Source organism: Vicinamibacterales bacterium (assembly GCA_036496585.1).
Lineage (GTDB): Bacteria > Acidobacteriota > Vicinamibacteria > Vicinamibacterales > 2-12-FULL-66-21 > JAICSD01.
This window is the reverse complement of sequence record DASXLB010000066.1, coordinates 115,343-173,013: the sequence shown is the minus strand read 5'-3', so window position 1 is coordinate 173,013 and position 57,671 is coordinate 115,343. Positions and strand designations below refer to the sequence as shown.

52 protein-coding genes (2 of these 52 running past the window's edge) are annotated in these 57,671 nt (G+C 67.8%); 16 read left to right on the top strand and 36 right to left on the bottom strand.

Going from position 1 to position 57,671, the window contains the following annotated elements:
• The 3 genes from VGI12_19500 to VGI12_19490 form a co-directional block, all read left to right on the top strand.
• Window positions 1–1,947 carry the 3' portion of a M14 family metallopeptidase gene (locus VGI12_19500; GenBank protein ID HEY2434868.1) on the top strand. 753 nt of this gene lie to the left of the window's left edge, so 1,947 of the gene's 2,700 nt are visible here — the last part of the coding sequence; the start codon falls outside the window, past its left edge; it ends in the stop codon at window positions 1,945–1,947.
• Between the two features lie 88 nt (window positions 1,948–2,035).
• Complete coding sequence (locus tag VGI12_19495) at window positions 2,036–4,690, top strand: M14 metallopeptidase family protein (protein ID HEY2434867.1); 2,655 nt, start codon at window positions 2,036–2,038, stop codon at window positions 4,688–4,690.
• 35 nt (window positions 4,691–4,725) lie between these two features.
• Complete coding sequence (locus VGI12_19490; GenBank protein ID HEY2434866.1) at window positions 4,726–5,793, top strand: zinc dependent phospholipase C family protein; 1,068 nt, start codon at window positions 4,726–4,728, stop codon at window positions 5,791–5,793.
• 9 nt (window positions 5,794–5,802) lie between these two features.
• On the opposite strand, the gene VGI12_19485 is transcribed toward VGI12_19490, so the two are convergent.
• Both VGI12_19485 and VGI12_19480 read right to left on the bottom strand, forming a co-directional pair.
• The gene (locus VGI12_19485; GenBank protein HEY2434865.1) at window positions 5,803–7,251 is read right to left on the bottom strand and encodes an RNB domain-containing ribonuclease; all 1,449 of its coding nucleotides are present in this window, start codon (window positions 7,249–7,251) and stop codon (window positions 5,803–5,805) included.
• Window positions 7,252–7,261: 10 nt separating this feature from the next.
• Entirely contained in the window at window positions 7,262–9,349 is a 2,088-nt protein-coding gene (locus tag VGI12_19480; GenBank protein HEY2434864.1) for a winged helix-turn-helix domain-containing protein, read from the bottom strand.
• An 86-nt stretch (window positions 9,350–9,435) separates the two neighbouring features.
• On the opposite strand from VGI12_19480, the gene VGI12_19475 reads away from it, so the two are divergent.
• From VGI12_19475 to VGI12_19445, 7 genes are all read left to right on the top strand, one after another.
• Window positions 9,436–10,938, top strand: coding sequence for an amino acid permease (locus VGI12_19475; protein ID HEY2434863.1), 1,503 nt, complete (start codon window positions 9,436–9,438; stop codon window positions 10,936–10,938).
• A gap of 69 nt (window positions 10,939–11,007) precedes the next feature.
• Window positions 11,008–11,196 (top strand): hypothetical protein, encoded by a 189-nt coding sequence (locus VGI12_19470; GenBank protein HEY2434862.1) that lies wholly within the window; start codon window positions 11,008–11,010, stop codon window positions 11,194–11,196.
• 197 nt (window positions 11,197–11,393) lie between these two features.
• Window positions 11,394–12,791, top strand: coding sequence for a lysine-sensitive aspartokinase 3 (gene lysC / locus VGI12_19465; GenBank protein ID HEY2434861.1), 1,398 nt, complete (start codon window positions 11,394–11,396; stop codon window positions 12,789–12,791).
• On the top strand, window positions 12,788–13,471 hold the full coding sequence (locus VGI12_19460; GenBank protein HEY2434860.1) for a dihydrodipicolinate reductase C-terminal domain-containing protein: 684 nt from the start codon (window positions 12,788–12,790) through the stop codon (window positions 13,469–13,471). The genes lysC and VGI12_19460 overlap by 4 nt, the downstream gene beginning before the upstream one ends.
• Window positions 13,468–14,367 (top strand): 4-hydroxy-tetrahydrodipicolinate synthase, encoded by a 900-nt coding sequence (gene dapA / locus VGI12_19455; GenBank protein ID HEY2434859.1) that lies wholly within the window; start codon window positions 13,468–13,470, stop codon window positions 14,365–14,367. Before VGI12_19460 ends, dapA begins: the two co-directional genes overlap by 4 nt.
• On the top strand, window positions 14,364–15,209 hold the full coding sequence (locus VGI12_19450; protein ID HEY2434858.1) for a 2,3,4,5-tetrahydropyridine-2,6-dicarboxylate N-succinyltransferase: 846 nt from the start codon (window positions 14,364–14,366) through the stop codon (window positions 15,207–15,209). The genes dapA and VGI12_19450 overlap by 4 nt, the downstream gene beginning before the upstream one ends.
• Entirely contained in the window at window positions 15,197–16,198 is a 1,002-nt protein-coding gene (locus tag VGI12_19445) for a M20/M25/M40 family metallo-hydrolase (GenBank protein HEY2434857.1), read from the top strand. Before VGI12_19450 ends, VGI12_19445 begins: the two co-directional genes overlap by 13 nt.
• Window positions 16,199–16,217: 19 nt before the next feature.
• Here VGI12_19445 and VGI12_19440 read toward each other — a convergent pair whose 3' ends face one another.
• The 3 genes from VGI12_19440 to VGI12_19430 are packed head-to-tail and all read right to left on the bottom strand — an operon-like array spanning window position 16,218 to window position 19,649.
• Entirely contained in the window at window positions 16,218–17,903 is a 1,686-nt protein-coding gene (locus VGI12_19440) for a GMC family oxidoreductase (GenBank protein ID HEY2434856.1), read from the bottom strand.
• Window positions 17,896–18,447, bottom strand: coding sequence for a gluconate 2-dehydrogenase subunit 3 family protein (locus VGI12_19435; GenBank protein ID HEY2434855.1), 552 nt, complete (start codon window positions 18,445–18,447; stop codon window positions 17,896–17,898). The genes VGI12_19440 and VGI12_19435 overlap by 8 nt, the downstream gene beginning before the upstream one ends.
• A gap of 17 nt (window positions 18,448–18,464) precedes the next feature.
• On the bottom strand, window positions 18,465–19,649 hold the full coding sequence (locus VGI12_19430) for an MFS transporter (GenBank protein HEY2434854.1): 1,185 nt from the start codon (window positions 19,647–19,649) through the stop codon (window positions 18,465–18,467).
• A 235-nt stretch (window positions 19,650–19,884) separates the two neighbouring features.
• On the opposite strand from VGI12_19430, the gene VGI12_19425 reads away from it, so the two are divergent.
• On the top strand, window positions 19,885–20,427 hold the full coding sequence (locus tag VGI12_19425; protein HEY2434853.1) for a hypothetical protein: 543 nt from the start codon (window positions 19,885–19,887) through the stop codon (window positions 20,425–20,427).
• A gap of 40 nt (window positions 20,428–20,467) precedes the next feature.
• Here VGI12_19425 and VGI12_19420 read toward each other — a convergent pair whose 3' ends face one another.
• From VGI12_19420 to VGI12_19295, 26 genes are all read right to left on the bottom strand, one after another.
• Window positions 20,468–21,289 carry an urease accessory protein UreD gene (locus VGI12_19420; protein ID HEY2434852.1) on the bottom strand — a complete coding sequence of 274 codons (822 nt, stop codon included), beginning with the start codon at window positions 21,287–21,289 and terminating at the stop codon, window positions 20,468–20,470.
• An 11-nt stretch (window positions 21,290–21,300) separates the two neighbouring features.
• Complete coding sequence (gene ureG / locus VGI12_19415) at window positions 21,301–21,903, bottom strand: urease accessory protein UreG (GenBank protein ID HEY2434851.1); 603 nt, start codon at window positions 21,901–21,903, stop codon at window positions 21,301–21,303.
• A gap of 72 nt (window positions 21,904–21,975) precedes the next feature.
• Window positions 21,976–22,632, bottom strand: coding sequence for an urease accessory UreF family protein (locus VGI12_19410; protein HEY2434850.1), 657 nt, complete (start codon window positions 22,630–22,632; stop codon window positions 21,976–21,978).
• Window positions 22,622–23,059, bottom strand: coding sequence for a hypothetical protein (locus VGI12_19405; GenBank protein HEY2434849.1), 438 nt, complete (start codon window positions 23,057–23,059; stop codon window positions 22,622–22,624). The genes VGI12_19410 and VGI12_19405 overlap by 11 nt, the downstream gene beginning before the upstream one ends.
• On the bottom strand, window positions 23,059–24,768 hold the full coding sequence (locus tag VGI12_19400) for an urease subunit alpha (protein HEY2434848.1): 1,710 nt from the start codon (window positions 24,766–24,768) through the stop codon (window positions 23,059–23,061). Before VGI12_19400 ends, VGI12_19405 begins: the two co-directional genes overlap by 1 nt.
• Complete coding sequence (locus VGI12_19395) at window positions 24,765–25,073, bottom strand: urease subunit beta (GenBank protein ID HEY2434847.1); 309 nt, start codon at window positions 25,071–25,073, stop codon at window positions 24,765–24,767. Before VGI12_19395 ends, VGI12_19400 begins: the two co-directional genes overlap by 4 nt.
• Before the next feature lie 11 nt (window positions 25,074–25,084).
• Window positions 25,085–25,387, bottom strand: coding sequence for an urease subunit gamma (locus VGI12_19390; protein HEY2434846.1), 303 nt, complete (start codon window positions 25,385–25,387; stop codon window positions 25,085–25,087).
• A 31-nt stretch (window positions 25,388–25,418) separates the two neighbouring features.
• Complete coding sequence (locus VGI12_19385; protein HEY2434845.1) at window positions 25,419–26,333, bottom strand: LysR family transcriptional regulator; 915 nt, start codon at window positions 26,331–26,333, stop codon at window positions 25,419–25,421.
• A 77-nt stretch (window positions 26,334–26,410) separates the two neighbouring features.
• Entirely contained in the window at window positions 26,411–26,788 is a 378-nt protein-coding gene (locus tag VGI12_19380; protein HEY2434844.1) for a cupredoxin domain-containing protein, read from the bottom strand.
• A 62-nt stretch (window positions 26,789–26,850) separates the two neighbouring features.
• Complete coding sequence (gene pnp / locus VGI12_19375; protein HEY2434843.1) at window positions 26,851–28,968, bottom strand: polyribonucleotide nucleotidyltransferase; 2,118 nt, start codon at window positions 28,966–28,968, stop codon at window positions 26,851–26,853.
• Between the two features lie 72 nt (window positions 28,969–29,040).
• A complete protein-coding gene (gene rpsO, locus VGI12_19370; GenBank protein HEY2434842.1) occupies window positions 29,041–29,310 on the bottom strand; it encodes a 30S ribosomal protein S15 in 270 nt (89 codons plus the stop codon).
• Between the two features lie 88 nt (window positions 29,311–29,398).
• Window positions 29,399–30,328: a tRNA pseudouridine(55) synthase TruB gene (gene truB, locus VGI12_19365; protein ID HEY2434841.1), complete on the bottom strand. Its 930-nt coding sequence runs from the start codon at window positions 30,326–30,328 to the stop codon at window positions 29,399–29,401.
• A gap of 57 nt (window positions 30,329–30,385) precedes the next feature.
• Window positions 30,386–31,378 (bottom strand): bifunctional oligoribonuclease/PAP phosphatase NrnA, encoded by a 993-nt coding sequence (locus VGI12_19360; GenBank protein ID HEY2434840.1) that lies wholly within the window; start codon window positions 31,376–31,378, stop codon window positions 30,386–30,388.
• Complete coding sequence (gene rbfA, locus VGI12_19355) at window positions 31,375–31,824, bottom strand: 30S ribosome-binding factor RbfA (GenBank protein ID HEY2434839.1); 450 nt, start codon at window positions 31,822–31,824, stop codon at window positions 31,375–31,377. Before rbfA ends, VGI12_19360 begins: the two co-directional genes overlap by 4 nt.
• A 108-nt stretch (window positions 31,825–31,932) precedes the next feature.
• On the bottom strand, window positions 31,933–34,758 hold the full coding sequence (infB, locus tag VGI12_19350) for a translation initiation factor IF-2 (GenBank protein ID HEY2434838.1): 2,826 nt from the start codon (window positions 34,756–34,758) through the stop codon (window positions 31,933–31,935).
• A gap of 83 nt (window positions 34,759–34,841) precedes the next feature.
• Entirely contained in the window at window positions 34,842–36,098 is a 1,257-nt protein-coding gene (nusA, locus tag VGI12_19345) for a transcription termination factor NusA (GenBank protein ID HEY2434837.1), read from the bottom strand.
• A gap of 70 nt (window positions 36,099–36,168) precedes the next feature.
• A complete protein-coding gene (gene rimP, locus VGI12_19340; protein HEY2434836.1) occupies window positions 36,169–36,693 on the bottom strand; it encodes a ribosome maturation factor RimP in 525 nt (174 codons plus the stop codon).
• Between the two features lie 86 nt (window positions 36,694–36,779).
• Window positions 36,780–38,219 (bottom strand): 30S ribosomal protein S12 methylthiotransferase RimO, encoded by a 1,440-nt coding sequence (gene rimO, locus VGI12_19335; GenBank protein HEY2434835.1) that lies wholly within the window; start codon window positions 38,217–38,219, stop codon window positions 36,780–36,782.
• Window positions 38,220–38,228: 9 nt separating this feature from the next.
• Window positions 38,229–39,527: an asparagine--tRNA ligase gene (gene asnS / locus VGI12_19330; GenBank protein ID HEY2434834.1), complete on the bottom strand. Its 1,299-nt coding sequence runs from the start codon at window positions 39,525–39,527 to the stop codon at window positions 38,229–38,231.
• Between the two features lies 1 nt (window position 39,528).
• Window positions 39,529–40,362, bottom strand: coding sequence for a sugar phosphate isomerase/epimerase (locus VGI12_19325; GenBank protein HEY2434833.1), 834 nt, complete (start codon window positions 40,360–40,362; stop codon window positions 39,529–39,531).
• A 37-nt stretch (window positions 40,363–40,399) separates the two neighbouring features.
• Complete coding sequence (locus VGI12_19320) at window positions 40,400–41,410, bottom strand: phosphotransferase (protein ID HEY2434832.1); 1,011 nt, start codon at window positions 41,408–41,410, stop codon at window positions 40,400–40,402.
• A gap of 29 nt (window positions 41,411–41,439) precedes the next feature.
• Window positions 41,440–42,399, bottom strand: a complete 960-nt coding sequence (locus VGI12_19315) for an NDP-sugar synthase (protein ID HEY2434831.1) — start codon at window positions 42,397–42,399, stop codon at window positions 41,440–41,442.
• 1 nt (window position 42,400) lies between these two features.
• Window positions 42,401–42,961 carry a class IV adenylate cyclase gene (locus tag VGI12_19310; GenBank protein ID HEY2434830.1) on the bottom strand — a complete coding sequence of 187 codons (561 nt, stop codon included), beginning with the start codon at window positions 42,959–42,961 and terminating at the stop codon, window positions 42,401–42,403.
• A gap of 25 nt (window positions 42,962–42,986) precedes the next feature.
• Window positions 42,987–43,862 carry a hypothetical protein gene (locus VGI12_19305; GenBank protein ID HEY2434829.1) on the bottom strand — a complete coding sequence of 292 codons (876 nt, stop codon included), beginning with the start codon at window positions 43,860–43,862 and terminating at the stop codon, window positions 42,987–42,989.
• Between the two features lie 24 nt (window positions 43,863–43,886).
• On the bottom strand, window positions 43,887–45,515 hold the full coding sequence (locus VGI12_19300; GenBank protein ID HEY2434828.1) for a trypsin-like peptidase domain-containing protein: 1,629 nt from the start codon (window positions 45,513–45,515) through the stop codon (window positions 43,887–43,889).
• A gap of 45 nt (window positions 45,516–45,560) precedes the next feature.
• A complete protein-coding gene (locus VGI12_19295; GenBank protein HEY2434827.1) occupies window positions 45,561–46,739 on the bottom strand; it encodes a M24 family metallopeptidase in 1,179 nt (392 codons plus the stop codon).
• 204 nt (window positions 46,740–46,943) lie between these two features.
• On the opposite strand from VGI12_19295, the gene VGI12_19290 reads away from it, so the two are divergent.
• Together VGI12_19290 and VGI12_19285 are read left to right on the top strand one after the other, a co-directional pair.
• Window positions 46,944–49,019 (top strand): VWA domain-containing protein, encoded by a 2,076-nt coding sequence (locus VGI12_19290; GenBank protein ID HEY2434826.1) that lies wholly within the window; start codon window positions 46,944–46,946, stop codon window positions 49,017–49,019.
• Between the two features lie 120 nt (window positions 49,020–49,139).
• The gene (locus VGI12_19285) at window positions 49,140–49,451 is read left to right on the top strand and encodes a hypothetical protein (GenBank protein ID HEY2434825.1); all 312 of its coding nucleotides are present in this window, start codon (window positions 49,140–49,142) and stop codon (window positions 49,449–49,451) included.
• A 12-nt stretch (window positions 49,452–49,463) separates the two neighbouring features.
• Here the strand turns inward: VGI12_19285 and VGI12_19280 are convergent, their stop codons facing one another.
• From VGI12_19280 to VGI12_19260, 5 genes are read right to left on the bottom strand one after another with little or no spacing between them, the layout of a single operon-like run.
• Window positions 49,464–49,997: a putative metal-dependent hydrolase gene (locus VGI12_19280; GenBank protein ID HEY2434824.1), complete on the bottom strand. Its 534-nt coding sequence runs from the start codon at window positions 49,995–49,997 to the stop codon at window positions 49,464–49,466.
• Between the two features lie 56 nt (window positions 49,998–50,053).
• Entirely contained in the window at window positions 50,054–50,581 is a 528-nt protein-coding gene (locus VGI12_19275) for a hypothetical protein (GenBank protein HEY2434823.1), read from the bottom strand.
• A gap of 60 nt (window positions 50,582–50,641) precedes the next feature.
• Window positions 50,642–51,100, bottom strand: coding sequence for a hypothetical protein (locus VGI12_19270; GenBank protein ID HEY2434822.1), 459 nt, complete (start codon window positions 51,098–51,100; stop codon window positions 50,642–50,644).
• Window positions 51,101–51,127: 27 nt separating this feature from the next.
• Window positions 51,128–53,242: an alpha-glucan family phosphorylase gene (gene glgP, locus VGI12_19265; protein ID HEY2434821.1), complete on the bottom strand. Its 2,115-nt coding sequence runs from the start codon at window positions 53,240–53,242 to the stop codon at window positions 51,128–51,130.
• Window positions 53,239–54,210, bottom strand: coding sequence for a pyridoxal-phosphate dependent enzyme (locus VGI12_19260; GenBank protein HEY2434820.1), 972 nt, complete (start codon window positions 54,208–54,210; stop codon window positions 53,239–53,241). The genes glgP and VGI12_19260 overlap by 4 nt, the downstream gene beginning before the upstream one ends.
• Before the next feature lie 118 nt (window positions 54,211–54,328).
• On the opposite strand from VGI12_19260, the gene VGI12_19255 reads away from it, so the two are divergent.
• From VGI12_19255 to VGI12_19245, 3 genes are all read left to right on the top strand, one after another.
• Entirely contained in the window at window positions 54,329–55,351 is a 1,023-nt protein-coding gene (locus tag VGI12_19255; GenBank protein ID HEY2434819.1) for a N(4)-(beta-N-acetylglucosaminyl)-L-asparaginase, read from the top strand.
• A gap of 14 nt (window positions 55,352–55,365) precedes the next feature.
• Entirely contained in the window at window positions 55,366–56,214 is an 849-nt protein-coding gene (locus tag VGI12_19250; protein HEY2434818.1) for a hypothetical protein, read from the top strand.
• A 187-nt stretch (window positions 56,215–56,401) separates the two neighbouring features.
• Window positions 56,402–57,671: the beginning of a M14 family zinc carboxypeptidase gene (locus VGI12_19245; GenBank protein HEY2434817.1), read on the top strand. The gene runs 1,898 nt beyond the window's last position; the window shows 1,270 of its 3,168 coding nt (coding positions 1–1,270); it begins with the start codon at window positions 56,402–56,404; its stop codon lies off the right edge, out of view.

The window sequence follows — 57,671 nt, the reverse complement described above, 5'->3', positions numbered from 1 at the left end:
TCGTCGCCGCAGCGCGATCCCTACAACTACAACCTCGATCCGCTGCTGATTCTCGGCCTGCAGGCGCTCGGCACACATCTCGCCGAGCGCGCGGCAGCGGAAGGGAAGCCGGGCGTGACGCTGGCCTCGGGCGGCGCCTACGACGGCTGGTGGAACGGCGGCATCCGCAATACCGGCAACTTCCACAACATCATCGCCATCCTGACCGAGACGATCGGCAGCCCGACGCCGATGCGGGTGCCGCTGACGCCGCAGCGGCTGCTCCCCAACCGCGACCTGCCGTATCCGATCGAACCGCAGGAATGGCACTTCAAGCAGTCGATCGACTACTCGATGACCTTCGATCGCGCCATCCTCGACTACGCCTCCCGCAACCGCGAGAACCTGCTGTTCAACATTTACCGGATGGGGCAGCGTGCAATCGATCGCGGCAGTCACGACTATTGGACGCCATCGCCCTCGCGCATCAACGCGATGCCGGAGACGGGTGGCCGCGGCGGCCCTTCGGGGGCCTCAGGACAGGCACCCGCAGCCGAGCAGGCGGCGATGGCTGCGCTGCACAAACCGGAACTGCGCGACCCGCGTGCCTTCATCATTTCGTCGGACCAGGCCGACTTCCCGACCGCGGTGAAGTTCATCAACGCCCTCCGTGACGTGAACGTCACTGTCCATCGCGCCACCGCCCCGTTCTCCGTGCACGGCAAGTCCTACCCGGCCGGGTCGTTCGTCGTGTTCACCAACCAGGCCTTCCGCCCGCACGTGCTGGACATGTTCGAGCCGCAGGATCATCCCAACGTCATCGCGTATCCCGGTGCGCCGCCGACGCGGCCGTACGACAACGCCGGCTGGACGCTCGCGTTCCAGATGGGCGTGCAGTTCGATCGCGTGCTCGAGGGCGTTACCGGGCCGTTCGAGAAGGTGACAGAGGTGAACGTGAAGCCGCCGGCGACAGTCATCCCCGCGCGGTCGCACGTCTTCATCGATCGCCGCGCGAATGATGCGTTTACTGCCGTGAATCGAGTCCTTGCCAAGGGCGGGCAGGCGGGAGCGAACAACCTCGGGTTCGTGCTCATGGCGGATGACGCGACGCTTCGATCCGTCGCCCCGCTCGGCGTCACCGTGCGACCCGAGATGGACTACGGCTATGAGCCGATCCACGCTCCGCGCATCGCGCTCTGGGATCAGTACGGCGGCTCCGCAGAATCCGGCTGGACGCGTTGGATTCTCGAGCAGTTCGAGTTCCCCTTCGCGCGCGTCTACGCACCAGAGCTCGATGGCGGCAATCTGAACGCGAAGTACGACGTACTGATTCTGCCGCAGGGCGCGGTGCCCGCGGCGGGCGGCGGTGGCCGGGGAGGACGGGGTGGCGGCGGCGGAGCCGTCGACGCCATTGACATTCCCGCCGAGTACCGATCGCAGCTCGGTCGCATCACCGCGGAGACGACCGTCCCGCAGATCAAGGCGTTCCTCGACGGTGGCGGGACCGTGATCGCGATCGGCACGTCGGCGATGAATCTCGCGCAGCAGTTGAAGTTGCCGATCGAGAATCATCTCGTCGAGAACGGCGCGCCGATTCCGCCGGCGAAGTACTTCGTTCCCGGTTCGGTGCTCACGGCGAAGGTCGACACGGCGTATCCGCTGGCCTCCGGCATGCGCGAGCGGACGGATTTCTTTTTCGACAACAACCCGGTGTTCACGCTGGGTCCCGGCGCTGAGGCGGCGGGGCTGAAGGCGTTCGCGTGGTTCGATTCGCCCACGCCGTTGCACAGTGGCTGGGCGTGGGGGCAGCAGTATCTGAACGGTGGCGTGCTGGCCATCGACGCGCCGATCGGCAAGGGGCATCTCGTCCTCTACGGACCGGAAATCCTGCAGCGCGCGCAGCCGCACGGCACCTTCAAGCTGCTGTTCAACGCGATGTACCGATCGGCGGCCGCGGATCGTCAGTAACGGCGGGCCCGCTGCCGTGATCGCATACGATTCGTCGCAGGCCGTGCCGCCTCCGGTCGTGACCATCGCATCAGGTAAGATCCCCCACATGTTCAGGCAGATTGCCGCAGCGACGATGGTCGCGCTGGGTGTGGTCACACTTTCCGCGCAGTCGCGCGCGACCGGATCGGTGCCAACGCCGGCGTCCGTCTTCGGCTTCGAGCCCGGCGCCGACTACAAGCTGGCGACCTACGAGCAGTCGGTCGCTTTTTTCAAGAAGCTCGCGGAATCCAGCAAGTTCGTGAAGCTGATGGAGGCGGGAAAGACGTCGCAGGGCCGCACCATGTACTTCGCGCTGATCTCGACGCCGGAGAACCTGGCGAAGATCGATCGCTATCGCGAGATCTGGCAGCGGCTCGCGCATCCGCAGGGGCTGACCGACGCCGAGGCGCAGCGGCTCGCGCAGGAGGGGAAGGCGCTGGTCCACGTCGACGGCGGCCTGCACGCGACCGAAGTCGCCGGCCCGCAGCACACGCCGTTGCTCGCCTACGATCTCGTCAGCAGGGCCAACGAGCCCGCCACGCACGCGATGCTCGAGAACGTCATCGTCATGCTGTGGCCGACGATCAATCCCGACGGCCAGCAGATGGTCGCCGAGTGGTACATGAAGAACGTCGGCACGCCGTACGAGCTGTCCGGCCTGCCGCAGCTCTACCAGGAGTACGTCGGCCACGACAACAACCGCGACGCCTACATGCTCAACATGATCGAGTCGCGGGTGATCGAGCACACCTGGCGCCAGTGGGAGCCGCAGATCGTCTACGTGCACCACCAGTCGGGTCCGTTCCCGACGCGGATCTGGCTGCCGCCGTTCTCTGAACCGGTCGGCGTCGACGCGCCGCCGGTCATCGCGCGCGAAGTGAACATGATCGGCATGGGGATCGCCAAGGCGCTCGATGAGCATGGGAAGCCCGGCGCGACCCACATGGGCACGGCCTTCGACGCCTGGTATCCGGGCTACATCGACTACGCGCCGATCTTCAAGAACATCGCCGCCTACTGGACCGAGACGGCCCTCTATCAGTACGCGACGCCGCACGAATACACCATCAACGATTTCCCGGCGAACTTCCGCGATCTGCGTCCTCAGAGTCTGTATTCGAGTCCCTGGACGCCCGGCTGGTGGCATCTGCGCGACGCCGTCGACTACATGGAGATCGGCTCACTCGCAACGATCGAGTACGCGTCGAAGTACAAGGACTCGCTGCTGATGAACCGCTATCGCGCCGGACGCGATCAAATCGCCGCCGGCGCGACCAAAGCGCCCTACGCCTACATCTTCCCGCAGGAGCAGCGCGACCCGGTTGCGGCAGTCGAGCTGCTGCGCCGACTGGCGTTCGGCGGCGTGCGCGTGTCGCAGTTGACCGGCGCCGTCACCATCGACGGTGCCTCCTATCCCGCCGGCACCTGGATCGTCCCGACCGATCAGGAATTCGCCGCGCTCGCGCGCGAAGTGCTCGACGTGCAGCGCTATCCCGACCTGCGGCAGTATCCCGGCGGTCCGCCCGAGCGCCCGTACGACGCCGCCGGCTGGACGCTCCCAATGCAGATGGGCGTCGACGTCGAGGCGGCGGCGGCTCCGCTCGGCGCCGACGTCCGCGCGAAGATGAAGCAGTTGGGCCCGTCCCCAGACGTCAAGGTCAAGCCGACGGTGTATCCGGAGACGCCGCAGGACGCGGCGGTCTTCGACAGCGTCCCCGGTCCCGGCTTCGACAGCGAGCCGTCGGCGGCCGCGATCGTGCCGCCCCCAGGCACGCTGACCGGCAGCGGTGCGGCTCTCTCGCTCGATCCCGCGCAGAACAATACCTACCGGGCGATCAACCGCGCCTGGAGAGAGGGAGGTGCGGTTCAATTCGGCGGCGGCCGCTATATCGTCACCGGTCTCAGCGATGCGCAGCAGACCGATCTCGTCAAATCGCTCGCGCTCGTGGCCGAGCGAACGGCCGCATCCGGGGCGGCCGTGAAGAAGCCGCGCGTCGGCCTGTTCCGTCCGTGGAGCGGCAGCATGGACGAAGGCTGGACGCGCTGGGTGATGGAGCAGTACGGCTTCGAGTACGTGACGCTGCGTCCCGCCGACTTCAAGTCGCCGCTGACGGGCAAGGTCGACGTCGTGATCCTCGCCGACGACGCGCGGCTGCCGATTGAGGGGGCTGGCGGCGGACGCGGCGGCGGGCGCGGCGGTGGCGGCGGAGCGGTCCGTCCCGAGTATGCCGATCGCCTCTCGCCGGCTGATCTCTCCTCGTTCGAGCAGTTCGTGCGCGGTGGCGGCACGCTCGTCTGCCTCAACAACGCGTCCACCTTCGCCGTTCAGCAATTCAAGCTGCCTGTCAGGAACGTGGTGCAGGGCCTGAACACGAACGACTTCTTCCTGCACGGCACGATCGTCGGCGTCTCGGTCGACACCGCGCAGCAGGTGATGGCTGGAATGCCGGCGAAGGCCGCCGTCTTCGCCGACAGCAGTCCCGTGTTCGAGACGCTCGACGGATTCAGGGGAAACGTCCTGGCCAAGTATCAGGACAGCGGCTCGCCGCTGCTGTCCGGCTATCTGATCGGGGAGAAATACATGAATGGGAAGGCGGCGGCACTGGATGTGCAGGTCGACACTGGTCATGTCGTACTGATAGGCTTCCGGCCCGAGTGGCGCGGACAGCCGTTCGGCACCTTCAAGGTCATTTTCAACGCCATTCTGAGCGCCGCGCACTAGGCCGCCATTTCACGATCGCACTCGTCGCCACTGCCGTGCTTCTGCTGGCGCGATCGTCGCCTGCCTACTCCGTCCTCGCGCACGAATCGAACATCGACGCTTTGTGGGCGTCGCACATCCGGCCGCTGCTGCTCGCGCGCTACCCGGGCACGTCGTCCGATGCGCTGCGTGAGGCCCGCGCCTATGCCTACGGCGGGTCCGTCATCCAGGACCTCGGTTACTACCCGTTTGGCAGCCATTTCTTTACGAACCTGCTGCACTACGAGAAGACCGGCGACTTCGTCGAGGCGCTCCTTCACGACGCGTCCGACGTAAATGACTACGCCTTCGCCATCGGCGCACTCTGCCACTACGCCTCCGACAACGTCGGCCACGCGATTGCGGTCAACCGCGCCGTGCCGCTGATCTATCCCAAGCTGCGGCGCAAGTTCGGCGACGTCGTGCCGTACGACGAGGCGAAGAAGGAACACGTGCTCGTCGAATTCGCGTTCGACGTCGTCCTCGCGGCCAACGGCGGCTATCAGTTGCAGGCGTATCACGACTTCATCGGCTTCAAGGTGGCGACGCCTCTCGTGGAGCAGGCCTTTCGCGAGAGCTACGGCGTCGAGATGAAGGATCAGTTTCTGAGCGAGGACCTCGCGGTCGGTACGTTCCGCCACGCGGTCGGCACGACGATTCCGAACGTGACCAAGGTGGCGTGGGAGAAAAAGCAGGATCAGATTCAGCAGACGACACCCGGCGTCCTGCGGGAGAAGTTCGTCCTGGCGCTGCCGCGCACCGCCTACGAACAGGAATACGGCACCGACTACCGCACGCCGCACGGCTTGGCGCGCGTGATCGGCTGGTTGTATGTGATCGTTCCGAAAGTCGGGCCGCTGCGGCCGCTCGCCTTCAAGGTGCCGACGCCTGAGGCCGAGCGGCTATTCCTCGACAGCCTGACCCGCAGCCGCCAACGATTCGGCGTCGCGCTCGACGAGCTGCGCGCCGGCCATTTGACGCTCGCCAACCTGAATCTCGATACCGGCAGACCAGCGGTCGTCGGCGAATATCCGCTGGCCGACCAGACGCGCGCCGAACTGCAGCGACGCCTGCAGCGACGGTGACCGCCGCGGTCAGGCGCGCACGAAATCGATGTACCCGCGCGCCGGGTCGGTGCTGACCAGACGCACGCGCGTCCGATCGCCGACGTCGAGTCCTTCGGCCCCGCGATCGAGCCGTCCTTCGACCGGCATCCCGGCCAGGCGGACCCACGTCCCCTTGGGTCCGGCGCCGGTGACGATCGAATCGAACTCCTGGCCGATGCGATCGCCGAGCCAGAGCGCGGCGGCGGCTTTCTTGGTCAGCCGCTCCACCTTGTTGGCTGCGTCTTCCTGATCGGTGCAGTGCGTGGCGAGGGCTGTCAGTTGCGCGAGTGTATACGGCGTCGGCGTCCCGGCGAGGGTCGCCTTGATGAGGCGCTGCGTCAGCACGTCGGGATAGCGGCGGTTGGGCGCCGTCGAATGCGAATAGCCGTGCGCCGCCAGCGCGAAGTGCAGGCTGTCCTGGTTAGGCATTGCGGCAACGTATTCACCGCGGCCGAGCAGCTTGATGATCGCGAGGGAGAGATCGGCGAAAGCGTCGGGCGCCTTCTGACGCTCAGCCTTCAGGAACTGCTGCAGGGCGACGGCATCCGGGGCCGCCGGCAGCGTCGTGCCGTGCTGCTTGGCGAGATCGACGATGCGCGGCCATCGCTCCGGCTCGCGGACGACCCGGCGGATCGACGCCAGCCCGTGCGCGCTCAGGAATCGCGCCACCGCTCCGTTCGACGCGACCATGAAGTTCTCGATCAGCAGCTTGGCGCGATTCGGCGTCTCGGTGGCCAGCTCGCGCACCCCGTTGTCGTCGACGATCGGCTTCAGCTCGGTGCGGTCGAAGTCCAGCGCGCCGCATTCGTCGCGCTCGCGCTGCAGCCGCTGCGCGACGCCGTCCTGGAGGCGGAGCTGCGCGTCGAGTCCGGACATGTTCGACAGTGCCTTCGGCGCCGGGCCGGTGTTGTCGAGCCACGCGGCGACGGCCGAGTAGGCGAGTTGCGCCTGGTTGCGCACCAGGGCGCGATAGACCTCGGCGCCGCTCACCGTCCCCTCGGCGGTCACCGTCATGTCGATGACGATCGCGTGGCGGTCCTGCGCCTCGTTGAGCGATGTCCGGTCGGTCGACAATGTCGTCGGCAGCATCGGAAAAATCACCGCCGGCGTGTAGACCGAGGTCGTGTTGCGCTGCGCATGCTGGTCGACGGGCGAATCCTTGGTGACCACGGCGTCGACGTCGGCGATGCCGACGAGGACGCGCGTGCGGCCGCCGTCGGTGAGACAGACTTCGATCTGATCGAGATCGCGCGAGTCGTCATTGTCGATCGACGACCACGGCAGTCCGCGCAGATCCTTCACCGGTGCGCCCTCTTCGTGAACCGCGCCGTTGGCCGCCTGCGCGAGCGCGGCGGGCGAGAAATCCGGTTCGAAGCCGTTGGCGAGCATCGCGCCGCGCGCGATCGTTTCGAGCTGATGCTTTTGCGATCCGTTCACGTCGAATCTCCTAGCGCGGGGCGTTGACTGGAAGTGGCAGCCGTTCGCGCAGCTCGCGAAGCCACTGGAGCGCGACGAGCGCGGTATCGGCCCCGGCCCGGCGCTCGACGAGGATCCGTCCCGACGGCGCGACTTCGATCGCGGCCTCGTCCGGGCGATCGAGTATGACCTCGGCCGCTGCTGCGCGCGCAGACGAATCCTGGGAAAACGCCGACCGCAGCAGTCGCCGTCCGCTAGTGTAGTAGACCGAATGTCCGTCGGCGCTCCAGCGCGGATGGGTGCCGCCGTCCCGCGAGATCGGCGTGCTGCGCCCGTCGGCAGTCGAGCGCACCATGACTTCGCGGCGCCCCGACGCGGTTGATTCGAGCGCGAGCCACCGCCCGTCCGGCGAGAACACGGCCGCTGCCTCGTCGAACGGCCCGTCGGTCAGGATCCGCGTGTCGCCGGCGCCGCCGCGTGCAATGCCGACCCGCGTGTGGCCGCCGGTGTAGACCGTCAGCGCGACGCGGCCGTCGGCGGCAACCGACGTCGGGAACGCCGGCGACGGCGCGCCGGCAAGCGGGGAAGGCGCGTCGCTGGCGTCGGAGGCCACGCGGCTGAAGACATGAAACGCTGCCGGGCTGCGCGCCGAGAACAGAAGACGCTGGCCGTCGGTCGTCCACACCGGCGCGGCATGACCGCCGCCGAAGGTCAGCCGCGTCAGGCCGTTCGACTCGAGATCCGCGATCCAGATGTCGCCATTCAAGTCGACGCCCGCGGCGCGGCGCGAGTCGGGCGCGATCGCGATCGAGGTCAGCCGATCGAGCGCCGGGGCGGCGCCGCCATCCGCCCACGTCCGCTGGCCGCGTTCGGCCGGGCGGACCACGGCCAGTGCGTCGCCGCCGGCGGCAAAATCCGCCGGCCCGTCGCCGGCGGGGGCGGCGACGGCGTCCGTCGCGCCGGTGAGCAGCAGCCTCGGCTCGTCGAACGTTGCCGCCTGTACTCCGTCACCCGTGGCCAGCAGGAGATAACTGCGTCCCACTGGCGCGGCGCGGCGAACGCCGCCGCGCAGCGGATGACGGGTGCCGAGGCCTGTTCCGAGCGCCGCCAGCGATCCGTCGACGGACCCGTTCGGATCGGTCGCCACCGTGAAGATCAGACCCGCGTCGGCGACCCAGGCCGGGAACCGGTGGCGCAGTTCGCCGCGTTCCGCGTCGGGCTCGGTCAGCGGTTGCGGCGTATCGCCGCGATCGTCGACGACGGAGATGCCGCCGGCGGCCGAGGGGGCGAACGCGATGCGGCCGTCCGCGCCCCAGGCGGCGCCCGCCGGGTCCGGCGCCGGCGCGATCGTCGCGGGCGCGCCGCCGGACGCCGCGATCCTCTTGAGCGAGCCGTCGGCGAAGAAGGCGATCCAGCGTCCGTCTGGCGAGAACACGGGTGAGTGTCCGTCTTCGGTGCCCGACAGTGCGTGCGCGTCCGGATGATCGAGGGTGCGCAGGTAGAGCGCGCAGCGGCCGCTCGTGTTGTCGCAGGCCGACCAGGCGATCGCCCGTCCGTCTGGGGCGATCGCGATCGGCTGAGGCTGGCGGTCGAAGGTGGTCCCTGGCGAGGTCCGCAGCTCGAGGCGGGCCACCGCCGGCGGGTCGGGTGGGCGCTGCGACGCATCGTGCCAGACGGCCGCGACCGCTAGGCCGGCGCAGAGGGCGGCCACGCTCCACGGAATGAGCTGCCAGTCTACGGCTGCCGGCTGGGCGGAAGTCGGGCGAAGGTGGTCTGACCCCGGTCTGACCCCGGTTTGACCCCGGTCTGACCCCGGGGTGGGGGTCGGCAGGAAACGGTAGCCGCGGCGATGGACGGTTTGGACGTAGCGGGGCGACTGGGGATCGTCGCCAAGCGCCTGGCGCAGGAAGCTCACGGCTTCGGCCAGCGAGGTGTCGGTGACGAACGCATCCTTCCAGACCCGATCGAGCAGATCCTGCCGCGCCACGACCTGGCCGGCGCGGTCGAGCAGGGCCTCCAGCACGCCGAGCACCCGCGGCGGCAGGGCGATTTCCGTGTCGTCCCGCCACAGCAGGCGGCTCTCGGGGTCGAACGCGAACGGTCCGAAGCGGATCCGCATGGCTTAAGAAAACCTTAAGACATTCTTCCACCCGTTTGAAGGCCCATTCAGGACTTCCGGGGGGCAAATCGGCAAGGGTGGCTGACATGTCCATCTTTGCCACTAAGTCGATCGAGGCGATCACCCGCGAGCAGACCGAACACGGGAGCGCGGGACTGAAGCGGGTGCTCGGGCCTGGTCAGCTTGTAATGCTCGGCGTCGGCGCCATCATCGGGACCGGCATCTTCGTCCTTACCGGCCAGGCAGCGGCCGCCAACGCCGGGCCCGCCATCGTGCTCTCGATGCTCCTCGCCGGCGGCACGAGCGTGCTCGCCGCCCTCTGCTATTCCGAGTTCGCCGCCAGCGTGCCGGTCGCGGGCTCCGCCTATACCTACGCCTACGCCACGCTCGGCGAATTCATCGCCTGGGTGATCGGCTGGGACCTCATCCTCGAATACGCGCTCGGCTCGGCGACGGTAGCGGTGGGCTGGTCGGGCAATCTCGTGACCCTGCTGCACCAGTTCGGACTGCAGTTCCCCGCGAAGTGGAGCGCGGCGCCCGGCACTCTCGTGCAGCTCGCCGGGGCCGGCATGGCGCCGGCGGTAGCGGTGTTCAACGTGCCAGCGGTCATCATCACCGTTCTGGTCACGATGCTGCTGATCGTCGGGGTCTCGGAATCGGCCACCGTCAACGCGGTCATCGTCGTGATCAAGGTCGCCATCGTCCTGGTGGTCATCGCCGCCGGCGCGATGTTCATCCAGACGGCGTACTGGCATCCCTTTATCCCTCAGAACACCGGAACGTTCGGCGAGTACGGCTGGAGCGGCGTGCTGCGGGGCGCGGGTGTGATCTTCTTCGCCTACATCGGCTTCGACGCCGTCTCGACCTCGGCGCAGGAGGCTCGCGACCCGCAACGCGACATGCCGCGCGGGATTCTCGGCTCGCTGGCGATCTGCACGGTCCTGTTCGTCCTAGTATCTGGAGTGATGGTCGGGCTGGTCCCGTACCAGCGCATGCTGAACGAACCAGCGCCGCTCGTCGTCGCCGTTGCAGCCGCGGCGGCGCGCGCGCAGGGCACGGCGTGGGGTCCGTTCATGAATACGCTGACGGTACTGCTGACTATCGGCGCGGTGGCGGCGCTGAGCTCGGTGATGGTGGTGATGATGCTCGCGCAGCCCCGCATTTTCCTCGCGATGTCGCGCGACGGCCTGCTGCCCGCGTGGGCCGGCCGCGTCCACCCCCGCTTCAACACGCCGCACGTCTCGACGATCGTCACCGGTGTGGTGGTGGCGATCGCCGCTGGCGTGACCCCCATCGCCACCCTCGGCATGCTGGTCAATATCGGCACGCTGATGGCGTTCGTCATCGTATCGATCGGGATCATCGTGCTGCGCCGCCGGAGGCCCGATTTGCCGCGGCCGTTCCGGATGCCCTGGGTACCCCTGCTTCCGGCGCTCTCGGCACTCGTGGCGCTGGTGCTGATGCTGGGGCTGCCGCGCGCCACCTGGGAGCGTCTCTTCATCTGGATGGGCATCGGGATCGTCGTGTATTTCTCCTATGGCCATCGAAAGAGCCGCCTGCGCACGGCCGTGTCACCGACGCGAGCATGAGGAAATCAGATGGAGCCTATCGATAAATTCTGCTTTTGGTGATCGAACACGCGGCGTTAACCTGCGACCATGAGCAAGAATACGAACCGCTTCCTGGCCGTGAACCTCACCGAGGCCGAGTGGCAGGCGCTGCGCGCCGTCACGCCGGACCCGGTCGAATGGATCAAGTCGCAGATCCACCGGCTCCTCGACGAATCGGGTATGAGACCGGTTCACGAGGAAACCGAACACCCGTACGCAGTCGGCTTCGCCGACTAGGCTGCTGATCGCGACATGCGCGTGACGCTCCAGACCATCGCTCGAAAGCGGGCCAAGCGGGCCGGCCGGCTGGTGGTGTGGAGTTGCTCCTGATCTGAGACGCGCCAGTCCCGATCCTGCTCCGGACCGCCGGTTACCGACCGGCGGTCTTTTTTTTTGCCCGTCCCGCGGCGGAGAAGTAGAGTGCTGGAGATCCTATGCGCACGGTAGTCATGAAGTTTGGCGGCTCGTCCGTGGCGGATGCCATGGCGATGCGTCGAGTGATTCATCTCGTCGCGGCTGAACGGGATCGCGGCTCGGTCCCCGTGGTGGTCGTGTCGGCGCTCGGCGGAGTCACCGATCGGCTGCTCGGCCTCGCCGAACTGGCGCGCAAGGGACAGACCGCGGAGGTCCAGGCCGGCCTCACCGACCTCCTGCAGCGCCATCTGGCCGAGGCGTCGAGCCTGGGCGCCAGCGCCCACGATCCGGGACTCGCGCCGGCCCTGGACGGGGAATTTGCGCACCTGCGTTCGCTTCTGCAGGCGATCGACGGCACCCCGGCGGTCGAGCCCAGGACGCTCGACGCGATTGCCGCGTCGGGTGAACTGCTCAGCAGCCGTATCGTCGCGGCAGGGATGGCGGCGGCTGGCCTCCCGGCCAGATGGATCGACGCCCGGGACGTCGTGCTGACCGACGACCGGCATACGTCGGCGGCGCCGCGGAATGACGAGATCCGGGCTGCTGCAGAGACCGCGCTGTCGCCGTTGATCGAGGCCGGCGGCGTGGCGGTGCTGGCCGGCTTTGTCGGCCGCGCGCCTGACGGCTCGACGACCACGCTCGGGCGCGGCGGATCGGACTACTCGGCGGCGCTCATCGGCGCCGCTATCGACGCCGCCGAAATCCAGATCTGGACCGACGTCGACGGCATGCTGACCGCCGACCCGCGCGTGGTGAACGACGCCGAGGTCGTGCCGCGCTTGTCGTTCGCGGAAGCGGCCGAGCTGGCCTATTTCGGCGCCAAAGTGCTGCACCCCAGCACGATTTTCCCGGCGGTCGCGCGCAACATTCCGGTGCGCATCCTCAACAGCCACCGGCCGGAAGCGAAGGGGACGCTGATTACCGCCGACGCGCCGTCGATCGATCGCCCGTTTGCCGCGCTCGCCTGCAAACGCGGGATCACCATCCTCGACATCACGTCGACGCGGATGCTGATGGCGCATGGATTCCTGCGGCAAGTCTTCGAAGTCTTCGACCGGTTTGCCACCGCCGTCGACGTCGTCACCACGTCGGAGGTCAGTGTCTCGGTGACGATCGACGACAACCGGCGCGGGCCGGACATCGTGGCGGCGCTGCTCGAGTTCGCCGACGTCACGGTCGAAGAGCAGATGGCGCTTCTGGCGGTCGTCGGCGACCGCCTGACCATGCACTCAGCGCTCGCCGCGCGGGTCATTGGTGCGTTGACCGCGTTCCCGCTGCGGATGATCTCGCAGGCGGCGTCGCGCCGCAACGTGACGATCGTGCTGCCCGAGGCCTCACTCGCCGCCGCGATGACGCATCTGCACCGCGAACTGTTCCCCGCCGCGGAACCGGCGATGGGGAGGCGGGCCGGCCGATGAGCGGGACCCCGCTGCTGCTGGTCGGACACGGGCGCATGGGGCGTCTGGTCGCCTCGCTCGCGCCGGAATTCGGCTTTGCGGTGGCCGGCGTCATCGACGAGCATTCCGACGCCGGTGCCGAGTGGCCGGCGGCCGAGGTCGCGATCGATTTTTCGATCGCCGACGCGGTGCCGGGCACCGTCGAGCGTCTGGCGCGCCGCGGCACTCCGGTGGTCATCGGGACGACCGGGTGGCAGGCGCGGGAGTCACAGGTGCGCGAGCGCGCCGCCGGGATCGGCGTCGTGGCGGCGCCGAACTTCGCCATCGGCGTCAACCTGTTCCTCGCGGTGTCGGCGCGGCTGGCCCGTCTCATGGCGGCGCAGCCGTCGTTCGGCGGCTGGATTCACGAACTGCATCACGCGGCGAAGCAGGATGCGCCGTCGGGCACCGCGCTGGCGCTGGAGCGGTCGCTGCGCGACGGCGGCCTGGTCGCTCCGGTGCCGATTGCCTCCACCCGCGCGGGCTCGATTCCCGGCACCCACACCCTCGGGTTCGACTCGGCATCCGAGACGATCACGTTTACCCACCAGGCGCGCGATCGCGCAGCGTTCGCGCGCGGTTCGCTGCTGGCGGCGCGGTGGGTGATCGGCAGGCGCGGCTGGTACACAATGTCGGACGTGTTGAATCTGGAGGAACCATGAGACGGCCATTTACCGGCTGCGGAACCGCGCTCGTCACGCCATTCCGGCGCGACGGCGCGCTCGACGAAGCGGCCGTGTCGCGCCTGGCGCGGCGTCAGATCGATGCCGGCATTCACTTCCTCGTGCCGTGCGGTACGACCGGTGAAGTGCCCACCTTGACGGAACACGAGCAGCTACGCGTCGTCGAGCTCGTCGTCGCCGAGGCCAAGGGAAAGGTGCCGGTGCTTGCCGGCGCCGGCGGCTACAATACCCGGGAAGTCATCGAGGCCGGCCGGCGGATGAAGGCGGCCGGCGCCGACGGGCTGCTCTCGGTCACCCCCTACTACAACAAGCCGAGCCCCGAAGGCCTCTATCAGCACTACCAGGCGATTGGCGACGGCGTCGGCCTGCCGATCGTCGTCTACAACGTGCCGGGCCGCACCGGTCTCAACGTCGATCCCGCGACGCTCGCGCGCCTCGCGTCGATCCCGCAGGTCGTCGCCGTGAAGGAGGCGTCGGGCAACGTGACGCAGATGTGCGAGGTGTGCGCGTCGGTGCCCGCCGATTTCATCGTGCTCTCCGGCGACGATGCGCTGACGCTGCCGCTGATGGCGGTGGGAGGACATGGCCTCGTCTCGGTGGCGTCCAACGAAATTCCCGCGGAAATGAGCCGGATGGTGGAGCTGGCCGAACGCGGCGACTTCGCCGGCGCGCGCGCGCTGCACACGCGGCTGTTCCCGCTCCTCCAGATCAATTTCGTGGAATCGAATCCGATTCCCGTGAAAAGCGCGATGGCCAGCATGGGGCTGCTCGAGGAGGTGTACCGGTTGCCGATGGTGGCGCCGCGGCCGGCCTCCAAGCAGCGGATCGAGGCGGTGCTGCAGACGCTCGGCATCGGGGGAAGCGTGCACGCGTGAGCCTGGCAGAGCTCGCCGCCACCATCGAGCGGCTGGCGGCGGCGGGCGCCGGGGCGCCCAAGGCGGAAGCGCGAGAGGCGTTCGTCGCCTTGCGCGAAGCATTGGCCGACGGCCGGGCGCGCGCCGCCGAACCCGACGCCGCGTCAGCGAGCGGATGGAGGGTGAATGCCTGGGTCAAGCGAGGCATCCTGCTCGGCTTCCGCTTCGGCGACACGATCGACATGTCGGCCGATCACGGCCGCTGGCCCTTCTTCGACAAGGACACGCTGCCCCTCAAGAAGCTGAGCGGCGGCGTGCGGGTCGTGCCGGGCGGGTCGACGATCCGTGAGGGCGCATTCCTCGGCCGCGGCGTCATCTGCATGCCGCCGATGTACATCAACATCGGCGCGTGGATAGGCGAGGAGACGCTGGTCGACTCGCACGCACTCGTCGGTTCGTGCGCCCAGATCGGCAGCCGCGTGCACCTCAGCGCGGCGGCTCAGATCGGCGGCGTGTTGGAACCGGTCGGCGCGCTGCCGGTGATCGTCGAAGACGACGTGCTGGTCGGTGGCAATTGCGGCGTCTACGAAGGCACGATCGTCAAGCGGCGGGCGGTGCTCGCGGCCGGCACGATCCTCACGGGATCCACACCGGTCTACGATCTGCCGAACGATCGCGTGATCGAGCCGCAGCCGGGAGAGCCCCTCGTCATCCCCGAGGCGGCGGTCGTCGTGCCGGGTACGCGCCCGGTCACCAGCGGCCGCGGCCGTGAATGGGGACTCTCGGTCGCCACCCCGATCATCGTCAAGTACCGCGACGAGAAAACGTCGGCCCGGACCGCGCTCGAGACATGGATCCGCTGAACCTGCTCGAGTTCGCGCGTCCGCTCATCGACATCGATTCGACAACCGGCCGGGAACAGCAGGCGGGTGTGTTCCTCGCCGCCGCGCTCGAGCGGCGGGGCTACCGGGTCGAGCGGCAGATGGTCGCCGACGGGCGGTTCAACGTGTTCGCGTGGCTCGACGATCCCGTGATCGTCTTCTCGACGCACTTCGACTGCGTGCCGCCGTTCCTGGCGAGCGACGTTCGCGACGGGCGGCTCTACGGCCGCGGATCGTGCGACGCCAAGGGGATACTCGCGGCGCAAGTGGCCGCCGCCGATCGGCTCCGCGCCGAGGGAGAACGCAGGATCGGCCTGTTGTTCGTTGTCGGCGAGGAACGAGGCAGCGACGGTGCGATGGTCGCCAACGCGGCGGCGCGTCCGACCACGTATCTCATCAACGGCGAGCCGACCGGCAACCAGCTTGGCATCGCGACCCGCGGCGTGCTGCGGCTGCGTCTCGAGGCGAGCGGCCGCGCCGCGCACTCCTCGATTCCGGAGCACGGCGAGTCGGCGATCGACAAGCTGATCGACGCGCTCATCCGGATGCGCACGCTGTCGTGGCCGGCCGCCGATCTCGGCGACACGTTCTATACGATCGGCCTGATCGAAGGGGGCATCGCACCCAACGTAATCTCGCCGTCAGCCTGGGCCGAGGTCATGTTCCGGCTCGTCGGCCCGGCGGACGAGGTGCTCCGGGAGGTGCGGACGCTCGAGCCGAGCGTCGCGATCGAGGAGGTGCTGCGCGTCCCGATGGTGCGGATGCACACCGTTCCGGGCTTTCCCGCTGCGGTCTTCCCATTTACGACCGACGTGCCCCTGCTGGATCGCTGGGGCACACCGCTGCTGTGCGGACCTGGCTCGATCCTGACCGCACATACGCCAGACGAACACGTCCCGATCGCCGAGCTCGAGGCCGCCGTCGATCAGTATGTCGCGCTGGCTGGCGCGTGCCTCGTATCGGGGCGGTAAAGAACACGTCTCGACTGTGTCAGATCTCACCGCGTCCCGCGAAGCCGGCGACGTGCTCGCCGGCGCGAAACGCCAACGCCTGAATCGTCATCGTCGGCTGGCCCCGCCCGCAGGTGACCAGGCTCGAACCGTCCACGATGAACAGATTCGGAACGTCGTGCGCGCGGTGGAACTTGTCGACCACCGAGGTCGCGGGATCGTTCCCCATCCGACAGGTGCCGAGCAGGTGGACACTGAACGCCTGACTCTCCACCGGCCGCTGCCACGTCCGAACGGCGCCGGACGCCTTCAGGAGATCCTCGGCGCGGTCGGTGAAGTACTTGTACAGCCGCAGATCCTGCGGATGATCCTGGTAGGTCATGCGGATGGCCGGAATGCCCCATGCGTCCTTTACGGTCGGATCCAACGTGATCGTGTTGGTCGGCATCGGCAGCGACGAGGTATGTCCGTAGCACTCGATCGTGCGCGTATAGTTGTGCGCGAGCAGGCGCTTGTATTCGCGTCCCCAGCGTGGCGAGTCCGGCGGCAGCCCGTCGCCCGTCGCGAATTGAATCGGCGTCAAGTCGAACCGATAGTCGAAGCCGCCGCCGCCCACCAGACCGAGAGCCGGATCGAGCTCGTACAGATCCCACACGACCCGCGACGCGACCAGCCCCTTGAAGCCGTTGACCTCGTGCTCGAACACGCCGAGGCTCGTGCCGCCGCCGTTGAACATCAGATGGGTGCCGACGACGCCCGAGGAGTTGGCGAGCCCGTGGGGAAACCGCTGCGATTTCGAATTGAGCAGCAGGCGCGGCGTCTCGGCCCCGTTGGCGCAGACCACCACCGCTTTGGCGCGCTGGAAGATCTCGGCCTTGCGGGCGTCGAAGTACTTCACGCCGGTGACGCGGCCGGCGGTGTCGGTTTCGATCTTGCGGACATAGGAGTCCGGCCGGACTTCGCAGCGGCCGGTCGCCACCGCCACCGGAATGACCGAGACCAGCGAACTGGATTTCGCGCGGACCTCGCATCCAAATCCCAGACACAATCCGCACTGAATGCAGGCGCCGCGGCCCGGCAGCGGCGTCGAGGCGATGGCGAGCGGCGCAGGATGGGCGGTCCACCCGAGCTTCGCGGCGCCCTGCTCGAGGAGCACACCCGTCGACTTTGGCGGATGCGGAGGCATCGGGTATGGCTTCGACCGCGGCGGATCGGACGGAGCGGGAACGCCCGCTACACCGACCTCCCAATCGACCTTGGTGTAGTACGGCTCGAGCTCCTGATACGTGATTGGCCAATCGGCGAAGCCGGTTCCGGCGATGGCGCCGGTGCGGCTCGCTTCGACGAAGTCGATCTCTCGGAAGCGCCAGTAGTTCGCCGAGAAGTGCACGGTCGTTCCGCCGACCCCCCGCCCATACAGGATCGCCGGCTGCACGCGCGCCTTGTCGTGCGCGGTCGCCCGGAACGTGTTCGGGGAGACCCGGAAATCGTTGGTCAGCCAGGCCTCGTTCCAGATCTTCAGCTCGTCGTGAACGAAGTCCTTTTCGGTGCGCCACGGTCCCTGTTCGAGCACGACCACGCGGAATCCGGCGGTGGAGAGCTCCTTGGCCATGACGCCGCCCGCCGCACCCGAGCCGACGATGACGAAGTCGACGGCGTCATCGGGCGCATATTGCACCGTGGACTGGTCGAGCGGCGGCAGCGACAGGTGGACGTGATCAGGCATCGCGATCGTACCAGCCGAAGGGGGCGGTCCATACGAACCGATCGTCGAAGCCGATCATCTTCCAGCCGGTCTTCTCGAAGTTGCCGCCGTGCTCGGGGCTGGCGAGCATGCCGGCGATCGCGGCATTGCGCAGTTCCTGGAAGAACGGGACCTTGTCCTTTTCGAGGGATGCGAGCACCGCGATCTGAAGCTCGGGCCGGAGATCCGCGAACGTGCGAGCGGCGCGATCGACGCGGGCGGCCTTGGAGCGCAGCAGGCGGGCTCCCTTGACCCACTCGTTCCGCTGGCCTCGGGCGAACGTGTCGAGCGCCTTGTCGATGAAGTAGATCACTCTGGCTTCGCGCGCACCGGGCGTCTCGTCGGTCGGCACGATCTGCGCGCAGGCCGCCTCGATGTCCGCCGCGTCGGCCGCCGAGAAGACGATGAATGCGTCGGCGGTGGCTGCGTGCCGGCCCGCTGCCAGGAGCGCGTCGACATCGGCCAGCCAGATGGCCGCCGCGGTCGATCCGGTCAGCGCCAGAAAAGAGCGGCGGGACTGATCCAACGGGGCGCCATGTTACTTCAATTCCTGTGCGGTCTCGCCTCCGGCAGCCAGGCGGTGAGGATGCCGAGGGCTGGCAGAAACGCGCAGAGGCGATAGACCGTCTCGATGCTCGTCGCGTCGGCCAGCCAGCCGAGCGCAGCGGCCGCCACCCCGGCGATGCCGAACGCGAAGCCGAAGAACAACCCCGAGACGAGGCCGACGCGCCCCGGCAGCAGCTCTTGCCCATAGACGAGGATGGCCGAGAACGCCGAGGCCAGCACCAGGCCGATGATCACGCTGAGCACGCTCGTCCACTGCAAGCTGGCGTAGGGGAGCACGAGCGTGAACGGCAGGACACCGAGAATCGACACCCAGATGACGAGCTTGCGTCCGACGCGATCGCCGACCGGGCCGCCGGCGAACGTGCCGGCCGCGACGCCAGCCAGGAAGCCGAAGAGGTGCAGCTGCGCCGACTGCACCGAGAGGCCGAACTTGTGCATCAGGAAGAAGGTGAAGTAGCTGGTCAGACTCGCGAGATAGACGTACTTCGAGAACACGAGCACGAGCAGGATGGCCACGCCGCGGCGCACTTCGCCGGGGGTGAGGCCGTGATCGGCCTGACGGGAGGCGACGGCTGCGCGCTTGAGGCCGGCGTGGGCGTACCAGCGGCCGACGCGCCAGAGCAGGGCGATCGCCGTCAGGGCGATGAGCGCGAACCACGCGATGCTGTGCCGGCCGCGCGGCGCGACGATGAACGCCGCGAGCAGCGGGCCGAGCGACGATCCGGCGTTGCCGCCCGTCTGAAAGAGCGACTGCGCCAGGCCGTGCCGCCCGCCGGACGCGGCGCGCGCGATGCGCGACGACTCCGGGTGGAACACCGCCGATCCGATCCCGATCAGCGCCGCCGCGGGCACCAGCAACAGGTAACTGGGCGCCCACGACAGCAGCAGGAGCCCGAGCAGCGTCGACATCATGCCGAGCGCCAGCGAGTACGGCTTCGGGTTGCGGTCCGTGAAGTGCCCGACCGCCGGCTGCAGCAGCGACGCGGTCATCTGGTTGGTCAGGGTGATCAGCCCGATGTGCATGAAGTCGAGGCCGAACTCGATCTTGAGCAGCGGGTAGACGGCCGGCAGCAACGACTGGATCAGATCGTTGAGCAGATGGCCGACGCTGACCGCGACGAGCACGGTGAACGATGTCGTGGGTTTGGGCGCTGTCGACACGTTGGCGGAGACCTCTCAGTATATCTCCGCGATCGTGGCACGGCTCGCGGCGGCGCATGCATGCCATCTACGAAGTGGAATAGAAGGTCGCGATGGCGCGCATCGATCGGCGGCATATCGCGCGGTTTGGAGCGGCAACGCCGCGAAAATGCGCAGGTGAGATTCGCGGGATGCCGCGCTTCTATGCACTGGCGTCACATCGGCGCGCTACCGTCGACGACGGAGGTGCTTGCCCATGGTCGCGCGTCGCGTCTGTTCCGTTCTGCTCGTGCTGGGGGCCTCGCTGTCCTGCACCGTCGGCGCGCAGCAGCGCGTGGCGCCCGAGGCGCCGCAGCCGTGCGCGACCACCATCCCCGGGAACGTCGAGCCAGGCGTGCTCGCGTCCGAACTGCTCGCACTGCTCCACACCTCGGAGACGTTTCGCGGTCAGTGCTCCCGCATCGGCGCCGATGCCCGCGTCCGGGTGACGATCTTCGTCGTCAACATGCTCGACGCCGGCCGTGCCGAGACGGTGATCCGCCGAGCTCGCACCGGCGCGATTCGCGCCCGCGTGCTGGTGCTCTTCGGCGGGAACTACCAGGAGCTGCTGGCGCACGAGTTCGAACACGTCATCGAACAGATGGACGGAGTCAACCTGCGTGCCGAGGCGACCGACGGGCGCGCGTGGCTGCTGCCGTCCGGCGCGTTCGAGACGCGCCGGGCTTTCGCGGCCGGGGTGCAGGTGCTGCACGAGACGGAGACAGGCCGTGTGCGCCCGGCAGGCCTGCCCCTGCGCTGAGCCACGAATGCGCCCCGTGGCACCGCGTCGCAGGTCCGCGCTAACAGTGGAAACGGTCGAGCAGCAGCGGCCGGTGCCCCCAGGCGGCGGCAACGCGAGCGGTCGCGTCGTGCAGCGCGGTCTTGAGTGCCACTGCATCGTTCGCGAGCGCGCGGACGAAGCACAGCCCCGGGCGCGACTGCGCGAGAGCGATCAGCAGGTCCTCCGTGCAGGCGCCTTCCCGAGGCGTATCGGCCAGAGTTACGCCGTGCCAGAATCCCGACGCGACGTAGCGCCGGCCGGCGAGTACGCCCACGCCCGTCAGCGGCGCCTCGCCTGGACGCAGCTCGGTGGCGTCCAGGTAGGCGGCCGAGCCGTCGACGGTCATCGACGTCCGGTTGCTGATCGCCCGGAATTGCAGGTACTCGTCGCGCGCGACACGCCCCATCGCGAAGGTCTCGAGCACGCCGACGCGGGCGGCGCCGTCGGCGTCGATCGCGATCGACTGGACGAATTCGCTGGCCGGAAAAGGAATCGTCGGCAGCGGGTAGTACTGGATCGTGGCACCGCGGGCCGCCGTGATGCGGACCTGCTGCTCGGCGCGCTGGCCCGGCCGCATCGACAGCACGCGCGTCGCCGCGCTCGTCGTCACGACGACGTCGGCGTCGTCCTCGGCGATGACGTGAAGCGTGATCCGATCGCCGCCGCAGAATCCGGGACCGAGTGTGACCAGCTGCACCAGCTGCCGCCCGTCCTCGAGCGGGAACGGCCGCACGATCGCCATTGGCGCGGTCACTCGCGAGCTGACGAGCACGGTGCCTCCCGCCCGCCGCGCGAACCGCAACTCCGCCGTGCCCTGCCGCAGCGGCTGCGCCAGGCTCACCGCGGCGCCCATCAACGGAAGAGGACGTCGCGCTCGATCCAGGCGATCACCCCGTCCAGGCCGTCGCCCGATTTCAGGTTGGTGAACACGATCGGCTTGCCTTGCCGGATTGCGGTGGCGTCGCGGGCCATGACCGAGAGGTCGGCGCCCACCTGCGGCGCGAGGTCGGTCTTGTTGATCACCAGCAGATCGCTGCGCGTGACTCCGGGGCCGCCCTTGCGCGGTACTTTGTCCCCGCCGGCGACGTCGACCACGTAGATGCTGACGTCGACCAGCTCGGGGCTGAACGAGGCCGCCAGGTTGTCGCCGCCGGACTCGAGAAAGAGGACCTCGACGTCGGGAAATGCGGCGAGCGTCGCGTCTACGGCCTCCTGGTTGATCGAAGTGTCTTCACGGATCGCCGTGTGCGGACAGCCGCCGGTCTGCACGCCGCGGATGCGCTCGAGTGGCAGCGCTCCCGAACGCATCAGGAACTCGGCGTCCTCGTAGGTGTAGATGTCGTTGGTGATGACCGCCAGGCTGTAGCGCTCGCGCATCCGCTTGCAGAGGCAGTCGAGTAGCGCGGTCTTGCCGGATCCGACCGGACCGCCGACTCCGATGATCGCACGTCGCATGTCAGGACTCTTGATACGCCGCAGCGGCGCCGGCGTCGAAGCCGCCGCCGCGAACAGGCCGAGCAGCACCGGTCACGATTGAAACAGCCGCGTGCGCAGAAACGCCTGCTCGTGACTGCGGAGGTCGAGCGCCGGCGTGCACGTGAAGAGCGCCGCCTCCGGCTGCTCGAGCGCGGCCGACACGGCGGACGCCACGTCCCCGTGCATCTCGGCGAGCAGCCGTTGCGCCTGCGCCGGGCCGACGGGCATGCACCGCAGCGCGGCCGACAGCGTTCCCATCGCGAGATTCTGCGCGTAGGCCAGCAGCAGCGGCTCCACGCCGATGCCGAGCCGGCATCCGGCCGCCCCGATGACGACCGCATGATGCGGCGGGTCGACGTCGACGACAGCGGCGGGGTAGAGGCGCCGCAGCAATTCCAGCGTCCGTTGCCCCAGGCCGATGCTGGCCCTGCGCACCGCCGGCACGACTTTCATCACGTCCAGCTGGCGCGCCAATTCGAACAGCGGACGGCCATCTTCCTCCGCACGCCAGGCGAGGTGGGCCGCTGCGAGTTCGCTCCGGCCCCAGCCCAGCGCGATCTGCGCCTGCAGCACCTCGCGCACTTCGGCCAGACCTCCGCCCAGCGACGCGTAGGTTTCGATGCCTCCCGAGTGCGCGAAGGCGCCGACTGGCAGCTGCGAGTCGAACAGCTGCAGCAGACGCAGCAGCGCGAGGTCGTCAATGCGCATGCTCACCTGGGGCGCGGCCCTGGAAGGTGCGACGCTCGATCGCAAAGGGGACGCCGGCTCGACGCAGGCGGTCGGCCAGCGCCGCGTCCGCCAGCGCCACGACGACGTCGCCGGACGCCTCGAGATCGCGATGCAGGTTGCCGATGAGATGCCCGACCCGCGCCGCCTCCTCGAGCGTACGCGGACGCGCGACCAGGACGTCTTCGGCCGCCGCCCCGACCACGTAGACGCGGCCGTTGGCGCGGTGAAGCACCTGTCCGGGCACGAGCACCGTCCCGGTCGCCAGCTCGAGCGCGAGCCTGGTGCCATCCGGCGCTTCGACGATCCGCCGGACACGGCGCCGATCGTGGGCCGTCATGGCGATTTCGACGACCTCACCGTCGGGCGCTCCCGGCGGCAGCTCCTGAATCAGTACGGCGTTGGCCATCAGAAGAGGAAGTAGCGCTGCGCCAGCGGCAGGCTGGCGGCCGCCGCCGGCGTTACCGGCGTCCCGTCGATCGTGACGGTATAACGCTCCGGGTCGATGTCGATCCGCGGCATCGCATCGTTCAACACCATGTCGTGCTTGCCAATCCCGCGGGTGTGCCGGACCGGAAGGCAGACCCGGGACGATGCCGGCAGGCGGTGGCCGGCGAGCGATGCCTGCGACACGAACGTCCACGACGTGGACGCCGGCGCGCGGCCGAAGGCGCCGAACATCGGGCGGTAGCGCACCGGCTCCGGCGTTGGAATCGACGCATTCGGATCGCCCATCGCCGCCGCGACGATGAACCCGCCTTTGAGCACGAGGTCCGGCTTGACCCCGAAAAACGCCGGGCTCCAGAGCACCAGATCGGCGAACTTGCCGACTTCAATCGAGCCGACGTAGTCCGCGATGCCGTGCGTGCGCGCCGGATTGATCGTGTACTTGGCGAGGTAGCGACGGATGCGCAGGTTGTCGTCGTCGGCGGAATCCTCAGGCAGGCTGCCCCGGGCCGCCTTCATCGCGTGCGCCGTCTGCCACGTGCGGGTGATGACCTCGCCGACGCGCCCCATCGCCTGCGAGTCGGACGACATCATGCTGATCGCGCCGATGTCGTGCAGGATGTCTTCCGCCGCCATCGTTTCCGGCCTGATCCGCGACTCCGCGAACGCCACGTCTTCCGGCACCTGTGAGTTCAGGTGGTGGCAGACGATCAGCATGTCGAGGTGCTCGTCCAGCGTGTTGACGGTGTACGGCATCGTCGGGTTGGTGCTCGACGGCAGGACGTTGGCTTCGGCGCAGACGCGCAGGATGTCTGGCGCGTGGCCGCCCCCGGCCCCCTCGCTGTGATAGGTGTGGATGGTCCGCCCCTTGAATGCCGCGATCGTGTCCTCGACGAAGCCCGACTCGTTCAGCGTGTCGGTGTGGATCGCGACCTGGACGTCGAACTCGTCGGCGACCGACAGCGCCGCGTCGATTGTCGCCGGCGTCGTTCCCCAGTCCTCGTGCAGCTTCAGGCCCATCGCGCCGGCACGCACCTGCTCGGCGAGCGCCGCCGGATCCGACGCGTTCCCCTTGCCGAGGAAGCCGACGTTCATCGGCAGCGATTCGGTCGCCTCGATCATCCGGTGGATGTTCCACTCGCCTGGCGAGCAGGTGGTGGCGCGCGTACCCTCCGCCGGACCGGTGCCGCCGCCGATCATCGTGGTGATGCCGCTGTAGAGCGCCTCCCACGTCTGCTGTGGACTGATGAAATGAACGTGCGCGTCGATGCCGCCGGCGGTGAGGATACGGTGCTCGCCGGAGATGATCTCGGTTCCCGGTCCGATCGCCAGCCCCGGCGTGATGCCGTCCTGGACGTCGGGATTGCCGGCCTTGCCGATCGCGCAGATGCGCCCGTCGCGGACGCCGACGTCGGCCTTGACGATGCCCCAGTGATCGAGCACGACGGCGTTCGTAATGACCAGATCGGGGGCGCCGTCGGCGCGTGTGGTCTGCGACTGCCCCTGTCCGTCCCTGATCACCTTGCCGCCGCCGAACGTGACCTCTTCGCCGTAGGCCACGCTGGCGGCATCGCGCTCGACGCGCATGATCAGGTTCGTGTCGGCCAGCCGGAGGCGGTCGCCGGCGGTCGGTCCATAGAGGCTGGCGTAGGCGTCGCGGCGGATCTTCATCGCAATGGCCCGTTCACGATCCCGCGCATGCCGCGCGCGACCCGCCGGCCGGCGAGTGGAATCAGCACGACGTCGCGGGCTTCGCCGGGCTCGAAGCGAAGCGAGGTGCCGGCCGCGATGTCGAGCCGCCGTCCGTAGGCGGCGTCGCGATCGAAGCGCAGTGCCGCGTTCACCTCGTGGAAGTGCGTGTGCGAACCGACCTGGATCGGCCGGTCGCCGGTGTTCTCGACCCGGACGCGCAGCGGCGGCCGGCCCGCGTTGAGCTCGATCTCGCCGTCACCGATCAGATACTCGCCTGGAACCACCGGATCGCCGCCTAGCGAATGGGATCGTGAACGGTCACCAGCTTGGTGCCGTCGGGAAATGTCCCTTCGACCTGGATGTCCCGGACCATCTCGGGCACGCCCTCCATGACGTCGTCGCGCGTCAGGATCTGCGCGCCGTAGGACATCAGGTCCGCGACGCTGCGGCCGTCGCGGATGCCTTCGAGCACTTCCGCCGTGATGAGCGCGATCGCCTCTGGATGATTCAGCTTCAAGCCGCGCGCCCGGCGGCGCCGCGCTACGTCGGCGGCGGTGAAGACGAGGAGCTTGTCGATCTCCCGCTCGGTCAGTCTCATCGCGGGGCCGCGGCCGCTCGCGCGCCGACGGTCATGACGCCTTGTCGATCGTGATCTGCAGCTGCGGCGCGATCCGCGTCAGCGTCGCCATCATCTCCTGCACCACCCGCGGGACGCGTTCGTTCGAACGGTAGACCCAGCCCGTTTCGCGGACCAGGTGCTGGGCGCGGATGCGCGCGACCTTGAGCGAGCCGCCGCGCGTCTCGCGTTCGACCGATTGCAGCGGGACGATCGCCACGCCCAGCCCGGCCGCGACCATCGACTTGATGATCTCGACGTTCTCGGTCTCGGTGACGATCTTCGGCTTGATCTGCTCGCGGACAAAGAACTCGTCGAGCGTCCGACGGGTGTTCGAGCCCTGCTCGAAGATTATGAACGGCTGCCCGACCAGCGCCTCGACGCCGACCGAATCCTTGTTCGCGAGCGGGTGATTCGCCGGCATCACCAGCATCAGCTCTTCGCGGATGACCGGCACGCTCGTCAACGCCGGGTCGTCGACCGGCAGTGTCAGCAGCGCCAGATCAGCCTGGCCGTTACGCACCCGGCGCATCAGCCGCTGCGTGCCACCCGTCGCCACCTTGATCTCGACCTGCGGATGATGCTTGCGGAATTCGCGCAGCAGCGGTGGGAACACGTACAGGCACACCGTCATGCCGCCGACGATGTTGAGGGTGCCGCTCAGGACCTTCTGGCGATCGGTGATGCTCGCCGAGGTGTCGCGGATGTCGTTGAAGACGCGGTGGGAGAGCTGGAGCAGCGCTTCGCCGGCCGCGGTGATCTGCACGCGGCGTCCAAGGCGCACGAACAGCCGCTCGTGGAACTCTTCTTCGAGAAGGAGGATCTGCCTGCTGATCGCCGACTGCGACACGTGCAGTCGTGCGCCCGCGGCCGTGAACGATCCGGTTTCGGCAATGGCCCGGACGATTTCCAGCTGTCGGAGGTCCATGGCCCCGATTGTGGGGCGATTACAGGTATTAGGGAAATAAAAAGAATCGATTCAAGCTATCGATTTCGCTTATGGCTCTAGCGGACGGTCAGGTTTCCCTTCATTTCTTTGCACTTGGGGTCCTGTGTGAGGTTGCAATAGAAAGGGAATTGCCCGGGCTGGTCGGCGCGGAATTCGAATGTGACGGTCTGACCGGCGCCGGCGCGCTTTGAGATGCGATACGGACCGTCGATCGTGAGGCTGTGCGGGATGTCGCGCGCCGAGAAGGTGATCTTCACGACGTCGTTGCGGTTCACTTGGAGCACGGCCGGGCTGAACGCGTACTGATCTCCGACGATGGTGAACTCGCGCACCTGTCCTTGATCCTGGGCATCGACCCCCTTCGCGGCGATCGAGACGAGAAGCAGGACCGACGCGGTGAACGTCCCCAACGCCATCCACTGGCGTGTGCGCATGGTACCCCCTGTAACCCATTTAGACGGGTCGAAGCCGAAAACGGCTTCGACCCATCCGTAAGTTACTGTTTCTGCGCCGGTTCCTTGGCGTCCCGGTCAGGCACGGGGAGGAGTGCCTTCCGGCTGAGCCGGATCTTTCCGGAAGGATCGATATTGATGACCTTGACCATCACCTGATCCCCTTCCTTCATCTCGTCGCGGACGTCCTTGACCCGATGATGTGCGATCTCGGACACATGGAGCAGCCCGTCGAGCCCAGGCATGATCTCGACGAATGCACCAAAGTCGGTGATCCGCTGGACCTTGCCCATGTAGCTCTTGTTCAGCTCCGGCGTGGCGGTCAGCTCCTGAATGATGCCGATCGCCTTGGCGGCCGACGCTTCGTCGGCGCTGGCGACGTTGACCGTGCCGTTGTCCTCGACGTCGATCTTCACGCCGGTGCGCTCGATGATGCTGCGGATCATCTTGCCCCCCGGGCCGATGACGTCGCGGATCTTGTCGACCGGAATCTTGATCGTCACGATGCGCGGCGCGTGCCGCGACACGTCCGATCGCGGCGTCTTCAGTGCGGCCTCCATCTTGTCGAGGATGAAGAACCGGCCGTCCTTCGCCTGCTGCAGCGCCTTGCGCATCACTTCCATCGTGATGCCGCCGACCTTGATGTCCATCTGCAGGGCGGTGATGCCATCGCGGGTGCCGGCGACCTTGAAGTCCATGTCGCCGTAGTGATCCTCGGCGCCGGCGATGTCGCTCAGCACCGCGTAGCGCCCCGACTGCTCGTCCATGATCAGGCCCATCGCCACGCCGGCGACGGCCGCCTTGAGCGGTACGCCGGCGTCCATCATCGCGAGCGATCCGCCGCACACCGAGGCCATCGACGACGAGCCGTTCGACTCGAGGATGTCGGAGACGATGCGGACGGTATAGGGGAACGTGTCTTCAGCCGGCAGCATGTTGACGAGCGAGCGCTCGGCGAGCGCGCCGTGGCCGATCTCGCGGCGTCCGGGTCCGGTGAACCGTCCGACCTCACCCACCGAGAAGGGCGGGAAGTTGTAGTGGAGCATGAACCGCTTCCACACTTCGCCGTCCATCGTCTCGATCTTCTGCTGGTCGTCGGCCGTGCCGAGCGTGGCGGTGACGAGCGCCTGCGTCTCGCCACGCGTGAAGACCGCCGAGCCGTGGGTGCGGGGCAGGGCGCCGACTTCGATCGTGATCGGACGGATCTCGTCGAACTTGCGGCCGTCGAGACGCTTGCCGCGCTCAAGGGCCTCGTCGCGCATGACCTGTTCCTTCAGCTCTTTGAACACCGACTTGGCGTGGCCGCGCGCCTCTGCCGCGTCCTCGGGATAGCTGGCGACCAGCCCTTCGAGCACCTTGTCGATCGTCGCGTAGTTCTCGAGCTTGTCGTGGATCCGCATGGCGGCGGCGAGCTTCTCGTAGGCCCGGCCGTGCACGTCCTTCTTGAACGCCGGATCGATCTCCTTGACCGCGAGGGTCTTCTTGGTCTTGCCGGCCTGCTTGGCGAGCGTCTCGATGCCGACGACGAGGTCCTTGATGGCCTTGTGGGCGGTATCGAGGGCCTGGACCAACTCCTCTTCGCCGACTTCCTTCGCGCCGGCTTCCACCATCACGATGCCGTCACTCGTCCCCGCAACGATGAGGTCGAGGCGGCTGTTGCGGCGCTGCTCGAAGGTCGGGTTGATGACGAACTGGCCGTCGACAAGGCCAACGCGAACGCCGGCAATCGTCCGCGTGAAGGGAATTCCCGAAAGAGCGAGCGCCGCGGAGGCGCCCGTGATGGCCAGCACATCCGAGTCGCTCTCGCCGTCGGCCGACACCACCAGCGCGATGATCTGCGTCTCGTGACGCCAGCCGGAGGGAAACAGCGGTCGGATGGGGCGGTCGATCAGCCGGCTGGTGAGAACTTCCTTCTCGGTCGGCTTTCCCTCACGCTTGAAGAATCCGCCGGGGATGCGTCCCGAGGCGTAGGTGTTTTCCTTGTAGTCGACGGTCAGCGGGAGGAAGTCGATGCCTTCGCGGGGGTTGGCGGCCGCGCAGGCGGTGACGAGGACGACGGTGTCGCCCGAGCGGACGAGCACGGCGCCGTCGGCCTGTTTGGCGAGGCGGCCGGTCTCGATCGAGATCGTGCGTCCGCCGACGGAGATGTCGCGTGTGTACATGTGATCTGTCTTTCTGCTGTGAGCTGCGCCAGCTTTTCCGGGAGTGCGCGTGGGGCAGGCCGCGGGCCTGCGTTACTTGCGAATGCCGAGCCGCTTGATCAGGTCCGCGTAGCGGTCCGTATCCTTCCGTTTGAGGTAATCGAGCAGCCGGCGCCGCTGTCCAACCAGCTTCAGGAGGCCGCGGCGCGAGTGATGATCCTTCGCGTGGGTCTTGAAATGGTCGGTTAAATAGCTGATGCGCTCGCTGAGGAGCGCTACTTGTACTTCAGGGGAGCCGGTGTCGCCTTGGTGGGTCGCGTAGGTGACAATGACTTCGGTCTTGCGGTCCTTGCTCAACACAATAGTGTTCCTCCACGCACGGCCCAGAACACTCGGAAGGAAATCTCCCGCACCGGGCCGCCGTTGCCGTATTCCTAGACAGTTCAGTATTTTACCTCAAGACGACGACGGGATGCAAAAGCCCGTCGGGCCGCGCTTCGGCCACGGCCAGCAGCTCGCCAGCTTCGTCGAGCAGCCGCAGAAAACAGGGGACCGCGTCGGTTCCCCGGGAGACAGCGGCCCTGTTGCCCCCCGCCGAAGACTCGAGGTCGACCGGGTTGCCATGGACGACCCGCCGGACACCCGTTTCAGTTAGAGCAATTGCGGGCATTTCCCCAAGAAGCTCGTTCATGGGAATCAGCCCAGCCGAGGCGTGCTCCGCCAGTCGATCGAGCGTCAGGGCGTTGTCGATCGAGAACCGGCCAACGCGCGTTCGCCGCAGTTGCTCCAGGTGCGCACCGCAACCGAGCGCCTGTCCCACCTCATGCGCCAGCGAACGCACGTAGAACCCGGCACTGGCGGCGACCCGCAGGCGGAGAAGGTCGCGATGCCCGATCGACGATGGCTTATTGGCGATGACCGGTGGACTGAGGACGTCGAGCGCCTGTACCGTCACCCGCACGGGCTTGAGATCGACGGGTTGATTCCGGCGCGCCTTCTCGTACGCCGCGACCCCCGCGACCTTCTTTGCCGAGTAGGGGGGCGGCACTTGGAGGTACGAGCCGCGGAATCGATCCATGACCGCCATGACATCGTCTTCGGCGAATCGGCGATTGGCGATCGGGTCGGGGACGCCGTCAGCCAGCGACGCGGCGTCGTAGGTGGGCGTGGCCACGCCCAGGCGGATGTCGGCCACGTACTCCTTCTCGTCGGCCGCCAGAAACCGGGCCAGCCGCGTGGCCGGGCCGATCAGCATGACGAGCAGGCCTGTCGCCAGCGGATCGAGCGTGCCCGTATGCCCGACCCGTGACATGCCGAGCGTGCGGCGGACCACCGCGACGACGTCATGAGAGGTCGGGCCCGACGGCTTGTCGACGAGCAAGGCGCCAGACTCCGCCGCTTCCGGTTTCGGGGGCACGTCCACGCTCCGACGGGTTTCCTACGGCCTCAGCTGGACGCCCAGCGCGATGGCCTCCGTCACTTCCTGAACGACGCCCGCGCGAATCGCGCTCAATGGGCCTCGCACCTTGAATCCTGCGGCGTTCTTGTGCCCGCCGCCGCCGTGGCGGGCGGCGACCTCGCGGACGTCGACGTCGTACTTCGACCGCATGCTGACGTGGATGTCGCCGTCGGCGCCCACCTTGAAGAACACCACCGCGCGGGTCTCCCGGGACGTCAGCGGCAGGTTGATCAGCCCTTCGGTGTCGTTATAGGTGGTCCCGGTCGCGTTGAGGATGTCGTCGTTGAGGTACATCGCCGCGAGCTGTCCACCGTCGAGCAGATCCATCGCGGCGAGCAATGCGCCGATCAGCTTCAGCTTGCCGATGCTGTTCTGATCGAAGATCCGCCTCGCCATTGCCGCGGGGTTGACCCCGGCCTCGGTGCACCGGCGGCAGATGTCGAAGGTCGTCGGGGTGATGTTGGCGTAGTGAAACGACCCGGTGTCGGTGAGCACCGCCAGATAGACGTGGGTCGCGATCTCGATGGTCAACGGTACGCCGAGCGCCTCGATCAGCGCGAACACCATCTCGCCGCAGGCGGCTGACGACTCATCGATCCAGTTGAGATCGCCGTAGAGCCTGTTGCCCTGGTGGTGATCGATGTTGACCGTGAAGCGGCCCTCGAGTCCGGCGACGCCGGTGCGATTCAAGTCGCTCGACTCCATGACGATCAAGGCTTCGTCCTCGCGGCGCCCGGAACGTTCCTGGAAGGTGCGCGACACCTCGATCCGCTCCAGGCCCGGGAATTCCATGTAGTGCTGGGGCGCCGGATCGGCGTTGACGATCCGGACGTCCTTGCCGAGCACCTCGAGCGCGTAGGCCATCGCCAGCTGCGAGCCGATGGAATCGCCGTCGGGTTTGGCGTGCGAGGTGATCAGGAAACGGGTGCGGGCGTGAATCGCCTCGGCGATTGCCGTCTTCGGAGTGTTCATTCTTTACCGGGGGGCTTCGACCCGTCGGACCCACCTGCGGACTCGGGTGTCCCCGCCCCGCTCTGCTCTTCCGGCCCGGTCGCTCCCTCGCTTCGCGACTGGGCCTCCGTCTTGAGGTCCCGCAGGATCTGCTCGACGCGATCGGTGTGTGCGATCGACCGATCGTAGTGGAACGTCAGCTCGGGGACGCGGCGGAGACGGATCCGCCCGCCGAGCTGCCGCCTGAGGAAGGGGGCGGCGCGCTCGAGCGCTCGGGCGGTGTCCCGCTGCGCCTTCTCGTCTCCCAGCGACGTGTAGTGAACGCGCGCCAGCTGCAGATCCGGGGTCATCGAGACGCGGGTCAGCGTGATGAACCCGATGCCCGGATCGTGGACCTCCCGGGCGAGCAGCTCCGACAGCTCGATCCGTATGGCTTCTGCGACCCGATCGGGTCGATTGGCGCTCACGTCAATTCCCAACCACCAATGTCCAACTCCCATCCTTCACGCTTGAGAGCCCGGCGTGCGATGGGTCAAGCATGGGATTCGGGCTGTTGGTTACGGGGCGTCGGCCGGCTACGCCGTCGCCGCTACCCGCTCCACCACGAACGCTTCGATGACGTCGCCGGTCTTGATGTCGTTGTACTTCTCGAAGCCGATGCCGCACTCGAAGCCGGCCTTGACCTCCGAGACGTCGTCCTTGAAACGGCGCAGCGAACCGATCTTGCCTTCGTAGATGACCACATTGTCGCGCAGCAGCCGTGCGCTGGTGTCGCCGGAGCGCTTGATGGTGCCGTCGGTGACCATGCAGCCGGCGATCGTGCCGAACTTCGGCACCTTGAAGGTCTCGCGTACCTGGGCGGCGCCGATCCGCACTTCCTTCAGCGTCGGCTCGAGCAGCCCGGTCATCGCCTTCTTCATCTCGTCGGTGACGGCGTAGATGACCGAGTGGAGGCGGATGTCGACCTTCTCGCGGTCGGCGACGTCGGCGGCGTTGCGATCGGGCCGCACGTTGAAGCCGATGACGATGGCGCCGGAGGCGGCGGCGAGCAGCACGTCCGACTCGTTGATCGCGCCGACGCCGCTGTGGATGATCCGCATCTTGACGCGGTCGTCGCTCAGTTTGGTGAGGGTGTCGGCGAGCACTTCCGACGAACCCTGGACGTCGGCCTTGATGATGATCGGCAGCTCCTTCATGCCGCCTTCGGCAATCTGCTGCTGCAGCGACTCGAGCGTCAGGCGGGCGCCCTTGGCGCCGAGCGCCTTGTCCTTCGCCTGCATCTGGCGGTACTGCGCGATCTGCCGCGCCTTGGCCGCGTCTTCGAGCGCCTGGAACGTGTCACCCGGCGATGGCAGGCCGCCGAGACCGAGGACTTCCACCGGTGTCGCCGGCGGCGCCAGCTTGATCGGCTTGCCGCGGTCGTCGATGAGCGCGCGGATCTTGCCGACGATGGTGCCGGCGATGATCATGTCGCCGACCCGCAGCGTCCCGTCCTGGACGAGGACGGTCGCGACCGGCCCGCGTCCCTTGTCGAGTTTCGCCTCCAGCACAGTGCCCGACGCGTTGCGCTTCGGGTTGGCCTTGAGCTCGCTCAACTCGGTGACCAGCAGGATCATCTCGAGGAGCGCCGGGATGTTCTCGCGCTTTTTCGCCGAGACCTGGACGGTGACGGTGGAGCCGCCCCAGTCTTCCGGCACCAGGCCGAGATCCGACAGCTCCTTCTTGACGCGATCGGGATTGGCGTTGGCCTTGTCGATCTTGTTGATGGCGACGAGGATCGGCACGCCGGCCGCCTTGGCGTGATCGATCGCTTCACGCGTCTGCGGCATGACGCCGTCGTCGGCGGCGACGACCAGGATGACGACGTCGGTGACGCGCGCGCCGCGGGCGCGCATCATCGTGAACGCTTCGTGACCCGGCGTGTCGAGGAACACCACGTTCCGGTCGCCGACGTTCACCGCATAGGCGCCGATGTGCTGCGTAATGCCGCCGGCTTCGCGCTCGGCGACGCGGGTCTCGCGGATCGCGTCGAGCAGCGTCGTCTTGCCGTGGTCGACGTGGCCCATCACGGTGACGACGGGCGCGCGCGTGACCAGATCTTCGGGCTTGCTGTCTTCGGCCTCGACCTGCAGCAGCTCCTCCTCGAACGACTGCATCTTGACGTCGGCGCCGAACTCGCGCGCGATCGCCGAAGCGGTGTCGTTGTCGACCGTGCTGTTGATGGTCATCATGCGACCCTTTTCCATCAACTTCTTCAGCACGTCCTTCGCCTTGACGTCGAGCTTCGCTGCGAGGTCGGAGACGGTCATCCCCTCGGCCAGCGTGATCGTACGCGTCACGGGCGGTGGCGGCGTGCTGGTCATCATCGGCGCCTGCGGCCGCGGATCGCGGCGAGGCCCGCCCGACCGCGGCGCCGACGGGCGCGGCGGCGGCGGACGATAGCCGGGGACCGGCGGACGGAGTCCGCCCGGTTGCGAGGGCCTGACCGGCTGCGACGGCAGCGGCCGCGGGCCGCCCATCGGCCCCTGCGGGCGCGGGAACGCTCCGGGACGCGGCGGACCGCCGGGGCGCAGCGCGCCGGGACCGCCCGGACGCTGTTGTCCCGGCGTCCCCTTCGAGAGGTTGCCGGTTGCGGCCGGCGGCGGTGTGGTCGGCTGCGGCGGACGAACGAGCAATGGACGCCGCGGCGGCGCCGGCGGCGCGACACCGGTCTTGGGATCTTCCACCCGCAGTCGCAGCGTCGGCGGCACGATGCGGCCCGCTGGCGCGACGGGAGGCCGTGCGGCGACCGGCGTCGGCGCGGCGGCCGCAGGCGCTGCAACTGGCGCTTCGACGGCCCGCGGCGCCACTTCGCTTGGCGCCGGTTCGACCGGCGTGGGCGCGACCACCGGCGCGGCGGGCGCTGGTTCGGCAACCGGCGCGGCCGCGGCTGTCGCGGCGGCCGGCGGTTCCGGTGTCGGCGCGGCAACGGGCGGCGGCGGCGGCGCGACGACTTCGGCCGTCGGCGCGGCGGCCGCCTCGTACGCGAGGGGCTCTGCTGCGGGCGCGGACGACGCCAGGGCCTCGAATTCGGCGGGCGGCGCGGCCGGCTTGGCGGTCTTCACCAGGCGTGGCGCCGGCATCACCGGTGCTGCCGCCTTTGGCGGTTCCGCTGTCTTGCCGCCAGGCTTCTTGAACGCCGGACGGGCGGCGCCAGGCGTGTCGGCATACGACGCGTTCGAGGGCACCTTCAGGCCCCGCTGCCGCGCCTGCTTGGTGACGAACTCCCGCGCCACGACCTCTTCGATCGTGCTCGATGCGCTCTTCACCTCGATGCCGTGCTCCTTTTTCAGGAGCGTCATCACGTCCTGGCTCGAGAGGTTGAGGAGCTCCGCGACCTTATAAATGCGAACAGTTGCCAAAAAGAAAACTCCCACCTACCAATTCCCAACTTCCAGTCAACTCCCGTATGTGGGAGTCGGTCGTGGAGAATCGGGAGTTATCGTCACTCCGCCTTCGCCGGCTCCTGTGCGGCGGCCGGCGTCTCATCCGCCGCCGCTTCCTCGGGCGCCGCTTCTGCCGCCGCTTCCTCCGGCGCCGTTTCTACCGCCGCCGTTTCCTCCGACGCCGCGCCCTCGGGCGCTACCTCCTCGGATCCGGCTTCGGCGGACGCCGCGTCGAGGCCGCCTCCGATTTCAAGCGCGCCGAACTGCGCTTCCACTTCCTTGCGCTTTTCTTCTTCGCTCTTGATGTCGATCTTCCAGCCGGTCAGCTTCGCCGCCAGCCGGACGTTCTGCCCCTTCTTGCCGATCGCCAGCGACAGCTGCTTGTCTTCGACGACGACCTCCATGACGCGGTCTTCGTCGTTGACGATCGACACGCGCTGGACCTTGGCCGGGCTGATCGCCTGCGTCACGAACTGGACCGCGTCGTCGGACCACTCGACGATGTCGATCTTTTCGCCGCGCAGCTCGCGGATGATCGACTGTACGCGCGTGCCCTTCATGCCGACGCAGGCGCCGACCGGGTCGACGTCGCGCTCGCGTGAGTAGACCGCGACCTTGGCGCGGTCGCCGGACTCCCGTACGGCGCCGCGGATCACCACCGTGCCGTCGTAGATCTCCGGCACTTCCTGCTCGAAGAGCTTGATGAGCAGCGCCGGATCGGTGCGCGACAGCACGATTTGCGGACCCTTGGCGCTGCGGTTCACGCCGCGGATGACGGCGCGCACGCGGTCGCCGACCGCATAGTTCTCGGCGCGCGACTGCTCCTTGCGCGGCAGCTGCGCCTCGATGCGGCCGAGCTCCATGATGATGTCGCCGTTCTCGAAGCGCTTGACCACCCCGCTGACCACCTCGCCGACGCGGGTGCTGTACTCGGCGTAGACGTTCTCGCGCTCCGCTTCGCGCACCTTCTGGAAGATCACCTGCTTGGCCGTCTGCGCGGCAATGCGGCCGAGGTCCTCGGTCGGGCGCGGAAATTCGATCTCCATGTCCACTTCGGCCTCGTCGCCGTAGAGCTGCTGCGCTTCGACCAGGGAGATCTGGTTGGGCGGATCAGTCACTTCTTCGACAATGCGCTTGACGGCGCAGAGCTCGAGCTGACCGGTCTCGGCGTTGAAACGGGCCCGCAGCGTCTCGTTCTTGTAGCGCTTACGCGCGGCCGCCTCGATGGCATCCTGGATCGCGCCGATGATGATCTCCGGTTCGACCCCCTTTTCCTTCGCAATGGCGTCGATCTGCTGCAACAGTGGATTCTGCATCTTCGTTCTCTTCGCCGGCCCTGAAGGTCCGGCCGACACGGTCTCTCGCCGGCTCTGCGGTGTCCGGCATCTAAAATTCCACGTCCAGGTGCGCCCGTTTGATCTTGTCGAGCGGCACCCGATGCGTTTTTCGTCCCTCGTCCAGGAGCACGGCGCCGCCCTCGACCGCCGCAATCCGCCCCGCGAACGCGCTCTGGCGCTCGACCGGCTCCGTGGTCACGATCTTGGCGAGCCGGCCGGCGAAGCGCCGGTAGTCCGCCTCGTGCCGGAGCGGTCGATCGAGCCCCGGCGACGAAACTTCCAGTGTGTACTCGTCTGCGAGATCCGCCTCGCCGAACTCGTCTTCGACGTCGAGCAGCGCACTCAGGTCGCGGCTGACGCGCTGACAGTCCTCGATCCCGACGCTTTCCTCGATCGTCTCGACGCGACCCGGATCCGGCCGATCGATCACCACCCGAAGCACCGTGCCGATCGACTCGCGCCGCACCTGCACGTCGAACACCTCGAGCCCGTAGCTGGCGGCCACCCGCTCGGCCGCCCGCCGCAGCCGGACGATTTCTTCAGCTTTCGGCGTAAATGCGCCCCTGAAACACAAAAAGTGGGCAACCGGCCCACTGTCAGAAAACCCTCGTACCTAGCGCCTTACAGTATACCGTATCTTTGCCTTTCCCGATTCGAATCTCAGCCGGGAGAACGCCTGGTCGCTCCCACCTCGACCGGCGCGACCACGAGATCATACCCCCGCGCGCCCACGACCCGCGCCCGGACGAGGTCCCCGCCCGCATACGCCGTCGGATCGCACTCGGTCAGGTACACGACCGGGTCGATGTCGGGGGCCTGGCCTTCGAGCCGACCCTGCGTCACGAGCTCGTGCTCCGGCGACGGTCCGTCGATCAGCACGTGGACGTCGGTACCGATGAGCGCCTCCTGACGGCTGGCCACGATCCGCTGTTGACGCGTCATGATCGCGTCCCGCCGCTGCCGCTTGACGGCCGCCGGGACGTCGTCGGCCACGGCGTGGGCGCGCGTGCCTTCCTCGTGTGAGTAGGTGAACACGCCCAGGTGGTCGAACCGCGTGTCTGCGACGAACGCCTCGAGCTCCGCGAATTCGGCCTCGGTCTCGCCGGGGAATCCGACGATGAACGTCGTCCTGAGTGTGACGCCGGGAACCCGCTCGCGGATCCGCGCCAGCAGCGCGTCGTAGGTCTTGCGGTTGCCAGGCCGGCGCATCCGCCGGAGCACCTCTGCCGACGCGTGCTGCAGTGGCAGGTCGACGTAACGGCACACCTTCTCGCAGTCCGCCATAGCCGCGAGCACGTCGTCGGTGATGGTCGTGGGATAGAGGTAGAGCAGGCGGATCCAGCGCAGGCCGTCGATCGCGTTCAGCTCACGCAGCAGCGTCGCGAGCGCGCCGCGTTCGTGGCGGTCGATGCCGTAGAACGTGGTGTCCTGCGAGATGAGCAGCAGTTCCCTGACGCCGCGCTCCGCCAGCCGACGCGCCTCGGCGACGATCGAGTCGGGCGTGCGGCTGCGGTAGCTGCCGCGCAGCGTCGGGATGATGCAGAACGCGCACGTGTAGTCGCAGCCCTCGGCGACCTTCACGTACGCGAAGTGGCGCGGCGTCGTCTGCAGGCGCGGTGTATCGGCGCCGTAGAGGTAGGTCGGCGCCGGCGGCTTCGCTGACGTCGATGGCCGATGGCCGATGGCCGATGTGCCACGTTTCTTGTGGAACGTCAGGGGCCGGGTGTCGGCGGCGGGGGCTCTCGACGTATCGCCCAACGGGCTCACCGCTTCGACGATGCCGGGCAGCTCGCCGGTCCCCAGCAGCGCGTCGATCTCTGGGATCTCCTTGCGCAGTTCCTCGCGATAGCGCTCCGCAAGGCAGCCGGTGACGACGAGACGCGAGGCCTTGCCGTCGCGCTTCATCTGCGCCATTTCGAGAATGGCGTCGATCGACTCCTGTTTGGCGTTGTCGATGAAGGCGCAGGTGTTGACGACGAGCACGTCGGCCTCTCGCGCGTCGGGGGTGATTTCGTGGCCGGCCTGTTGCGCCAGGCCCAGCATCACCTCGCCGTCGACGAGATTCTTGGGGCAACCGAGGGAGACGAATCCGACTTTCATGTGCGCATCCTAGGGATACATCCGATAGAGCATCCGCGGATAGGGAATCGCCTCGCGCAGGTGTTCCAGTCCGCAGATCCACGACACCACCCGCTCGATGCCCATGCCGAAGCCGCCGTGCGGCACCGAGCCATAACGGCGCAGGTCGAGATACCACTCGAACGCCTCCTGCGGCAGATCGTGCTTCTTGATCTGCTCGACGAGGAAGTCGAAGTCGGTGGCGCGCTCGCCGCCGCCGATGATTTCGCCGTACCCTTCCGGGGCGAGGACGTCGACGCCGAGCGCCAGCTCGGGCCGCGCCGGATCGGGCTTCATGTAGAACGCCTTGACGGCGGCAGGATAGCGATGGACGCAGATCGGGCGGTCGAAATCCTCCGAGAGCGCGGTCTCGTCGGGCGCGCCGAAGTCGCCGCCCCACTCGAAGGGCAGCCCCTTCTTCTTCAGCGCCTCGACCGCCTCGTCGTAGGAGACGCGCGGAAACGGCGACTGCACCCGCTCGAGCTTCGAGGTGTCGCGCTCGAGCACCTTCAGCTCGTGTCGGCGCTTGTCGAGCGCCCGGCCGACCACGTAGACGACCAGCCCCTCGGCGAGCGCCATGACGTCGTCGAGCGTCGCGTAGGCCATCTCGGGTTCGACCATCCAGAACTCGGTGAGATGGCGCCGCGTCTTCGACTTTTCGGCGCGGAAGGTCGGTCCGAATGCGTAGACGCGGCCGAGCGCCATCGCGTTGGCTTCGTTGTAGAGCTGTCCGCTCTGCGTCAGGTAGGCCGTCGTGTCCTCGAAGTACTGCACCGGGAAGAGCGTGGTCGTGCCCTCGCAGGCCGCCGGCGTGAAGATCGGCGTATCGGCAAGGATGAAACCGCGGCTGTTGAAGAAATCGCGGACGGCGTTGATCACCTCGTGCCGGACGCGGAGAATGGCCTGCTGCCGCGGCGAGCGGATCCACAGATGACGCCGATCCATCAGAAAGTCGACGCCGTGCTCTTTCGGCGTGATCGGGAAGTCCTTCGCCTCGGAGACGACCTCGAGCGCCGTCACGTCGATCTCGAAGCCGCCCGGTGCGCGCGCATCCGCACGCGCCGCGCCTTCGACGATGATCGCGCTTTCCTGGGCGAGATGGTCGGCCTGCGTGAACATGGCGTCGCCGACCGCCTTCTTCGACATGACGCACTGGATGAACCCGGTGCCGTCGCGCAGCGTCAGGAAGTGGATCTTGCCGCTCGATCGCCGGTTGTGGAGCCAGCCGCGCAGGCGGACCGCCTGACCCTCATGCGCCGCGATGTCTTCGATGTAGGTGGGCTGTGTCATCTCAGTAAGCCAGCAGTTTCTCGAAGCGGGCGCGCGCCTGCACCGCCTTGCGCAGCACAGCATCGGGCGATCCGGTGTTCGCCAGCTCCATCAGACAGGTCCCGTCGTAGCCCACCTTCTGCAGCGTCATCAGCGCGACGTCCCAGTCGATGCGGCCGTCGAACGGGACGAGGTGATCGTCCCGCTTGCCCGCGTTGTCGTGGACATGCGTGGCGACCAGATGTTCGGCGACGGTTTCGATCGCATCGGCGACGTCGCCCATCAGGAACGCGTGGCCGAAGTCGAAACAGATGCCGGCGCGGGCGGCCTCCAGTTCCTGCTCGAGCAGCGCGGTCAGCGTCGGCGCATCCGAAAGCGGGTTCGGGATGATCTCGAACGCGACCCGCACGTCGACGGACTCGGCCAGCCGACAGATCTCCTCGGCACTGCGGGACGCCGCGGCGCGGCTGTTCTCGCCTCCGCGGGCGACGGGCGTGCCGAGATGGACGACGAACACGTCGCAGGGAATCGTCCTGGCGATGTTCAACGCCGCCGCGGCTTCCGCCACCGCCGCCTGGCGCCTGGCGTTGTCGGTGACCGCCGTGGACATGACCTGTCCCCACTGGTCGCCCGGCAGCATCCTGTCGGTGATCGGCGCGTGAATGCCGTGCAGCGCCAGCCCCGTGTCCTTCAGCCACGTCCCGAGCTCGGCAATCGCGTCCGCGTCGTGGTAGTCGAAGTGGCTGCGCGTCGCGAAGACCTCGACCGTCTCGAACCCGTGGGCGGCGATCTGGGCGAGATGCTCGCGAGCGAGCCGCTGATCGTGAAAGAGGTGCGTCGAGATGCCGAACCGCATGCTGGGGAACCTCCCATGTTACCCCGCTTCGCGTCGGCTATCGGAATTCCTCGACGTGCGCCGCCAGCAGCTCGCGCAGCCGCGTGAAGCGGGGCTGCGCGAGGTTGCGGCGGACGTAGCGCAGCGTGCGCGGAATGTACTGGATATACACGGGGTTGCGGCGCGCCGTCGTCTGATAGCCGAAGGTGCCGAGCGCCTTGAGGTTCCGCTGCAGCGCCATGACGTCGAACCGGCGGCGGAAGTCCGGATCGTCGGGGGTGCCCTTGAGCGCCAGGAAATAGGCCACCAGCTCCTCGACCGTCTGGTCCGTCAGATCGACGTAGGAGTCGCGCAGCAGCGAAACCAGATCGTAGGTGTCGGGCCCCAGGCGCGCGTCCTGGAAGTCGATCATGTACAGCTGTCCGTCGAACAGCATCAGGTTGCGGCTGTGGTAGTCGCGATGGCAGAGCACGCGCGGCTCGTCGGCGAGCTCGCGGACGATGGCGGCGAACTCGCCGCGCAGGGCGGCCCGTTCGCCCTCGGCGAGCGTCACGCCGCGATAAGCCTCGAGAAAGTGCTTGGTGAAGAACTCCAGCTCCCAGGTCAGCTTGTCGACGTCGAAGGAGATGCCGTATGGCAAGTACTCGGGCGAGGCGAGTTCGCCGCCGCGCTTCTGCAGCGTGGCGATGAGGGCGACGGCCTGCCGATAGAGCGCCGCGTGCTGGGCCGGGCTCGAGGCGCCGAGGTGCGCCTGCAGCGTGACGTCGCCGAGATCCTGCAGCGCCAGGACGCCCAGATCGTCGGCGTGCCCGAGGACGGTGGGGATTGGTACCGGCATCTTCGCGAGCAGCGTCGCGACGTTGACGAACGGGAGCGCCTGGACGTCGAATGCCGCGCCGTACAACGACAGCACGATCGAGGGAGCGTCGGGCAGCAGCACGCGGAAGTAGCGCCGATCGGACGCGTCGGGCGTCAACGGCACCACCCGCGGCTGCCTGGCGCTCAGCGCGCTGCGGTCGAAGTAACGCTGGATTCGCTCGCGCGTGTCGTCGGGGTGGCTCTTCTCCACGAACCTATCCTAACGTGCGCCGCAGTCAGCTACAGCGCCGCGACGACCAAGCCGGACGGGCCGGCGACGATGGCCGAGTTCGAGTACCGTGCGCCCGGCGGGATGACGACGTGGTCGGCGACGACACAGTCGCGGAGCGCGGCTCCGGCCCCGACGACCACGTCGTCCCAGAGGACCGAACGCGTGATCTGCGCCGACGGATCGACGCGCACGTCACGGCCCCACCGCGGGCGGTCGGGTCGTCCATCAGCCGCCGCCAGTGCGAGCGAGGTCGCGAGCAGATCCGCCGGAGTGCCGATATCGCGGAAGCTCCAGTCGCCCACGAAACCGGCCACCGAGCCCGGCCGCTCGCGCATCAGGCGGGGATAGACCTCGAGCACCGATTCCGACGGGACCCCGTCGGGCAGGTCCGCGAAGACCGATGCCTGCACGACCTGCGGTCCGATGAAATGGAACGACGGCCCCGGCGAGCCGCGCCGCGTGAAACCGGTGATCGCGCCGCGTTCGTCGAGCAGCACCCCTCCGTACTTGTCGGGGCGCGGATTCCGCACGAGCGCCATCGAAACGAGCGCGCCGCGGTCGCGATGGGCGCGGATCATCGACACGAGATCGACGTCGGTGAGTGTGTCGCCGTTGACGAGCACGAAGGCGTCTTCGGGCTCGGCGGCGGCGTCCCGTCCCGGCGCGCTCGCGCGATCGGTCAGCAGCGGCAGCGCGTGCCGCGGTCCACCCGCCGAGCCCAGTACCGGCGACTCCCACGAGTATCGAACCCGCGCGCCAAGATCGGCGCCGTCCCCGACGGCCGCGGCAATCGAGTCGGGCCGGTGATGCAGGTTGAGGACAATCTCGCTGATGCCGTGCGAGACCAGCCACCGAATGGTCCGGCGCGCGATCGGATCGCCGTCGACGGGAGCGGCGGCCTTCGCACGCGCCAGCGTCAGGGGCTCGAGCCGCGTGCCCAACCCCGCCGTCAGCACCAGCGCGCGCATTTCAATCCGTCGAAAACACCATGTCGGATCCGGCGAGCCCCTTTTCGTCGCGGAGCTGCAGGAACAGTCCGCGATACGAGTCGAGCACGTATTCCTCCGGCGTGCGGCCGAGCCGCTCGGCCATCGCCGCGATCCCGTGTTCGCCGCCTTCGATCTCGACGAACACCCCGACCGGCGTCTCGTCGATCGCGACGATGACGTCCTCGTGCGCGAATTCCTCGCGGTACTTCTCGTAGCGGAACCAGACGTGATAGCCGAGATCCTCGAAGATTCGCAGCAGCATCTGGCCGTCGCCGACGACAGTTTCGAATTCGTCGCGCAGCTTCATGGTCGAGGGCTGGATCGGGCCCTTGAAGGTGATGCGGCTCTTGCCGTTCTCGCAGCGGATGCGCAGCGCACACCCACGCCGGCGCAGCGACTCGTGCTCGTCGTCGAGGAGCGCGTCTTCCTGCAGGCGCCGCCCGAGCAGCGGGGTGGCGCCGGCCGCCTCGACGGCCTCGTGCGCCTGCTCGACCGTGTCGAACCTCAGCTTCACTTCGCGCTCGAGCGTCGTCGTCCCCATGTGCCCTCCCCGTGGCCGCCGCGGATTATAGTGCGATCGGCCGCGACGCTCCACGCCAGATGACGTGCCGCACGAAAACGTACATCACGAAACATTCGACCGCGAAAGCCGGAAAGCCGAGATAGCCGGCCAGCGGCATCTCGAACAGCTTGACGTGCGGCGGCACCGGAACCGTGTAGATCCACTTGGTCCGCGCCCAGTAGTTCCAGCACTCCCAGACGAGCCCGCACGCCAGGCCGCCCCAGAGCAGGTTGACCAGCCGCCCAAAGTGCCGGGCCGCGAAGTCGCCCCGCAGCGACTCGGCTCCGGCGTGGGCGTTGATCGGATCGAGCAGGAAGATGAATCCGAGCCAGACCGGCGCCGCCAGCCACGGCGAGGGATGCACGATCGGCCACAGCAACATCGCGGCGCCGGCCGCGATGCTGAGCCAGCCGGCCAGATTGATCGGCACCTTCGGCGGGACGGCGCGCCGGAACGCCGGCGCCCGACGGTCGCGCAGCGCGCCCACGAGCTCCGCCGTTTCGAAGATGGCCGGCAGGATCGTGGCGAAGGCCCACGCGTAGCCGACGTAACGCACCAGCAGCAGATCGGGGAGGCCGACGTAGTGCCAGTTGTGCAGCGTGTACTTGTTGAACAGCTCGAAGACGATCCACAGCGGAATGCCGGCGATCGCCATGAAGGCCATCTCGGCGCGATCGTTGCGGATCGGAGACTCGCCCCGTACCAGCCAGATCACGCCGTCGACGAAGACGATGTAGCCCGTCCAGGCGAGGGGCGTGTGCCACGACCAGAACGGCTCGAGTCGGGCGAGCACGCCCGCCTCGGAGATCACGATGACCGCGAGGCCGATCCAGGCAGAGGCTGGAAGACGGCGATCGGCGACTGAAGACGAAGGATTCATCAATCGCCAACCCCCATCCACATCCTAGCGTTTCGTCATCGTCACGAACACGCTGCTGCCGTCGCGCCAGACCAGGAGGAACGCCGGCTGGCCCGGCTGCACGGTCTGCAGTTCGCGCGTCACCTGGCTGGTGTTCGACACCTTGTGGCGGTTCACCTCGAGGATGACGTCACCCGGGGCGATGCCCGCCTTGTCGGCGGCGCTGTTGTGATCGACGTCGGTCACGATCGCGCCGCCGGTGTTGCCGGGGAGATCGAGACGGCGCGCCACGTCGGGCGTGATGGCGTCGAGCGTCATGCCGAATCCGGTGGTCGTGGCTTCCGGCTGCGGCTGTTCGGGCGTGCTGCCGCGCCGCGCACCGCGCGACTGCTCGGCATCGAGATCGAGCTCGTCGATGGTGACGCTCAGGTTCTTGCGCTGGTTGTTGCGGAAGAGCGTGAGCGGCACCGGGGTGCCCGGCTTGGTGTTGACCACCATCGCCACCAGCGAATCGCTGTCCTTGACCGGCTTGCCGTTGAAGTCGATGACGACGTCGCCGGGCTCGAGGCCGGCCTTGTCGGCAGGACCGTTGGGGTTGACGGTGGCGATGAGCGCGCCGCTGGCGTTAGGTAGCCCGAACGCCTTCGCCGTCTCGGGCGTGAGGTGATCCTTCGACACGGTGACCCCGATGACGCCGCGGACGACCTTGCCGTTGCGCAGTTGCGGCAGCAGGTCGCGGATCGTGTTCATCGGCGTGGCGAAGCCGATGCCGATGTTGGCCGAGCGCTGGTCCGTGTAGATCGCGGTGTTCATGCCGACGACTTCGCCGCGCACGTTGAGCAGCGGGCCGCCCGAGTTGCCGGGGTTGATCGCGGCGTCGGTCTGCAGCATGTTCTGTTCGCGGCCGGGCACGCCGCCGAACGGACGGCCGAGCGCGCTGATCACGCCGACGCTGACGCTGTGGCCGAGGCGGAACGGATTGCCGATCGCCATCACCCAGTCGCCCGGCTGCATCTGGTCGGAATCGCCGAGCTTCACCTCGGTCAGCGGCTGCGGCGGCATCTCGGTGAGCTGGATCAGCGCGCTGTCGCTCAGCGTGTCGTGGCCGACCACCTTCGCCGCATAGGATTCGAGCCGTTCCGCGCCGTAGAGGCTGACCCGGATCGTCTCGGCTCCGTCGATCACGTGGTTGTTGGTCAGGATGAACCCGGCCTTGTCGATGATGAAGCCGGTGCCCGCCCCTTCGAGCACGGGCTCCTGCTGCTGACGGCCGCCCTGGTTCCCTTGACCGCCCTGGCTGCCCTGCCCGCCGCGGTTGCGTCGCGGCGGCGCCTGGTTCCCCTGGTTTCCCTGGTTTCCCTGGTCGTCGCCGCCGAAGAAGCGGCGCAGCAGGTCATCGCCGCCGCTGCCGAAGTATTCGGTCAGGTCGCGGCCGCGCTGCCGCACCTCGGTCTGGATGTTGACGACCGCCGGCGCGTTCACTTTCGCGATCGTGCGGAAGGTCGTTGCGTCGATGGCGCCCGTCAGCGGCGCGCTGTTGACCGGCGGCACCGCCATCGTCTGCGCCGACGACGTGGGGGTCAAATCGAGCCGCGCGGTGATGACGACGCCGACCGCCATGCCGGCGACGGCGGTCAGGACGATATAAAAGGCCGAGGTCTTTCCAGTCGACATTAGAGAACTCCCCACTCCCAATTCCCAACGACCATTCCGAACAGGTTACAGGAGCACGAATTCCGTCTGCGGCGGGCCGGTGACCGTAGCCTCGCGATCGCCGACATACATGTTGATCTCGGTCCGGACACCGAAGTCCTGGGTATAGACGCCAGGTTCAATGGTAAACCCGGTGCCGGGGATCAGGCGCCGCTCGTCGTGCGTCTCGTAGTCGTCCATGTGCACGCCGTTGCCGTGGACCTCGGTGCCGAGGCTGTGGCCGGTGCGGTGAATGAACTGGGCCCCGTAGCCGGCCCGCTCGATCACGTCGCGGCAGGCGCGGTCGACCTCGAAGCCGCGGATCTCGCGCCCCTCGGCGGCCCGCGCCTTGACCAGCGCGATGGCGGCGTCGCGTCCGTCGCGTGCCGCGTTGAAGGCCTTGACGTAGGCGTCCGGCACCGCGCCGCCGGTGAACCCCACCCAGGTGATGTCCGCATACACCGAACCGGCGGATCGCAGCTTGCCCCAGAGGTCGAGCAGGACGATCTCGCCGCGGCCGATGGAGCGGTGCTTTGCGTCGGTCGGCATGTAGTGCGGGTTGCCGGCGTTTTCCTGCGCGGCGACGACCGGCGGCGCGTCGGCGAAGAGCCCTTCCTCCTCGAACCAGCCGACCATGGCGCGCTGCACGTCCATCTCCGTGATGGCGCGGCCGGCGCGGCCGGCGTCCCGGACGAGCGCAAACGCGCGGTCCTTGATCCGGTAGAGCGCGTCGGACGCGGCGCGATGCGTGCGCAGGGCGTCGCCGGACCACACCGCCTCGAAGCGCTGCACGAGATCGCCCGACGAGACCACCTCGGTGCCGATGGCGCGCACGGCCTCGACCGTGCCCGCGTCGACGCGCGAAATGTAGGGGATGGCGTTGTTCGGCGAGTACTCCATCGCGATCCGCGGCATGCCGGCGAGCACGCGCGTCAACCCCGCCGTCAGCGTTTCGCGCTGCGAGTAGATCGTCTTGTTCCCGGGGAGGTGGTCGAGGTTGAACGGCTCGATCGCGTGCATCAACTTGCGCGGTTCGCCGCTCGCCGGAATCAGGTAGTACCAACGCCGTGTCGTCATCTTGCCGGTGCCGTCGAGGCCGGCCAGGCGGCGGGCAATCGGATTCGAACCGTGAAAATCGTAGAGGAGCCAGCCGTCGAGCCCGTCTTCCTGGAGGGCGCGTTGGACAGCCGGAATCGACAGCGACATCGTGTGAGTATAGACGTTAAGCCCGGGGAACCGGACGGCAGGGACGGATGCCGGGCCGGCCGGCCGGCTCGGCAGCCAGGGCGTTGACCGCCTTCGGGGTCGCGAACATGCTTTTTTCACACTTCGGCGCGGCCGGCAGCGCTTCGGACCCGGCGACGATGCCGCTCGCTATAATGAGAGTGCCGCGCCTGCCCTGAAGTACCTATGCGATTTACCACCACGTTCGCTCTGGCGGCGACCCTGCTCCAGGCCGCGCCGCCGCCGCAGTCACAAACGCCCCAGCCGTCGATCACGTTCAAGGTCGAGGTCAACTACGTCGAGGTCGACGCGAGCGTCACCGACGCGCAGGGGCACTTCGTCCGCGGTCTGACCCGCGACGACTTCAAGGTCGTGGAAGCAGGCGTGCCGCAGACGCTGACCGCCTTTTCGATGGTCGACATCCCGGTCGAACGCGTCGATCCGCCGCTCTACACCAACAAGCCGATCCCGGCCGACGTCGTGTCGAACCGGCAGCCGTTCGAGGGACGGGTGTTCGTGATCGTGCTCGACGACCTGAACACCGCCGTCAGCCGCACGCCGCGGGCGCGCGCCGCGGCGCGGCAGTTCGTCGAGCGCTACGTCGGCGCCAACGACATGGTCGCGGTCGTCGACACCTCGGGCTACGGCAAGGCGATGCAGGACTTCACCAGCAACCGCGCGCTGGCGGTGCGGGCGATCGACGGCGCGATCGGCAACAAGGAGGAATCCTCGACCCAGGCCCGGCTGCAGGACTACTACATGAACCGCGACACGCCCGGCGCGTCGTCGAACATGAATGCGTCCTTCAACGACATGATGCGCTACAACAACGCGCGCAACACGCTCCGTACGCTGAAGGGGCTCGCCGACTACATGGCGGGGATGCGCGGCCGGCGCAAGGCGGTGGTGTTCTTCAGCGAAGGCATCAACTACGATCTCGTCGACGCCATCAGCAATCCGCACACGACCGACGTGCAGAACGAGCTGCACGAGTTCATCGCCGCGGCGACGCGCGGCAACATCAGCGTCTACACCGTCGACCCGCGCGGCCTGGCGAGCGGAATGGAAGACGCCATCGAGATCGGCGGCATGCCGGCCGACGGGTCGATCAATTCAACGCAGCTCGTCGACGAGATGCGGCTCGAGCACGACAGTCTGCATACCATCGCCGAAGAAACCGGCGGATTCGCGGTCCTGAACCAGAACGACTACGCGGACGCGTTCGGCCGCATCCTCGAAGACAGCAGCAGCTACTACGTGATCGGCTATTACCCGACCAACGACAAGCACGATGGCCGGTTCAGGAACGTGACGGTCACCGTGAACCGGCCCGGCCTCAAGGTGCGGACGCGCCGCGGTTACATCGCGCCGGTTCCCACCAAGAAGGAGAGCGCCGCGAAGGGGACGCCGGCCGAACGCACCTCGGCGCCGCTGATGGACGCGCTCGGGAGCCCGATTCCGATCAGCGGCCTCACCCTCAGCGCGTTTGCCGCCCCCTTCAAAGGCGCGCCCGGCCGCGACGCCATCACCTTGTCGCTCGAAGTCGACGGCACCACCATGCAGTTCGCGCCGCGTCCGGACGGCCACTACGCCAACGAGCTGGAGGTGACCCTCTACGCAATCGAGAGTGGCGCCGGGAAGGTGAGGGACGGGGCCCACGACACGGTCAGCGTCGTGCTCAAGCCGAACGTCACCACGATGCGCAGCCCGTTCCGCGTCGTCCGCGTGCTCAAGGTGCCCCCCGGCAAGTACCAGGTGCGGGTCGGCGCCAGGGAAGGCGGCGGGAACGTCGGGACCGTCATCTGCGATCTCGACGCGCCCGACTTCAGCAAGGGCCCGATTGCGATGAGCGGCCTGGTGCTGTCGTCGGCAGAATCAGCGCGCGTGCCGACCGCCAACCCGGCGGGCAATGACCTGAAGGACGTGCTGCCGGCCCCGCCGAGTGCGTCGCGCGAATTCTCCCGCGGCGACGAACTGACGGTGTTCGCGGAGGTCTACGACAATCTCGGCACCTCGACCCCGCATCGCGTCGTCATCAAGACGACCGTGCTCTCCGATGACGGCAAGTCCATGTTCTCGACGTCGGACGAGCGCCGCAGCGAAGAGCTGAGCGGCTCGGCGGGTTCTGGTGGCTACGGTCAGATCACGAAGATCCCGCTCTCGACGTTCGCCCCGGGCCGCTATGTGCTGCACCTGGAGGCGACGCCGACGATTGGCAAGCCGACCCCCGTCACCCGCGAAGTGGAATTCCGGGTGCGTTAACGCGGCGGTACGTGAGTTGCTTCCTGCTCCTTCGAGATTATCGTGGGACCAGTCGACTCACCGATATCCCGGCACGAACCGGCAACGTCTTCGGGGCTGACCCCGCGAACGGCGGCCACGATGGCCTACTTGGCGGGCCCGTTCTCCGGCGCACTGATGCTGTTTGCCGAGACGCGGCACGCCGACGTCCGTTTCCATGCCTGGCAGTCGATCCTAGGCCTCGGCGGCCTGGCGGCGGCCCTCGTCGTCTGTTACGTGCTGGCGTTGGCCGCGCTCTTCTGGTCCGCCGCGGCTGTCTCGCTGATGATCGGTGCCGCGTACGTCCTGTGGATCGTCCTGCTCGCCGTGTGGGCCCTCTGTCTATACAAGGCGCACGCAGCCGAACGCTGGCAGCTGCCGATCGTCTCGAGCTACGCGGCGCGCTGGGTCTGAGGGACCGAATTCTCAGGTCCGGCGACGGACCAGCTCCACGTGGGCGATGTGGTGGGGCCCGTGCCAGGCGTAGATCTGCAGCAACGTGTCGAGCGTGATCTGGCCGCGCTCGGGGTGCGTCAGCGGCCGGCGGAAGTCCGCGTCCGTCATCACGTCGAGCAGCGTCACCCACCGCTCGTGCAGCGCCTCGACCAATTTCAATGAACTTTCGATCGAGGCGCGCGCCACGTCGGGCAGTTTCGCCCAGGCGTCCTCGCTGTACGGCTTGATCGTCGGCGAGTCTTCGGTGAGCGCCAGTTTGAAACGGACGAACGCGTTCGCATGGCTCTCGGGCACGTGATGGATGACCTGACGGACCGTCCAGCCGCCCTCGCGGTACGGGGTGTCGAGCTGGGTGTCGGTCAGGCCGGTCGCGGCGGCGCGCAACTTCGCAGGCGTGGTGCGAATCGATTCGATCCACGGACGCCGCTTCTCAGGGGTGACGTCGCGGTCGAAGGTCAGCTTGCCGGTGGGATAACGTGGATCGACATCGCTCAGCGGAGTCATACGCGCATTCTATCGTGCGCGCCTGACTCCCCAGCGGACCAACCAGCGGTTGGCCGTCACGACTTCTTTTTCGTCGCCGTGTCCTCGCCGCTGAATTTCTTGACCGCCGTCGGCTTGACCTTGCCGCCGCCGCCGCTGTGGGTGAACATCAAATTGCTGCCGGTGGCCTTTTCTTTTGGATTCGGACAGCTCATCGGCACGTCGACGATCTCACCTGCGGCAATCGGGCTGCGCACGCGCGCCGTGCACGCCGAGATTTCCTTGGACCCCGCGTAGAAGTATTCGTCCAGCTTCAGGCCGACGATCGGCGCGGTGTCGACGTTCTTCACTTTCACCACGCTCTGCACTTCGCCGCTGACCACCTTGACCGGGCCCGCGATGAATTCGACCACGGCTGTTCCCTTGACGGGCGGTCTCATGCGCGCCTTCATCAATTCCGGGGATACCGGGGCCGGGGCGGTGTTCGTGGCGGGCGTGGCGTCCTTCTTGGCGGTGGTGGCCGAGGGCTTGGGAGCCTGAGCGAAGGCGCCGGCCGACAGCGCGAGGGAGAAGAAGGCGGCGAAGGCGAACGCGAGGCGTTTCATCGGAAGTCCTCCCGGATGACCTGGGATCATGCATTCCATAACCGCCGCGAGTATACGCCTCTACATCTCGCCGTTCCAGTCCTCGGGCTCGGGATTGGTGGCCCTGAAAACTTCGAGATGCCACTTGCCGCCGCCCCACGGCTCGATCACCTCGGCGGCGACGACGTCGACGAGGATCTCGCCGAAGGTGCGGCCCTCCGGATCACCGTCGAGGTGATAGGCCGGCTCCTCCCACGCGAACGTCGGGTAGAGCATCATCGTCAGGAACAGATCGTAGCCGTCGTCGACGACGATCAACTGGCCGCAGGGGCGCTTCAGCGTCGAATGGTAGATGAGGTACTTCTCGGCGCTGTGGGCGCGGATGTAGCGTTTCAGCGCGAACTCGCGGGCGACGATGTCCTCGACCGCGATCTTCTTGTCCCAGCAGTCGCGGCAGTACTTCTCCTCGCCGCGCGGCTCGGACACTTCCTTCGCATTGCAGAGCGCGCAGCGGACCGGCGCGACGGACTTACGAGGCATGGGTGAATTGTATCAAGTCGGGCGCTCTCACCGCCCGACGCGCTGCTGCAGGGCTGGCGCGTACATCGTGTCCACGTATTGCTTCACCATGCGGCGCGCCGAGAAGCGCGGGGCGACCGAGGCGATCGCGTTCCGCACGAACTGCAGCCACCGCGTCGGGATGCCGTTGTCGCGATCGTAGAACGTCGGCACGATGTCGCGCTCGAGGATCTCGTACATGCGGGCGGCGTCGGCCGCGTCCTGCGCGTCGTTGCTGCCGGCGTCGGCGGCGTCGATCAGCCAGCCGTTGTCGGCCGTGTAGCCCTCCGCCCACCAGCCGTCGCCGATCGAGAAATGCGGCGCGCCGTTGAGCGACGCCTTCATGCCGCTGGTGCCGCTCGCCTCGAGCGGCTTGCGCGGGTTGTTCATCCACACGTCGCAGCCCTGCACCAGGAAGTGCGCGACGTGCAGGTCGTAGTCGTCGATGAAGGCGATGCGGCCGCCGTAGACCGGGTCGATCGCCTTACGGTAGATCTGCTGCAGCAGGTGCTTGCCGGTGTCGTCGGCTGGATGCGCCTTGCCGGCGAACACGATCTGCACCGGGCGGCGCGGCGCGTTGAGGATGGCCTGGAGCCGTTCGGGGTCGTGGAAGATGAGCTCGGCGCGCTTGTAGCCGGTGAAGCGGCGGGCGAAGCCGATCGTCAGCGCGTTGGGATCGAGCAGCGTCCCGGCAGCCACCACCCGCGCGACGCTGACCTGCTCGTCGCGCCAGCGCATGCGCGCCCGCTCGCGGACGAAGGCGAAGAGATAGTTGCGCAGCGCCGAGCGCGCCGCCCACAGTGCGGCGTCGGGGATCTCGGCGACACCCCGCCACAGCTCGGGATCGTCGTGGCGCTCGCGCCAGTCGCCCGGCAGGTATTCGTCGAAGAGGGTCGCCATCTCGTGCGAGAGCCAGGTCGGCATGTGCACGCCGTTGGTGATCGCGCGTACCGGCCGCTGGGCCTCCGGCGTCGACGGCCAGATCGGTCCCCACATCTCACGCGTCACCACGCCGTGCATCTGGCTGACTGCGTTGACCGCTCCCGACGTCCGCAGCGCCAGCGCCGTCATGTTGAACTGCACGCCGTTGCCGTTGTCGTAGGCCCCGAGCGCCATGAATCGATCGCGGTACTCCCCGAGCGAGCCCCAGCAGCTGGCCAGATGCGTCTCGACCTGGTTGAACGGGAACGCGTCGTGGCCGGCCGGCACCGGCGTGTGGGTCGTGAACACGGTGCTGCGCTGCACCTCCTCGAGCGCGCCGTCGAAGGACGTGCCCTGCTCGAGCAGATCGCGGATGCGCTGCAGCACCACGAAGGCGGCGTGCCCCTCGTTGAGGTGCCAGACTGCCGGTTCGGAGCCGAGCGCCTTCAGCGCGCGGACGCCGCCGACACCGAGGATGATCTCCTGCTGGACGCGGATTTCCCGGTCGCCGCCATAGAGCCGCGCCGACAGCTCGCGATCCCACGGCGCGTTCTCCTCGAGATCCGTGTCGAGCAGATACAGCTTGACGCGTCCCAGCCGGACTCGCCACACCCGCACCAGCACGCTCCGGTTGCCGAGCGGCACCGGGACGATGCATGGGCTGCCGTCGGGTGTGATGGCGGGCTCGATCGGCGCGGTCTCCCAGTTCAACCGCTCGTAGGACTCCTGCTGCCAGCCCTCGGGCGAGACGCTCTGGTGAAAGTAGCCCTGTGGATACATGAAGCCGACGCCGATCAGCGGGACGCCGAGGTCGCTCGATTCCTTGCAGACGTCGCCGGCGAGCACGCCGAGGCCGCCCGCATAAATGGGCAACGACTGGTGCAGCGCGAACTCCGCCGAGAAGTAGGCAATCGGACCGTTGGCGTCGCGAAAATGCTGCTGCCACCAGGTTTCGTGCGCGGCCCGCGCGCTGTCGAGCGCCTCGACGGCGCGGTCGTACAGGGCCAGGAAGCGATCGTCCTGCGCCGCGAGCGGCAGCACCTCGGCCGACAGGTTGCGCAGCATCAGCACCGGATTGTGGGCAGTCTGCCGCCACAGCGTGTAGTCAAGGCGCCGGAAGACCTCGCGCGCCTGCGGGTTCCACGTCCACCAGAGATCCATGGCCAGCTCGGGGAGCCGGCGCAGCCGTTCCGGAGTGTTCATAAAGTATCTGCGTCCACCAGTTGAGCGAATTTCGAGAGATCGATATTGCCGCCCGAGACGACCGCGACGATGTTCCGGTGTCCGCGCGCCGCCAGCCGTGGAGAAATCGCCGCCGCCACCGCGCACGCGCCCGCGCCTTCAGCGATCACCCGGCTGCGCTCCGCTGTGAGCCGCATCGCCGCCGACACCTCGGCGAGCGACACGACGATCGATTCGGTGACGTAGTCGCGCAGGAGCGGCCACATCGTGTCGAGCACCGACTTGCCGCCGGCGCCGTCCACGAACGACGACTGCCATTCGTCGAACCGGCTGGCGCGCCCCCGTTCGAACGATCGCTGCAGCGGCGCCGCGGTTGCCGGCTCCGCCGCGTAGATGCGCGCGTCGGGCTTCAGCGCCCGCACTGCCACGCCGATCCCCGCCAGCAGGCCGCCGCCGCCGACTGCCGCCACCACCGCGTCGACCTCCGGCAGGTCCTCGACGATTTCGAGACCCGCCGTGCCGTTGCCGCTGATGAAGTCGTCGTCGTCGAACGGATGCACGAAGTGTCCGGTCATGCGGTCGGATCGATGCGTTTCGACCGTCCGCCAGCACTCGTCGTAGGTGGCGGTGACGATCGTCGCGCCGAGCCGCTCGATGTTGCGCAGCTTCGCCTGCGGAGCGGTGTCCATCACCATGACGCTGCAGGCCACGCCGGCCTTGCGCGCGGCCAGCGCCACGCCCTGCGCGGCGTTGCCGGCGCTGACCGTCCAGACGCCCTGCGCCAGCGCCGCCGGCGCGAGCTTCCGCACCGCGTTGTAGGCGCCGCGGATCTTGAAGGAGCCGATCGGCTGAAGCGTTTCGAGCTTGAGGAAGATTGCGGGACCGCCCGGGGTCAGCGCGCCGAGCGGTACGAGCGGCGTGCGCACGGCCGCCTCATACACGTGCCTGGCGGCATCCCGAATGGTGTCGATCGAAATTGCCCGCGGCATGAAAGGAGTACTCTACAATCCCGCAGGTCCGCCGCAAAGCCGAAACCGAGGACGTACGACGATCTCCCTGCGAGAGCGCGTCCTCGGCACCCGTCTGGCGGCGGCCGGTGGCCTCGCCATGATCACGCGTACCCGCAGCCGACCGGTCGTCATCTCCTCCGCGAATGGGCACCAGTACAGAAATGGGGGGATCGCGACCTGTGTCGAGCAGGCGTTCTCGATGATCACCGACGGTGCCGACGTGCTCGACGCGCTCGTCGCCGGCGTCACCATCGTCGAACTGGATCCGCTCGACACCAGCGTCGGCTACGGCGGGCTGCCCAACGCCGACGGCGTCGTGCAGCTCGACGCGTGCTGCATGCACGGGCCGACGAGACGCGCCGGCGGCGTCGCCGCGCTCGAGGGTGTCAAGACGCCATCGCAGGTGGCCCGCACGGTCATGCAGGCGACCGATCATCATCTGCTCGCCGGCCAGGGGGCGCAGGACTTTGCCAGAGCGATGGGGTTCGAGATCCTGCCCGATCTGAACACCGACGCCTCGCGCCGGGCGTGGCAGGAATGGACGCGGCGCACGGCGTCGCTGCAGGCGCTCGATCCCGCCGCCCGCGACGTGCAGCTGCAGCGCGTCACCACGGAGATGATCGCTGAGGGCTACATCGGCCGCAACCACGTTTACGGCACGATCAACTGCAACGGCGTCAACACCCGCGGCGACGTCTGCGGCGTCACCACGACGAGTGGCCTGGCCTGGAAGATCCCCGGCCGCGTCGGCGACTCGCCGATCCTCGGCGCCGGGCTGTGGGTCGACAACGCCGCCGGCGCCGCCGGCTCGACCGGCCGTGGCGAGGCGAATCTCTATAACCTGTCGTCCTTCCTGACGGTCGAACTGCTGCGCCGCGGCATGCATCCGAAGGACGCCGGCATGGAGGCGCTGAGGCGGATCAAGGCGAACACGGTGGAGACGCGGCTCCTGAAGGACAACGGCCAGCCGAACTTCAACGTGAACTTCTACGTGCTGAGCGCGACGGGGGACTACGCGGGCGTGACCTTCTATGGCGGCGACGACGTGCAGTACGCCGTGTGCACCGAGCACGGGCCAGAGCTGCTGCCGATGGAGCCGCTGATGGAGGGGGCGCTCTAAGAAGGCAGAAGACCGTGGCTCGAATCGTTACCCTGCTCGCGTTGACCATGCTGGCGGTACGTCCGGGCGCACCTCGGACGTCGCTGTCGCTCAAGGACGTGATGAAGCGGGTCGAGGCCTACGTCGCCGGGTATGGCGAGAAGGCCTCGATCGTCGTCTGCACCGAGCACTACGATCAGCAAGCGGAGGGATCGGGATCGAGCCTCGGCGGCAGACGCCGGCTGGTCTCCGACTTCGCGCTGGTCTACGCGGATGCGATCCGCGGTTGGCTCGGCTTCCGCGACGTGCTCGAGGTGGACGGCCACCGCGTTTCCGACCGCGAGGACCGCCTGGCGCGGGTGCTGATGGGAGCGGAAGGACGCTTCGACGAGGCGCGCCGCGTCTCCGACGAAAGCGCCCGCTACAATCTCGGCGCGATCCAGCGGAACTTCAACGTCCCGACCGCCGCGCTCTTTTTCTTCACGCCCGAGAATCACGGCCGTTTCAAGTTCGCCGCCCGCGCCGCAGGCCCCGACGGCATCTGGGAGATTGCGTTCAAGGAGACCGACCGGCCGACGTTGATCGCGACGCCGGACGGCAATCCCGTCCCCACGTCCGGCACGATCTGGGTCGAGTCCGGAACCGGTACGGTCGTCCGCACGCGCCTGCAGATCGAGACGCTCGACGGACGCGGCCAGCGCGCGCGGCGCGGCCAGGGTGCGATCGACGTCGTCTATCGTCACGTGGACGAACTCGACATGTGGCTGCCGGCGTCGATGGAGGAGCGGTTCGACGTGACGACCGGGCCGATTTTCGATCGTGTGAGCGGGCGCGCGGAGTACAGCGATTACCGGAGATTTTCGACGAGCGGGCGGGTCAAGTGAAGGTGCTAAAGGTGCTGAGGGTGCCAGGGGTGCTAAGGGTGCTGGTGCTGAGGGTGCCAGGGGTGCTAAGGGTGCTGGTGCTAGGGGTGCGAAGCGGGCGGGCGTGACCGGTGCCGACGTGCAGACGCGCGACCTTGTCGTCCGCTGAAGCCTGATATCATCCGGCCACTCAAGGAGATCACCCGGCATGAGGAAGTTCCTGGTCGGCGCAGGCCTGCTCGTCGCGGCCGTGGCGCTGCCGGCGCAGCAGATGGTGACCGAGACCCGCGATCCCGCGCAGCAGCAGGACGCGGAATTCGAGAAGTCGGTCAAGGAGTGGACGGGCAAATGGTACGGCGGCAGCCCGCTCGTCGACCACCTGCCGCTCGTCAAGGGGATCCCGACGCCGAAGGACGTTCTCGGCTACTACATCGGGGCGCCCTACAAGCTCACCTACTACGCCGACATCCTGAAGTATTACCGCGCGCTCGAGAAAGCATCGCCGCGGGTCAGGGTTGAAACGATCGGCCGGTCGGACGAAGGCCGCGAGCTCGTCGTCGTCTGGGTCAGCGCCGACGACAACATCCGGAACCTGCAGAAGAACCGCGACAATCTGGCGAAGATCGCCGATCCGCGCGGCCTGACGCCCGATCAGGTCAGGCAGCTCATCGCCACGACCAAGCCGCACTATCACTTCATGGGCGGCCTGCACAGCGGCGAGACCGGGCCGTCCGAGATGCTGATGGAGCTGGCCTACCGGCTCGTCACGGAGACGTCACCGCTCATCTCGCAAATCCGGAACAACGTCATCGTGTCGATCACCCCAGTCGCCGATCCCGACGGCCGCGATCGCAACGTCGACTGGTATTACAAAGGGCTCGAGGAGCAGGACACGCCTCTCGCGCGAGGCGCTGAAGGTGCGCAGGGTGCCGGTGGTGCCCAAGGTGCTGGTGCTGCTGGTGCCGCGGGTGCACCTGCACCGGCCGCCGGCGGGGGACGCGGCGGCGCGCAGTTACCCTACTGGGGCAAGTACGTCTTCCACGACAATAACCGCGACATCAACCTCTCTAACGTGTCGATGCGCGCGCTCGTCGACTGGTACTACACGGCGCATCCGCCGATCATGCACGACCTCCACGAAGCGCAGCCGCTGATGTACACCTACAGCGGAGGGCCGCCTCAGAATCCGAATCTCGATCCGATTCTCTTCACCGAGCTGCCGTTCTTCTCCAACTTCGAGCTGGAGCAGATGACGAAGTACGGCATCCCGGGCGTCTATACGCATGCCTTCATGGACGGCTGGTCGCCGGGTTACCTCGGCTCGGTCGCCTACAACCACAACGGCATGATGCGCATGTACGAGACGCAGTCGGGCCGCGAAGCCGCGCCCGGAGCGGGTGCTGCGGGTGCTGGACGCGCCGCGGGCGCCGGGGGTGCTGGTGCTGCGGGCGCTGGACGTGCCGCGGGTGCTGGTGCTG

Coding starts and splice junctions, on each gene's coding strand:
- VGI12_19495 (HEY2434867.1), top strand. CDS start 2,036: ATGTTCAGGCAGATTGCCGCAGCGACGATGGTCGCGCTGGGTGTGGTC.
- VGI12_19480 (HEY2434864.1), bottom strand. CDS start 9,349: ATGCGGATCCGCTTCGGACCGTTCGCGTTCGACCCCGAGAGCCGCCTG.
- VGI12_19475 (HEY2434863.1), top strand. CDS start 9,436: ATGTCCATCTTTGCCACTAAGTCGATCGAGGCGATCACCCGCGAGCAG.
- VGI12_19470 (HEY2434862.1), top strand. CDS start 11,008: ATGAGCAAGAATACGAACCGCTTCCTGGCCGTGAACCTCACCGAGGCC.
- lysC (HEY2434861.1), top strand. CDS start 11,394: ATGCGCACGGTAGTCATGAAGTTTGGCGGCTCGTCCGTGGCGGATGCC.
- VGI12_19460 (HEY2434860.1), top strand. CDS start 12,788: ATGAGCGGGACCCCGCTGCTGCTGGTCGGACACGGGCGCATGGGGCGT.
- dapA (HEY2434859.1), top strand. CDS start 13,468: ATGAGACGGCCATTTACCGGCTGCGGAACCGCGCTCGTCACGCCATTC.
- VGI12_19445 (HEY2434857.1), top strand. CDS start 15,197: ATGGATCCGCTGAACCTGCTCGAGTTCGCGCGTCCGCTCATCGACATC.
- VGI12_19440 (HEY2434856.1), bottom strand. CDS start 17,903: ATGCCTGATCACGTCCACCTGTCGCTGCCGCCGCTCGACCAGTCCACG.
- VGI12_19425 (HEY2434853.1), top strand. CDS start 19,885: ATGGTCGCGCGTCGCGTCTGTTCCGTTCTGCTCGTGCTGGGGGCCTCG.
- ureG (HEY2434851.1), bottom strand. CDS start 21,903: ATGCGACGTGCGATCATCGGAGTCGGCGGTCCGGTCGGATCCGGCAAG.
- VGI12_19410 (HEY2434850.1), bottom strand. CDS start 22,632: ATGCGCATTGACGACCTCGCGCTGCTGCGTCTGCTGCAGCTGTTCGAC.
- VGI12_19405 (HEY2434849.1), bottom strand. CDS start 23,059: ATGGCCAACGCCGTACTGATTCAGGAGCTGCCGCCGGGAGCGCCCGAC.
- VGI12_19400 (HEY2434848.1), bottom strand. CDS start 24,768: ATGAAGATCCGCCGCGACGCCTACGCCAGCCTCTATGGACCGACCGCC.
- VGI12_19390 (HEY2434846.1), bottom strand. CDS start 25,387: ATGAGACTGACCGAGCGGGAGATCGACAAGCTCCTCGTCTTCACCGCC.
- VGI12_19385 (HEY2434845.1), bottom strand. CDS start 26,333: ATGGACCTCCGACAGCTGGAAATCGTCCGGGCCATTGCCGAAACCGGA.
- VGI12_19380 (HEY2434844.1), bottom strand. CDS start 26,788: ATGCGCACACGCCAGTGGATGGCGTTGGGGACGTTCACCGCGTCGGTC.
- pnp (HEY2434843.1), bottom strand. CDS start 28,968: ATGTACACACGCGACATCTCCGTCGGCGGACGCACGATCTCGATCGAG.
- VGI12_19360 (HEY2434840.1), bottom strand. CDS start 31,378: ATGAACACTCCGAAGACGGCAATCGCCGAGGCGATTCACGCCCGCACC.
- nusA (HEY2434837.1), bottom strand. CDS start 36,098: ATGCAGAATCCACTGTTGCAGCAGATCGACGCCATTGCGAAGGAAAAG.
- rimO (HEY2434835.1), bottom strand. CDS start 38,219: ATGAAAGTCGGATTCGTCTCCCTCGGTTGCCCCAAGAATCTCGTCGAC.
- asnS (HEY2434834.1), bottom strand. CDS start 39,527: ATGACACAGCCCACCTACATCGAAGACATCGCGGCGCATGAGGGTCAG.
- VGI12_19325 (HEY2434833.1), bottom strand. CDS start 40,362: ATGCGGTTCGGCATCTCGACGCACCTCTTTCACGATCAGCGGCTCGCT.
- VGI12_19315 (HEY2434831.1), bottom strand. CDS start 42,399: ATGCGCGCGCTGGTGCTGACGGCGGGGTTGGGCACGCGGCTCGAGCCC.
- VGI12_19310 (HEY2434830.1), bottom strand. CDS start 42,961: ATGGGGACGACGACGCTCGAGCGCGAAGTGAAGCTGAGGTTCGACACG.
- VGI12_19305 (HEY2434829.1), bottom strand. CDS start 43,862: ATGAATCCTTCGTCTTCAGTCGCCGATCGCCGTCTTCCAGCCTCTGCC.
- VGI12_19300 (HEY2434828.1), bottom strand. CDS start 45,515: ATGTCGACTGGAAAGACCTCGGCCTTTTATATCGTCCTGACCGCCGTC.
- VGI12_19295 (HEY2434827.1), bottom strand. CDS start 46,739: ATGTCGCTGTCGATTCCGGCTGTCCAACGCGCCCTCCAGGAAGACGGG.
- VGI12_19290 (HEY2434826.1), top strand. CDS start 46,944: ATGCGATTTACCACCACGTTCGCTCTGGCGGCGACCCTGCTCCAGGCC.
- VGI12_19285 (HEY2434825.1), top strand. CDS start 49,140: ATGGCCTACTTGGCGGGCCCGTTCTCCGGCGCACTGATGCTGTTTGCC.
- VGI12_19280 (HEY2434824.1), bottom strand. CDS start 49,997: ATGACTCCGCTGAGCGATGTCGATCCACGTTATCCCACCGGCAAGCTG.
- VGI12_19275 (HEY2434823.1), bottom strand. CDS start 50,581: ATGAAACGCCTCGCGTTCGCCTTCGCCGCCTTCTTCTCCCTCGCGCTG.
- VGI12_19270 (HEY2434822.1), bottom strand. CDS start 51,100: ATGCCTCGTAAGTCCGTCGCGCCGGTCCGCTGCGCGCTCTGCAATGCG.
- glgP (HEY2434821.1), bottom strand. CDS start 53,242: ATGAACACTCCGGAACGGCTGCGCCGGCTCCCCGAGCTGGCCATGGAT.
- VGI12_19260 (HEY2434820.1), bottom strand. CDS start 54,210: ATGCCGCGGGCAATTTCGATCGACACCATTCGGGATGCCGCCAGGCAC.
- VGI12_19255 (HEY2434819.1), top strand. CDS start 54,329: ATGATCACGCGTACCCGCAGCCGACCGGTCGTCATCTCCTCCGCGAAT.